The sequence below is a fragment of the Mycetocola sp. genome, assembly GCF_025464835.1.
Classification (GTDB): domain Bacteria; phylum Actinomycetota; class Actinomycetes; order Actinomycetales; family Microbacteriaceae; genus Mycetocola_A.
Window position 1 is genome coordinate 1 of record NZ_JAODMP010000006.1, and the last position, 55997, is coordinate 55997.

The window sequence follows — 55997 nt, forward strand, 5'->3', positions numbered from 1 at the left end:
TGTCGTTGAACAGCTCGTTGTCCTCGACGTTGATGTCGGTGTTTCCGGAGTCCTCCACTGAGTTGTCGGTGTTGCCGACGTTGATGTCGTCGACCGTTGTGTTGCCCGAGTCGTCGACCGAGTTGTCGGAGTTGTCGGAGTTGTCCGAGTTGTCCGAGTTGTCCGAGTTGTCGTTCAACGAGTCGTTCACCGAGTTGTCGGAGTTGTCCGAGTTGTCGGAGTTGTCCTGGAACGAGTCGTCGATGTCGACGTCCACATCGAGAGAGTTGTCGGTGTTGCCGGAGTCGTTCACCGAGTTGTCGGAGTTGTCGGAGTTGTCCGAGTGGTCCGAGTGATCCGAGTGATCCGAGTGATCTGAGTGGTCCGAGTTGTCGTTGAGGGAGTCCTCGATGTCGACGTCAAGGGAGTTGTCCGAGTTGTCGGAGTTGTCCGAGTTGTCGTTGAGGGAGTCCTCGATGTCGACGTCAAGGGAGTTGTCCGAGTTGTCAGAGTTGTCTGAGTTGTCCGAGTTGTCCGAGTTGTCATTGAACGAGTCGTCCACGTCGACATCGGTGTTGCCGACATTGAAGTCATCGCCGACCGTGATGTTTGTCGAGTGGTCTTCTGACTGGTCGACCATGGCGTCATCAGCGGCAGCGATAGCGCCGGCGCCGGAGGCGATGACGGCGTCATTGTCGAACATCTGGGTGACGTCGCCGTCCGCCCAGATGTTCTGGTTGACCGACATGTCGGTGATTGTGTCGTTGTACGAATAGTTGTTCACGACGTGCATGAGCTGCTGAACTGCGTGGCCGTGGTCGTCGTCGTCCTGGTGGTGGCCGTCGTTATGGGCGCCGGCAGCGGTGCCGGTGCTCGCTGGCGCGCTGTTGCTGGCGGGAGTGCCGCCACCGTCGTTGCTGCCGTCGTTCCCACCCCCGCTGGTGTGGTTGTCACCGGCGGTGTACTCGCGGTCGCCGATGACCGGCGCCCAGTCGAGCACGACAGGCATGCACGCGTCGACGTCATCGGTTGTGACGTTGCTCAGTCCGGCGCTCTCGAGAGCAGCCTCGGGGTCTGCGCGGAACTCCGCAGCGGCCGCAGGGTCTCTGAGTAGTCCGAGCAGGAACTCCAGGAGGATGGTGGTGATAGGCATGAGGTTGTTCTCGCAATCGTTTTCGTCGTTGTGGCAATCGGTGCACCCAGGCGGATGCTCGATGTAGTGCCACGCTAAAACGGGGCCTGTATCGCCGCATCGGTGATCGTTCCCCTATCGAGAAGCGCAGGATGGGAGGTTCAGGAGCTCACCGCGTTAGGGAGGCAGGGGGCTCTCACCAGCGTCACGTCGGGAGCGGCTCTTCGTTACTCGGCAGAACCTTCCGGCCCGTCCAGGGCAACGCGCAGCCGGGTGAGCAGTTCTGATCGATTCGAGGCGCCCAGTCGGGATCTGATGCGCGCGATGTGATGCTCGGCTGTTCGCGGCGAGATGAAGATCGCCTCGCCGATCTCGCGGTAGGTCTTGCCTTCGAGCACCAGCCGGGCGATTTCACGTTCACGGGCGCTCATCCCTGACTCGTCACGACCGCTTCCCACCAGGGCGCGGGCCGGTTCGAATTCGCCGGTCCGCTGTGCCGCAGTGGGGGGACCTGTCGCGATGGCCGAGCCGGGGTGGAGGTCCCGGGCGCAAGCGAGGAGCCGGGCCATGTCCTTTCGTTCCTCTGAGCGACCTGCAGCATGGCCGGCCAGCCGGGATCCATCCCAGGTCAGTCCGACCGAAGCCAACCCGCGCGCCGCGGACTCGACAGACGGCACGTCGAAGGCTCCAGCCAGCACCGAGAGCCATGTTCGTCCCGCCGCAGCGAGCACGAGCGCAAGGTGATTGTGCCTGGATGCGCGCACCAGCGCGGCGGCGTGTGGGGCGAGGTCTGAGGGGCGCTCGGTCAGTATGGCGGCCTGCACCCCTGACCAGTGAAGTCGGATCGACCAGAGCGGTGGATCGCCGAGCTGTCTGAGCAACTCCCATGCCTGTGTGAGGTGTGATTGCAGACGGCCGGCTTCGCGCAGGCGGGCGGCAGCAACCACCAGCTCTTCGAGCGGCATCAGGCTATACAGGTCGACGCTCGCGTGAAGAACGCATTCCCGCGCCCGTTGCCAGGCCAGCACCAATCCGGGCGCGTCGTCTGCGCGACGCGCCAGCCCGACCTCGATGGCCCTTCGCAGAAGCTCGTCACGCTGCACCAGATCGGTGCGGATCGTTGTGGCTTCTTCGATCGCGGCCCACGCCCGATCGGGCCGGTCTGCCTGCATGGAAGCCCATGCCCGCAGAAGAAGCAGCCTGGGCCGTGCAGTCTGGCCGCCTTGGCCGTGTTCGAGTGCTGAGTCCAGGATCGAATCGGCGACGCCGAGTTCCCCGCTGTGAAGGGCCACGATGGCTGCGAGGGCTGCCGGGTAATCCGGTGAAGGGACCACGGCACCAGACGCGGACATGAGGTCTGAGGCACGGATGAGCAGAGGCAGAGCATCGTCAGCGAGCTCACCGATCGATTGCCGGATGCCTTGCCCGGCCAGTCTCGCCGCGACGGCCGACAGGGTCGCCGATCCTTCGGGCGCGCCTCCCCTCAACATGGCGTCGGCACCGTCCAGGTCACCTGCCCCGATCAGCGCTACCGCGGCGAGTGGGGCTGAGGGACCGACTCGGTCGGGACCGAGCCAGCGATAGATGTCGGCGCCGCGTGCGAGCATCCCTCGCTGTGCCCACACGCTGACTGCCACGTCTGCCGCTCGCGTGAGATCGGGCGGGTTTCGGTGGGCGAAGAGCTTGTCAAGCGTCCGGTTACTTTTGTCGAGCTCTCCCATGGCAGAGAAAGCCTGCGCGCGTCTGGCCGCGAGACTGATGCTGTCAGCGCCCGCTTCGAGGGCTTCCTCGTAGAGCGCCGATGCGAGCCTCGGCTCGGTGCACAGCGCGTCGTCCCCCGCCCTCGCGAGGCCTTGCGCTACTCGAGCGTCTTGCAGCCCGCTGCGTGCCAGCGCCCGAGCGGTTTCGATGAACCCGCTCCCCCGTTCGTCGACGTTGTCCAGAAGCGACCGCTGAAGGGTGCGGATGTGGTGAACCGGAGTCGTGTGCAGCAGCGTCCGCTCGATCAGAGGGATCAGCCGCCCGTCTGGCCGTATCAGGCCGGCGGCACGCGCCTCGGCGACGAGGTCGTCGATTTTCGCCCCTCCCCGTTCGAGCGTGTCTGGGACGCGTCCGGACAGGTCGAAACCGACCGTAAGGGCGAGCAGCAGCTCTCGCACCTCAGGATTCATCATGTCCAGCTCGCAGCCGAGCCGGTGCATCACGATATCCACATCGAGAGTGTGGGTCCGGTCCGCCATTGTGCCGGCGACCCGGCGCACCAGCCACGGCATGCCCGCAGTCATCTGCAGCACCTGATCGACGAACGCTGGGGGCGCGGGCTCCCCCAGGGCGGCTGCCAATTCCGCCGAGACGGCTTCGCGATGAAACGGGCCGAGCACGACGGAAGGATGATGGCGCTCGAGGACGCCCGCGAGTCGCACGAGGGCGGGTGGTTGCGGCCACGAACGGTAGGCGACCACGAGGTTGAGCTCGCGTTGCCCGACGAGGGAGTGAATGTCATTGAGGGCAGAGTCGTCGAGTTCGTGGGCATCGTCTACCAGCACGACTCCTCGCCCCCTGATGGCGTGAGATCCCAGTTCACGGTGCCCGCGTCGCACCTCGACACCGGCTGCGCGATAGTAGCCGTCCAACTCGTCGAGCAGGGTGCTCTTTCCTACCCCGCCGACGCCGAAGACTCCTACGCGGAGTCGTGCGCCAGGTTCTGATTTCACCTCGTCGAGCAGCGATATCGCGCTCGATGACCCCCACACGGTCTCACACCACCATGGTGCCGTGCGAAGGAGGGGAGGGCGCCCGGGCCGGCGTGACCGGGGCCGGTGTGACCGGGGCCGGTGTGACCGGAAGCTGGTCGGGCGCCGGCTCAGTCGTCGGCTCGGGCTGAGGCTGCGGCTCTGCTCCTGGTTCCGGCTGCGTCCCTGGGTCTCGGGGCGGGTCCGTAGCCGGGGTGGGAGTCGGAGTCGGAGTCGGAGTCGGAGTCGGAGTCGGGGTCGGGGTCGGGGTCGGCATCGGCGTCGCCACCGGCTCGTCGGTCGGAACGGGCGTGGGCTGCGGGGCTGGAACCGGTGTCTGGCCTGGCGCGGTGTCCGCCGACGTGTCGGCGGGTTTCTCCGGCGAGGTGTCCGATCCGGGGGCGGGCGCCGTCGATCCGGCGGGCGGGGATGCCGGGGTCCTCTCCGTCGACTTCGCGGGGGGCCTCAGCGGACCTCTGGTGTTCGGCTGGATCGGCGGCGCCAGGAACGGACTCGGCGCCGAGCTCGGCGGCGCGGGAGCCGGTGCATTCTTCCCCGCATTCTCCTCGACTCCCGCAACACTGTTCGAGGCCGATGCTTCATCCGCCGTCAGGTCAGGCGACGTGGGCGTCGAGCCGGCGACAGCGATCAGCACCCCTACCGCAGCAGCCATGCCGATCACCCGCACCGCCTGTAAGCCCCTGGCGCGGATCGCCGAGAGCGACATGGCAGCCGCCCGGGTGCGTCCGATCCGCGCAGGGTGCGACTCGGTCGGCAACTCGCCGACACCGGCGGCGAGCTGCTTGGAGCCCGCTCTACCCGCCGGTTGCAACGCAGACGCCGCAGCGAAAGCGGCCCCGAGCGAGATGGATGCTTTCGGATCGGCGTCGATGGCAAGCGGGCGTTTCAACTCCTCCGACAGCAGTTGCGCGACGAGCGGCACACGGGATGACCCGCCGATCAGGAGGACCGCGGCGAGGTCACCCGGTTCGATGCCCGCAGTGGTGAGAGCGTGTCGCAAACTTGCGACGGTCTGGCGCACCGGATCTTCAATCATGCTTTCGAACTCGGAGCGTACGATGCGGATCTGGCTTTGCGCGCCAGGAAGCAGCACGGGGATCGAAGCCTCGGAATCGAACGACAGGGCCTCCTTCGCCTCTGTGCACTCCCGGCGAAGACGCGACAGCGCGATCAGTACTCCCTGGTCGGTCGGCTCGAGGCCTGCGAGCACGTCCGAGGCGTGAATGAAGACGTGCTCGAACACGGCATCGTCGAAATCGGCGCCTCCGAGCCGTTCGATGCCTTCTGGCCGGCCAACCGGCTGGAAGGTCTGGGGGCCCGTCTTCCTCAGGATCGCGACGTCGAAGGTACCGGCACCGAGGTCGTAGACAGCGATCGTGGCGCCGGTGTCGACTCGTGCTTGTGAGGCGTAGTGCAGTGCAGCCGCTTCTGGTTCGCTCATCAATGTGACGTCTGCCAGGCCGACACCGGCAAGGGCGTTCCGCACCAGCCCCACCTTGTGTTCCCTCCAGCTTGCCGGGTGAGTGACGGTGACGGCATCCGGTGGAGCGCCCTCGCGTTCCTCCACCCGGTCGAGGACCCAGCGTGCCATGGTCGCGAAGAGGTCTTCCGGCGCGACGTGGACGTCGCCAGCGACGATCGGCACCGTGTCGCCGATGCGTCTCTTGAACTCACGGATGAGGCGATCGGGCTGGTCTCTTCCTCGCCGCTCAGCCGATTCCCCGACCAGGACCTGGCCGTCATCGCCGAGGAAAATCACCGACGGAACAGGTCCTCCGCGAACCCCCAGGCTCAACGGCTGCGACGCCGGCGGATCATCTGAGCCAAGATACGAGATCGCTGCAGCCGTGAAGCTTGTTCCGACGTCAATTCCAATGGCGTATGGCATCGCGGGATCCTCAAAGCAGAGCGGTTTATCTTCGAACCGTCATCCAGGCTCGGGACCCTTCCAGCGTAGGTGAGGTACCCTCACGATACAGCCCCCGAACGGGGGCCGTGACGACGCGCCACCTCCGGCCGGGTGATGCGGCCCCGGTTCGCATCCTCAACGCTTGCGTGAAAATGCCTCCACCCGCTCTTCGGGAGTCAGCGCCTCCATTTCGGCGATGAAAGCGTCCGTGAAGAAGTCAGACGTGTCGAAATCCCCGATGGGCACCACAGAATGCGTGATCCGGTCATCGTAGACATGCAGAAGATTGAACGACTGGCCTCCGTTCATCCCGTTCGTCGACCGGGGTGGGTTGGCGAGATTCATCGTGTAACACGTGGCAGCCGCGACGGACACCGGGATTCCGGCGAACATCGATGTCATGGCGTAGTGCAGGTGCCCGGCGAGGATCGCCCTGACATCCGTGCCCGTGAGCACCGATTCCAGTCGCGACTGGTCGCGCAATTCCAGGAGGTCGAACAGGGGCTGGGGTGCTGGAGCCGGCGGATGGTGCAGGCCGATGATCGTGCCGGACTCGGCAGGGGTCTCAAGCTCGGCGGCGAGCCAGGCCAGCTGGGAATCGTCGAGTTCGCCGTGGTGGAAGCCGGGCACACTCGAGTCCAGTCCGATGAACCGCAGGCCGCCGAGGTTCCAGACCCGGTCGATCGGCGCGTCCGACTCGCCCTGCCTCAGGAGTTCCCGACGCATCGGTCCCCGTTCGTCGTGGTTGCCCATCAACCAGATCAGTTCTGCACCCAGCCGTGCCGCCACTGGTTCGACCCGGTCGCGGAGCCTCGCGTATGCATCCGTTTCACCCCGATCGGTCAAGTCGCCGGTGAAGATCAGGGCGGAGGGGCGGATGCCCGTCGCCTCGACCTGGGCGAGCGCGCGTTCCAGGTTCGATTCTGTGGTCAAGGCGCCGTGAAGGAGCGCACCTCCTGCGAGGAAGTGGGTGTCGCTCAGGTGCACAAGAACCTGACGGGCGGGCGGATACTGGCCAAGCTGGATCGGCATGCGGCCAGCCTAGTCAGCACCGCCGCCGCAGATCAGGCGAGGAGCGCCTCGATCGGCCCGCGCGCGAAGTAGACCAGGAACCCGATGGCGACGATCCAGAGCAGCGGGCTGATCTCGCGTGCCTTGCCGCTGAGCGAGCGAAGTACTACCCAGGCGATGAAGCCGGCGCCGATTCCGTTCGCGATGGAGTAGGTGAGCGGCATGATGACCACGGTCAGGAACAGGGGCAGGGTCGAAGAGAACTCGGCCCACTCGACGTCGCGGATCTGTGCCATCATCATCGCGCCGACGAGAACGAGCGCAGCGGATGCCACTTCGCTCGGCACGATGCTCGTCAGCGGGGTGACGAACATGGCGAGCATGAAAAGAACACCGGTGACGATGTTGGCGAGTCCGGTTCGTGCCCCTTCGCCGATGCCAGCGCCAGACTCGATGAAGACGGTGTTGGACGAGCTCGATGTTGCGCCACCGGCGACCGCGCCGATGCCCTCGACGATCAGCGCCGACTTGAGGCGCGGGAAGTTGCCCTTGGCGTCAGCGAGACCCGCCTCGTTGCTGAGGCCGGTCATCGTTCCCATCGCGTCGAAGAAGTTCGTGAACACGAGGGTGAAAACGAGCATGAGGGCGGCGAGAATGCCGATCCGCTCGAAGCTTCCGAAGTTGAAGGCGCCGATGAGGCTCAGATCAGGAACGCTGAAGATTTGGCTGGGGAGGGCGGGCACCGTGAGTCCCCATCCCCCGGGGTTTTCGCCGCCGTTCGAGGGTCCGACGGGGAACAGTGTTTCAGCGAGGAGGGCGAGGATCGTGCCGACGAGGATACCGATGAGCAGTGCGCCGCGGACCTTGCGGGCGACGAGCACGCCGCTGACCAGGAGGGTGAGGACGAAGATCACGGTGGGCAGCGTCGCGATGGACCCGCCAGTGCCGAGGCCGACGGGCGGCGAGGCCTGACCGGTCGAGGTGACGAAACCGGCGTTGACCAGGCCGATGAACGCGATGAACAGGCCGATGCCTACGGTGATCGCGATCTTCAGCTGGAACGGGACCGCTTCGAAGATCAGGCGGCGCAGGCCGGTTGCTGCGAGCAGCACGATGAAGAGCCCGTTGATGACCACGAGGCCCATCGCCTCTGCCCACGTGACCTGGCCGACGACGCTGAACGCGAGGAACGAGTTGATGCCGAGCCCGGCGGCGAACGCGAAGGGCAGGCGTGCGATCAGACCGAAGAGGATCGTCATCACACCGGCGGTCAGCGCGGTGACCGCCGAGAGCTGCGCGAAGCCGAGGGTGTTGCCGTCGATGTCCACACCGCTCGACAGGATGATCGGGTTGAGGATGACGATGTACGCCATCGCGACGAAGGTGACGAGTCCCCCACGCAGTTCGGCGCTGAACGTCGAGCCTCGTTTGGTGATTTCGAAGAATCCGTCGATGCGGTTCTTGATTGTCGGAGCAGTTGTCGTTGCCACGCAGGGGCCCTTCCAAGAAAAGATGAGATGAGGTACACCAGCGGATGCTCACGCGGTGCGCAGAATGACAGCTTATTGCCAGCTGGGTGCTCGTCTGCGCATGCCTCGTATTGCGCGGTACGGTATCGGAGGACTCCCCCTCCCCCTCATGGAAGAAGAACGCATGGCGCTGCCCTGGAAACTGCACGGTGACGGAAAGAACGTCGGCGCCCTCGAGGTGGTCGGCCCGGCCGAACGACTGACCTGGCCGCGGATGATCGGCCTCGGCGCCCAGCACGTCGTCGCCATGTTCGGTGCGACATTCCTGGTTCCCATCCTCACCGGCTTCCCGCCGTCGACGACGTTGCTGTTCTCCGGGCTTGGCACGCTGCTCTTCCTGCTGATCACGAAGAACCGGCTCCCCAGCTACCTGGGCTCCTCGTTCGCCTTCATCGCACCGATCACCGTGGCAACCACGGCCGAAGGCATGGGAAGCGCGCTGTTCGGCATCGTCATTGTCGGCATCCTTCTGGCGATCGTCGGCTTGCTCGTGCAGGTCACCGGCATCGGCTGGATCAACGCGCTCATGCCTCCTGTGGTCGCCGGCGCCATCGTCGCCCTGATCGGATTCAACCTCGGCCCTGCTGCCTGGAACAACTTTCAGACGGCGCCGCTCACCGCGACGATCACCCTCGGAGCCGTTGTCCTGGCATCCGTCCTGTTCCGCGGGATCCTGGGGAGGATGTCTATTCTCGTCGGCGTCGTCGTCGGTTATGTCGCCGCCGTGCTGCTCGGCGAAGTGAACTTCGACACCGTCGAGGCAGCGGCCTGGATCGGCTTGCCTGAGTTCAACAGCCCTGCGAACCCGTTCACGAACCCGGCGCTGTGGGCCGTGCTGCCCGCCTTCCTCCCGGTCGTCCTTGTGCTCATCGCCGAGAACGTGGGCCACATCCGCGGAGTCGCCCAGATGGTCGACGACCAGTCGATCAACAAACTCACCGGCCGTGGGCTTTTCGCCGACGGCCTCGCCACCGTGATCGCCGGTTTTGGCGGCGGATCGGCGACGACCACGTACGGCGAGAACATCGGCGTGATGGCCGCCACCCGGGTGTACTCGACGGCTGCCTACTGGGTGGCGGGCATCGTCGCCATCCTTCTCGGCCTCTCCCCCAAGGTCGGTGCGGTGATCAACACCATCCCGGCCGGCGTCCTCGGCGGTGTCACCACGGCGCTGTACGGGCTGATCGGAATCATCGGCGTGAAGATCTGGCTCGACAACAAGGTCGATTTCTCCAAGCCGAAGAACCAGTTCACGGCGGCGACGGCACTCATCATCGGTATCGCGAACTACACCGTGCAGTTCGGCGACGTGATCTTCAACGGCATCGCGCTCGGCACGATCGCGGCGATCGTCATCTACCACCTGATGAATGTGCTCGGGAGGGTTCGCGGCACCGATTGATCGCTCCTGCCGCCTGATCATCCGTTCCGGACGAGGGCACGCGGCGTTCCGGATGCTTCCGACCGGAACCGGTGAAACGGTGCGGAGTGGGTGGTCCGGGCCGGAGCCCGTGCATGCGCCACGAGCCGGCCGGGTACGGCGCAGTGCCACCCCGGTAGCGCGCCACTCGCTGGCGCCTGATCATCCGTTCCGGACGAGGGCCACCCGGCGTACCGGATGCTTCCGACCGGAACCGGTGAAATGGTGCGAGTGGGTGGTCAGCCTGAGCCGGTGCACGCGCCAGGGTCGGGTCGGCTCAGCCGCCGCCATGCAGGGCCGGGACGATGAGGTAGATCCCAAAGAGGATCGCAAGCCCGCAGATCGTGAAGCAGGAATAGGCGGCGACCAGAGCGATACGCTTCTGAACCGGTGTGAGCGGGTTCTTGCGCCCGGCCTTCGCGGCCTTCTTCGCCGCCGACTTGATCTCTGCTGCGGTGAGCACCGTGATGGCATCCGTGAACGTGGCAGGGATCACGACGGGCACTCGCCCTGCACGAACAAGCATCTTCAGGCCGAGGGAGTAGAACCCGACGACCACGACGGTGCCGGTGAGCGCCGCAACCAGGACGATGACGAAGCCCATCCAGTCGATCACTTGGCTACCTTCTTCGATTCGGGTTCCGGGGCGATGACGACCGCTTCACCGGACGCTGCCACGTCACTGACAACGTTGTGGTGCCCGACCTTGTCGCGGCGAGACCACAGGAAGATGAAAACGATCGTTCCGACGCCGACGACCGCATCGAGGATGACTCCCCACAGACCGAGGTGTGCGACGAGCGCCGCGATAGCCCCGACGACGCCCGCCGCCGGAAGGGTCAACAGCCAGCCGATGGCGATCCGGCCTGCCGTCTTCCAGCGCACGGTTGAGCCGCGGCGGCCGATACCGGAACCGATGACAGACCCGGACGCGACCTGCGTCGTGGAGAGGGCGAAACCGAGGTGGCTCGAGGCGAGGATGGTCGCGGCCGTGCTCGTCTCTGCAGCGAATCCCTGGGCAGGCTTCACGTCGGTGAGCCCTGTACCGAGGGTCCTGATGATGCGCCAGCCGCCCATGTATGTGCCGAGAGCGATGGCGACGGCACACACCACGATGACCCAGAACTGGACACCCTCGTCCGGTGATTGCAGATTCACCGAGATCAACGCGAGGGTGATGACACCCATCGTCTTCTGCGCGTCGTTGGTTCCGTGCGCCAGGGCGACGAGAGACGACGAGAAAATCTGGCCGTAGCGGAAGCCGGAGCGGCCATCTGGCTTGCCGTCGTAACGCCGGGTGACCCTGTACGCGAGCTTCGTGGCGACGTAGGCGATCAGACCGGCCGTGAGCGGCGCGAGCACGGCGGGCAGGAGGACCTTGGACATCAGCACGCCGAGGTCGATAGCGCCGGTTCCGAAACCGACAAGCGCGGCCCCGATGAGCCCGCCGAAGAGGGCATGTGACGAGCTGGATGGCAGACCGAACAACCAGGTCAGCATGTTCCAGACGATGGCGCCGATCAGTCCGGCGAAGATCAGCTCCGGGGTGATCAACACCCCGCCGTCACCCTCCCTGATGATCCCGCCTGAGATTGTCTTGGCGACTTCGGTCGACAGGAAAGCGCCGATGAGGTTCAGGATCGCTGCGAGACCCACGGCGACCTTGGGTTTGAGTGCGCCCGTCGCGATGGGGGTAGCCATCGCGTTCGCCGTGTCGTGGAATCCGTTGGTGAAGTCGAAGAAAAGAGCTAGTGCGATGACCAGCACGATAATAAGGGTGATGTCCACCGGCATAGTTCTCTGAGTAGGGACTCCCCCGAGCGCACGCGCTCCCGGCGAAAATTCACCGTGAGTTCATGAAAACGAGATTGCCAGTTGCGTCGGCCGTAATGATGATTACACCCCTCGGTGCACGCGTCAACTTGAGAGAGTGCCTGAGGCCACGCCAGCGTCCCCCTCCGCCTCCGCCACCGCCACCACCACCACCGGAGAAGCCGCCTGGTCCTCGACAGGGGCCCGCTCAGCATCGGCCGGCCTCTGCAGCATCGCGATGCGATCCGCCTCGGCAAGCGCCAGGTACTCCCGCAGCCCGAGAAGATGATCCGGACCTCCGCACCCGCCGGAGGGAGTGCCTTCCGCGGGGTGACAGCGAGGAAGGTGCCGATCGCCGCGACCAGCGCGACGACGAAGAAGAGCGCCACCCAAGCATTGACGCCGTACAGGGTCGCTGCGGCGATGACCTCTCCGAGGAGGGCAACAAGCACGGCGATGGCGGCAGCGATCAACCAGCCGGCTGCAGGGACCCTTTCTTCACCCGGTAGCCCGCGTGGACGGATGCCAGCGGCGCGGCTGCCACGAGCACCTGCACGTTCTTCGCCGGCGTGGTGTCCGTCGCGCTCAGGTTCTTCAGCACGGCCGGCCGCCTGTGCTGCCCGAACAGCGCGTCGAGCACCTCGAGGTCCGCCTCGGACGCACCGGCATCGGTCAGGAACCGGAGCCGGTCGAGCCATTTTCGGCACCGTGTATTCGGAACGACGATTCCGCGTCCCAGTGCGTGGCGGGTGTGCCGCCTGCGTGCGCCAAGCGCGGCGGGCAACGACAGGATGCCTGCCCCGGCCAATGCGCCGGGAACGCGGTGAACACCGGCCAGGTGGACGGAATCTCCGAGGTGACGAAAATTCGCTTCGCGATCGCGATGGCGACCGAGAAGGTCTCGCCTGCTTTCGGCCGGGTCACAGGTGCTCCGAACTCGGTGGCGCCGCCGACCGGCGTCTGGTGCAGCTCGCACTGCGTGGTCGATCCCTGCGGTCCGGCGTAATAGAGGCGGATTCGCCGGTGAGGGCACCGGGCAGCTCCTCGGGAACGACGACGCGTATCTGTGCCTCGGCGAACGGTTGCTCCCCGCCCGTTCCAGGGGCGTCTCAGTAGAACTCGTCTGCGACGGTGTCGGCGAAGGCGCGAACCGCATCCCTCTGCGTGTACTCGATCACGTAGGTCTGGATGCCTCGGACGTCGTCGTCCGAGCCGAGGACGAGCTGGAGGAAACCGTTTCCCGTCTCCGAGTCGTCAAAAAGGCCTAGGAGCACTACATTTCTTCGTGCGTCTCCGGGTTTCCGCCGAAGAGCCGGCCATCGGCGTGGCCGAGCGCCGTGATCGCGGCTATTTCCGCGGCCTCGAGTTCAACCGGCGGGATCTCGAAGTTCGAGCGCTGACGCTCGGGATCTGCTGACTTCGGGATCGGCACCACACCGCGCATCTGATGCCAGCGCAGCACGACCTGGCTGGCGCTGATCCCGTGCGCCGCCGCGATGTCACCGACAACGGGTTCCTGATAGGGGGCGGCCCGCTTGCCGAGCGGGCTCCACGCCTCCGTGATGATCCCGCGCTCCGCATGGAACGCAACGAGGGCCTCCTGCGGGAAGTACGGATGCAACTCCACCTGGTTCACGGCGGGCAGGACTCCCGTCTCTGCGTCGAGCCGTTCGATGAACTCAGGTGTGAAGTTGGATACCCCGATGGAACGCACCCTGGAGTCCTTCTGAAGCTGCACCATGGCTTTCCAGCTCTCGGTGTAACGGCCGACGCGGGGGTTGGGCCAGTGGATCAGGTAGAGGTCGATCACGTCGACCCCGAGGGCCGCGCATGATGCGTCGAACGAACGCAGCGTTTCGTCATAACCGTGGTCCCTGCCCGGCAGCTTCGTTGCCAGCGTGATCTCGCTGCGCGGGACATCGCTTCCGGCGATGGCGCGGCCGACGGCTTCCTCGTTCCGGTAGTTCACCGCCGTGTCGATCAGCCGGTAGCCGATGTCGAGGGCGTTGGCGACGGCATCCGTCGCTTCCTGTCCTTTCATCGGGTAGGTGCCGAAGCCGATCGCGGGGATCGACTGGCCGTCGTTGAGGGGGTAGGCGTGCGAAATGCTCATGGGTCGACCCTACGCCGGTAGCGTTGAAGCATGTCTTCACTTCTTCCGCCGCGCGCGGCGACGCACCCGACCGAGCGCACCCACCACGGCGACCTGGTCATCGACAACTACGAGTGGTTGCGTGACAAGGAGAACGCCGCGGTAGTAGCGCATCTCCAGGCGGAGAACGCCTATACCGAGCAGCAGAACGCGCATCTGGCCGACCTCCGGGAGACGATCTTCGGCGAGATCAAGGGCAGAACCCTCGAGACGGACCTCAGCGTGCCTGTCAGGGAGGGGAACTGGTGGTACTACGGCCGCAGCGTTGAGGGCAAGGAGTACGGCATCCATTGCCGCGCCCCGATCACCGGCGAGGACGACTGGACTCCCCCGGTACTCGAACCCGGCGTCGATGTGCCCGGCGAACAGGTCATCCTCGACGGCAACGTCGAGGCTGACGGGCACGACTTCTTCTCGCTCGGTTCGTTCGACGTCTCGCAGGACGGAGAACTCCTCGCCTGGGCTCTCGACACCGAGGGGGATGAACGGTTCACGCTGCGCGTCCGGAACCTGGTGACCGGCGAAGACCTCCCAGACGAAATCCAGAACACCTCACACGGAGCCGCGTTCTCCCCTGACGGTCGATTCGTGTTCTACACGACCGTGGATGAGTCCTGGCGACCGGACACACTCTGGCGGCACGAGGTCGGCACGCCGACGCGTTTCGACGTCGTTGTGCTCTCTGAACCCGACGAACGGTTCTGGGTCGGGGTCGGCGTGACCCGCAGCCGACGGTATATCCAGGTGGTCGTCTCGTCGAGCGTCACGAGCGAATGGCTGCTCATCGACGGGCACGACGCAACGACCCAACCGCGCGTCGTGTGGCCGCGACGGGACGGGGTCGAATATTCCGTCGAGCACGCGGTGATCGACGGCGCAGACACGCTCCTGGTCCTGCACAACGCCGACGCGCCCAATTTCGAGCTTGTGGCCGTATCCCCGGATGCCGTCGGCGACGGCCCAGCGGACGCCACCGTCGTGCGCGCCCACAGCGACGACGTGCGGCTGGAGGATGTGGAGGCTTTCGCCGGGCATCTGGTCTTCAGCTACCGACGCGAAGGGCTGTGCCGCCTCGGCATCGCCACACTCGAGGGCGTCTCGTCGCCGGCGGCGATCGATGTTCGTGAGGTCCGCTTCGAGGAACCCCTCTACACCGTCGGCGCATCGGCGAACCCGGAGTGGGCCCAGCCGACCGTCCGGCTGTCGTACGGTTCCCTCGTCACTCCGGCCACCGTGTACGACCTCGACGTGGCCAGCGGCGAACTCACCCAGCTCAAACAGCAGCCGGTTCTCGGCGGGTACTCGCCCGACGACTACGAGCAGGCCCGGGAATGGGCTACCGCGGATGACGGCACCCGAGTGCCCATTTCACTCGTCTGGAAACGAGGGGCCGAGCGGCCGGCACCCCTCCTGCTGTACGGCTACGGTTCCTACGAGGCGAGCATGGACCCGGCCATGTCGATCGCCCGCCTCAGCGTGCTCGACCGCGGGGTCACGTTCGCGATCGCGCACGTGCGCGGCGGCGGTGAACTGGGACGGGCGTGGTATGAGAACGGCAAGTCGCTCACCAAGAAGAACACGTTCACCGACTTCGTCGCGTGCGCGAGGCACCTTATCGACGCCGGCTACACGACGACGGATGCCCTCGTCGCCGAGGGCGGTAGCGCCGGCGGTCTGCTGATGGGAGCGGTCGCGAACCTCGCTCCCGAACTGTTCGCCGGGATCCTCGCCGAGGTTCCCTTCGTCGACCCCCTTACGAGCATCCTCGACCCGGACCTCCCGCTGACCGTGATCGAGTGGGACGAGTGGGGCAACCCGCTCGAGAACGCCGCCGTCTACGAGTACATGAAGTCGTACTCCCCATACGAGAACGTGCGGGAAAACGTCAGGTACCCGCGCATCCTCGCCGTGACGAGCATCAACGACACCCGCGTGCTCTACGTCGAGCCCGCGAAATGGACGGCCAGGCTGCGCGAGGTCGGCGCCCCTGTCCAACTCAAGGTCGAGATGAACGCGGGGCACGGCGGCGTGAGCGGGCGGTACAACGCCTGGCGAGAGCGCGCATACGAGCTGGCGTGGGTGCTGGACGCGCTGAGACTGGCGACGTAGACCGCGCCGGACGGATGCGTCGCCGGGGGCGAGCCGACGCATCCGTTCGACCGCGGGACCCTGCCCACGCAACCGTTCATCCGGCGCACATGACGGGTTCCGCGCACCAAAATCCGCATCCGCGACGGACGAACCGCGGGACCCTACCCACGCAACCGTTCATCCGTCGAACATGCCGACCGAACGGCCCGGGAACGGCCTCCGCTCACCACGTTTGCGTCAACCGAAGAGGATCGCGGCCTCGTCGTAGCGTTCCTGCGGAACGGTCTTCAGCCCGCCGAGGGCGTCCTCGAACGGCACGTTGACGATGTCGGTTCCGCGCAGGGCGACCATGGTGCCCCACTCCTTCTTCATGACGGAGTCGATCGCTGCCATGCCGAGGCGGGTTGCGAGCACGCGGTCGTATGCGCTTGGCACGCCTCCGCGCTGGAGGTGGCCGAGCACGGTGGCCCGGGATTCGATCCCGGTGCGCTCCTCGATGATCGGCGCGAGCACGTCGGCGATGCCGCCGAGCCGTGGACGGTTGAACGCGTCAAGGCCCTTCTCGGAGTGTGCGCTCTCCATCGTGTCGAGGGTGAAGCCTTCAGAGACGACGAGAACCGGTGCGCGACCACGGTCGCCGACGCTCTTCGCCCAGGCGCAGATCTGGTCGATCGACTGCGGCTGCTCGGGAATGAGGATCGCGTGGGCGCCGGCGGCCATGCCGGCGTGCAGGGCGATCCAGCCGACGTGGCGGCCCATCACCTCGACCACCATGCAGCGTCGATGAGACTCACCGGTGGTGCGCAGCCGGTCGATGGCTTCGGTAGCGATCTCGACAGCGGTGTCGAAGCCGAACGAGTAGTCCGTGGCATCGAGGTCGTTGTCGATGGTCTTCGGCACTCCGACGATCTTGAGGCCGGCATCCGTGAGCCGCTTCGCCGCGGCGAGCGTCCCCTCGCCACCGATGGCGATGAGTGCATTCAGGCCGAGCCGGTCCATCGTGGCCTGGATGTTGTCCGGCCCGCCGTGCGGTCCCTCGAACGGATTCGTGCGGCTCGTGCCGAGGACGGTCCCGCCCTGCTTGCCGAGGCCGCGCACGCTGTGCCGGTCAAGCGGCATCGTCAGTCCTTCGACGAGACCCTTCCAGCCGTCGCGGATACCCACGAACTCCTGGTTGTGGATCCGGGTGCCCTTGAGCACCGCACCACGGATGACGGCATTGAGGCCGGGGCAGTCGCCGCCGCTGGTGAGCACACCAATTCTCATAGGTTGATTCCTCGTACTGGAGCTGGGGGAATGAAAAGGGCAGCGACGTTGCTGCATTGAGGATAGCGTGAGACGACACCCGTTCGCTGTGCGGCGGTTCCCACGCCCTGTCTCATCTCGACGAAAAGGTTCTTCCCCCATGGATTTCATCCCCGCCGACGGCACGATCACGATGTTCTCGACCACCTGGTGCGGCTACTGCAGCCGCCTGAAGTCGCAACTCGACAAAGCGGGCATCGGGTACACCGAGATCAACATCGAGGATGTCCCAGGTACGGCCGAGTACGTCGCCAGCGTCAACGGCGGCAACCAGACGGTGCCGACAGTCGTCTACCCCGACGGCACGACGGCGACGAACCCGTCGCTGATCGCCGTGAAGGCCGCGCTCGGCGCCTGAACCGGATCGCTCCGGGGTGTGAGGGTGGAGTTCGGTGCCGCGTGAGCGTAGCCTCGGACCATGACACACGACACGAATGCCAACGATCCCCTCAGCGACTTCTCCGTGCCGCAGGACGCCGACGTCGTCGCCGACGACCCGGCCGCTGACCCTGCGGAGGGCCAGTCAGACAGCGACACCGTGACCGAAGTGCCGAGCGGGCAGGCAGGCCGTGTCGCCGATGATCCTTCGGTGAAGGCGGACACCCCGGCCGAAGCAGAGGAACTCGCCGGCGAGCAAGGCGCTTAGCGGCCTGGCACCGCGGTCAGCGTGGCCGCGGCTCGTTTTCCGCCCTCGGCACGGTGATCATCACGCCTGCCGCCACGAAGAAGATCGGGGCGATCAGTTGCGCCGACATCCAGCCCGTTCCGCTCTGCCCGAGAGGGAACACCGGGTTCCACAGCACGATGATCGGCAGCAGAACGATCAACCACCACCATTTCTGGCCCTGGATGGCGAACCACGCCACGATCACCGCCAGGATCGCGACGACGAAGCGCACGGCGATGAACCAGCTGCTGTCGATCAGCGCGACACCAACGAAAAGCACGATCGCCGCGAGGATGCCTGGAGCGAGGGCCGGTCGCGTGAAGTCCGGTAACGCCGGCTTGGCGGCCGCCACCCCTACGCCTCCAGCGCGTCGCGCAGCAGGGCGACGAGCGCGTTGAGCTGAACCGAATCGCTCGACGTGACGTCCTGGTCGCTGCCGTCGAGTGCGCGCGCGGCGAGCCCATGCTTGCTGTCGATGAGTTCAGCGATCTTTGCGTCGATGGTGTGGGCTGCGATGATCCGCCACGCCGTGACCGGCTCTTCCTGGCCGATCCGGTGCACACGGTCGATCGCCTGAGTCTGCTCGGCGGCGGTCCAGCTGAGCTCCGCCAAAACGACGTTCGACGCCGCCTGCAGGTTCAGGCCGACGCCTGCCGCGGTGAGCGAGCAGACGGCAACAGCGACCGATGGGTCGGTGTTGAAGGCGTCAATCGCCTGCTGGCGGGCAGGAGTCGACTGGTCGCCCCGAATAGACACCGTGCGCAGGCCGCGGGCGGCGAACACCTGCTCTGCGGTGTCCATGACATCGATGTGCTTCGCGAAGAAGACGACTTTGCCGACGGAGTGTGCCAGTTGTGCGGTGTAATCGGATGCCAGCACCGCCTTCGCCTGGCCGATCTTGCGAACCATGGTGAAAACGTTCTCGGCTCCGCCTGAGGCTTTCGCTTCGTCGAGTTCACCCTGGGCGACGAGGCGCATGATGTCGGTGTCCGGGCCGCCGGCGAATGATGCACGTTCCCCGCGGGCGTCGAGGATCCGGCGGTACTTGGCGAGGAGCCGAGCGCCGAGTTCACGCTCAGCGTCGCGGATCGACCGGCCGAGGTCGTCGTCGAGTTCGACAGGCATGTCAGCGATCATCTTGGACGGCAGATCCTTCGCGACGTCGACCTTGCGGCGACGGACGATACCCATGTCGATGACGGCGCTGCGCGCCTCAGGGTAGAACTCCCGATCGGCCGGGGTAAGACCGGTCTCTTCGAGTTTCTCCATCAGCGCTGACGCCGGCTTGTCTCCCTGCGTCCAGCCGAGCAACTGCCAGATGGCGTTGAAATCTTCGACGTCGTTGATCAGCGGGGTGCCGGTGAGCGCCATCAGGAGCGGATTGCCGCCCGGCGTCTGCTTACGGATGCGCTGGGACAGCGACAGGACATGCTGCGATCGCTGCGAATGCAGGTTCTTGATGAAGTGCGCCTCATCGACGACCATGCCCTTGAAACCGAGGGTTCCGAGCCACGCGAGGTGCCGGTCGAGGACTTCGTAGTTGACGATGACGACGTCGGCGAACGCATCGAGATCGCGGCCGTCGCCATGGACGACTGTTGCGCGGCGGTTCGGTGTCCACCGTTCGACCTCGCGCGCCCAGTTCATCTTGACGACGTTCGGCACGACGGCCAGGAGCGGATACGCGTTCGCCACCGATGCTGCGAGCACCGACTGCGCGGTCTTGCCAAGGCCTGGTTCGTCGGCGAGCAGGAACGTGCGGTGACCCTCACGGACGGCTTCGACGAAACGAGCCTGGTGCCGCATGATCTCCAGGTTCTTCGGCGACAGCCGGTCGATCTTCGGGGCTTCTGGCAGGTCCATGCTCGCTGCGCGGCCGCCTGAGCCCTGTTCGAAAGCTTTGTAGAGCGGGCCCATGAGTTCCCAGTTGCCGAGGCGCCCCCGTACGGGCGGAGGCGGCGCGGGCTGGTCGAGGTCTGGGGCGAGGAAGGGGTTGGCCAGCAGGCGTGACTTGACCGACTGCGGGATGACCTGCTTTTCGGCGAGCTCGGCCGGGACGACTGCCTCCACAGCGGGTTTGTTCGTCGTGATGATGAGTTCGTCCGGGCTGAGTTCTGCGCCGGACTCGATCAGCCAGTCCCTGCGGAGTTTCTGCGCGACGGGTGTTGTCGCAGCATCCGCTTCGAGAAGCGTGATGAGAGACGTGTCGCGTGCGGCGGTCTTGGCGAGGATGGTGGCCACACCGTCGAGGCGTTTGAGGAGTTCGACCCGTGAGGCGTCGCTGAGTTCCTTGTCGGCTTTGACTTTCGCGCGTTCCTCACGCACGAGGAACGCGATCACCTGGAATTTGGTCCGGTTGGTCGGACCGACCTTGCCCTTCTGGGCCTTCGCCTCGACCTCGCGGACCTTGCGGGCGAGGATCGGGATGATGGGCGCTTCATCGTCGTGTCTCGACGCGGATCGCGGCTGCGAACCGCGCCCTGACGATGAGCCGCGGTTGGCCTGTCGGCCGGATGAACGTCGTGTACCGGTGTGCGGCATGCTCCTCCTGAGCAGTCGAATGACCAGGCGGATGCCACTGGCCGAGACATGCGGGCGCTGGTTCGATGGCCGATCAACGCGAACTCTTCATGCGGATCGACGCACCGGAAAAAGCGGGCGCAGTGCAATTGTATGGCATGCACGCCCGGGAAACCGCTGGAATTCGCCGTCGGCGTGGTGCGCCGTGTCAGCTGCCCGGACGGTACCGGCGCAACCGCAGGCTGTTCAGCACGACGAAGACGCTCGAGAAAGCCATAGCGGCTCCGGCGACCATCGGGTTGAGCAACCCGAAAGCGGCAAGCGGGAGGGCGGCGACGTTGTACGCGAACGCCCAGAACAGGTTGCCGTGGATGGTGCCGAGTGTCCGCCTGGACAGTGCTACGGCGTCAGCGACGGCGCCGAGTTCCGCCCGGACGAGGGTGATGTCCGCAGCCGACATGGCGGCATCCGTTCCCGTTCCCATGGCGAGGCCGAGATCTGCCGTTGCGAGGGCCGCGGCGTCGTTGACGCCGTCACCGACCATCGCGACGCGGTGCCCTGCCGCCTGGAGCCTGCGCACCTCTTCCACTTTCTGTTCGGGCAGCACACCGGCGATCACCCGGTCGATGCCGACCTCGGCCGCGACGCGGTGCGCTGCGCGTTCGTTGTCGCCGGTGAGCAGGACCGGGGTGAGGCCCTGCCGCCTGAACCGGTCGACGGCGGCTCGCGCGCCCGGCTGAACCCGGTCGGACACGGCGAAGACGCCGCGGACCTCGCCGTCCCAGCCGACGACGACGGCGGTAGCCCCGGACGTCTCTGCGGTCGCGACCGCATCGGCGAGTGCGGCGGGCATGGTGCACCCGTGTTCGGCGGCGAACTCGGGGCGCCCGACGACAACCGGCACACCGTCGACCCGTCCGGTCACGCCGAGCCCTGACGCCGAAACGAACCCGGCGACCGGCAGAAGCAGGTCCGGCCCTGCCCCGGCGACGATGGCACGAGCGATCGGATGCTCCGAAAACGCTTCGAGGGACCCTGCGCGGCGAAGTGCCGCATCGTCCGTCGCGGTGACGTCGGTGAGCGTCATGACGCCGGTGGTCACCGTGCCGGTCTTGTCGAGCACCAGAACGTCGATACCGCGAGCACGCTCAAGGGCCTCTGGCCCGGTGATGAGGATGCCGGACTGCGCACCGCGGCTCGTGCCCACGAGCAGGGCAACCGGCGTGGCGAGCCCGAGCGCGCACGGGCAGGCGATGATCAGCACGGCCACAGCCGCGGTGAAGCCTGCGGACACCGGGTTTCCGGTGAGCACCCACGCGGCGAGCACGAGAACGGCGAGTGCGATCACCGCCGGTACGAAGACCGCCGAGATGCGGTCGGCGAGCCGTTGCACACGTCCCTTGCCGAGTTGAGCGTCTTCGACAAGCCTCGCCATCTGCGCGAGTTTGGTGTCGCTGCCGACCCGGGTGGCCCGCACCACGAGCCGGCCGCCTCCGGCGATCGTCGCTCCGGTGACGCTGTCGCCTGCGCGGACGTCGACCGGGAGGGACTCGCCGGTCAGCATGCTTTCGTCGACGGCCGCCGTCCCGGACTCGATGATGCCGTCTGTCGCGATCGTCTCCCCCGGCCGGACGACGAACAGGTCGCCGACGACGAGGTCGTCGATGGGGATCGTGGTCTCGCGGGGCGCTGCTTCGGATGTCTCGGCGCGGAGCACGGTGACATCCCTCGCCCCGAGTTCGAGGAGAGCCCGCAGCGCCTGGCCTGCCGTGCGCTTCGACCTCTGCTCGAGATACCGGCCGAGCAGGAGGAACACGGTGACGCCGGCAGCGACCTCGAGATAGATGGCGGATGTCGCGTCGACATCTGGCGTGAACAACCGGAATTCATGAGTCATCCCCGGCATCCCGGCTGACCCGAAGAACAACGCCCAGAGCGACCACACGAACGCGGCACCGGTGCCCATGGTGATGAGGGTGTCCATCGTCAGCGCACCGTGGCGAAGGTTCACCCAGGTCGCCCGGTGGAACGGATACCCGCCCCAGACGACGACCGGTGCGGCAAGGGCGAGGGACAGCCACTGCCAGTTCGCGAACTGCCATGCAGGGACCATCGCGAGGACGATGACCGGCAGGCTGAGCAGCGCGCTGATCAGAAGACGGGTGCGCAACGGGTCCGGCTCGGGGGCCGGAACCTCCGCCGGGGCGGAGGTCTGCCTGCGCTTCTCCGGTGCGAGCGTCGCCGAATAGCCCGCTGCTTCGACAGCGGCGACGAGTTCGTCGATCGAGACGGCGTCCGGGAAACGGACGCGCGCCTTCTCCGTCGCCAGGTTGACCTCAGCGACGACGCCGTCCAGACGGGTCAGGCGCTTTTCGACGCGCGCCACACAACTCGCACAGGTCATGCCGGAGATGTCGAGCGTCGCGGTGTTCTCGGTCATTGGTGTCCTCTCAGCGCGGAAGCGCGCTCAGAATCCACCATACCCCCCGGGGGTACTCGGTTGGGCCAGCACTCAGGTTCCCGGGGCCGTTTCCGCGAGCCATTTGTCCAGACGAGAGGGCTTGTCCGTGATGATCCCGTCGACGCCCAGTTCGCGGGCCTCGGCCCAGGTGTCGGTCGAGTTGAGTGTGTAAACCATGACGCCGAGCCCGGCTGCGTGCATGTCGTCCACAACCTCAGGGCGCTCTCGGATGGCGGACGCCCGTGTGACGACGCCGATCACACGGAAAGACCGGGCGAAACCGACGGTGTCCTCGGGGAGCGAGCGGACGATGGCGACGCGCGGAGTGCCAGGCGCCAGGTCGGCGGCACTCGAGAGCGAGCCGAGGTTGAAGCTCATGAAGATGACACGTCCGCTGAGATCGAATCGGTCGAGCAGGCGGGTGACGGCGGCGAGGTCGTCGGTGGACCAGTATCCCTTCAGCTCGAGCAGGGTCTTTTTGGCTGTCGGCGCGAGCGCGACGAGGAACTCCTCCAATGTCGGGATCCGCTCCCCCGCGAACTCGGCCGAGTACCAGGATCCGGCGTCGAGCTGCTTGAGTTCGGCAAGGGTCTTGTCAGCGATCGGACCGCTGCCGTCGGTGGTCCGCCCGAGCGTCCGATCATGGAAGAGGACGGGAACGCCGTCGCGTGAGCGGGTGACATCCGTCTCAACGAACTCCTGGGGCGATGTGATGGCCCTCGTGAGCGCCGCCATCGTATTCTCGGGCGCCGTCGACCGGTCACCGCGGTGACCGGCAACGAACGACGACTCCCCCGGCTTGCGCAGTTCGCCGAACATGTCCGTCGCGTGCACCGGGGTGCTGGCCGGGTTGAGGATGAGCAGCACCACGATGGCAATGGCTGCGCAAAAGCTCGCGCCGAGCGGGAAAGCGCCGCCCGCGCGGGGGCCTGGTGTCGTCATCGACCACCTGTTCCTTCTCGGGAAGAAGTCCTGGTGGCCTTACTCTAGGGGCTGCCGTTACCGTTTCGTTACTTTTGCGGACGCACCGGTGCCCCAATACGGGGGCTGCGCGGCGAGGAGGACAGCGCGGTCGCCACGTTCGTGACGACAGCATCCGTTCGTCGCACCGAGCCGGCGCGTTCATCGTCGAGGCCGGAGGCGACTGCTGCGCCCGCTTCGAGCCACGCGTTCCTGGTACGGCTCTTGAGCGAATCGAAACGGAGAGCGCCGTCATGCAGCGCAGCGTCGAACGGGACGATGATGACCGATCGCGCGATTGCGGCGAAACCATCGGCGATGCGCCGCGCCTGTGATGGCGTGCTTGCCCGCTCAGAACGCAGGACGACGACGACCGCATTGCTGGCCAATCTCGCCGACCGATCATCACGGTCCCTCAATGCCTCGAGGAGGAGGGCCGCAGATTCGGCCGATTCCGGTTGCGTCGTGGTGGGAATCACCAGCTGGTCGGTGACATCGATCATGCGCAGCCATCGCGGAGCCGACTCGTCATTGCCCGAATCGAAGAGAACCATCCTGTAGTACTTGGTGGCGACTCGATGAAGGGCATCGAACACGTCGCTGGTGATGCGCTGTTCATTGGCCAGCAGTTCGGGGTTCGAGCGCAGCACATCGTATTTGTCGGCCGATTGGTGGTGAACGAATCGCGCCAGGTCCGACACCTGTGCGGCTGGTGACAACAGCCACTCAGCGGCCGGCACAAGGTCCTTGAGGGACGCATCGTGCCAGTCCTGCTCAGTTCTCCAGCCGAGGGTTCCTCGGGTGTCATTGTTGTCCCACGCCAGGACGCCGATGCCGCCGTAACGCCCGAACACCGCCGCCAACATGGCCGTTGTCACCGTCTTTCCGACGCCGCCTTTGCCATTGACGACCGAGGTGGTGCGCGGGCCCACCCAATGGCGGCTGACCATCTGCGCCAGGAGCCGTCGGTTATGTTCGGCGCGGGAGGGCGGAACAGAGAGATCTGTCGCCCTGGCGAGTGCGCCGCGCCATCCGTCGGCAGCCGGCGGTTCGGAACGTTCCTTGACGAGGAATGACGTCCGCGCCTCTCGTGAGACCAGCGGTGCAGGTTCCCGCGGCGGGAGTTCCGCCGGTTCGTTGACCTTCGTCTCAGGTGGAGCGGCCTTCGCCGGCTCTGGAAGCGGCCTGAATGCGTTCACGGCTGTGTTCCTCTCTCGTCGGCGTCCAGGTTCGGTCCGATCGCTTTTGCCACGCCAGGCGACGATCCGGAGGTTGACGAACTGCATGAGAGAGAGAACCAGCTGGGTCAGGATGACCGCGAGGCCAGCCAAGGGGAGAACCAGCAGAAAGATCGACAGTGCTGCGAGGACGAATTCGGGTGGTTGCCCCGCCGCCCAGGCGGACGTGATCGTTTGCGCATGCACCCGGATGGCGGCGACCGTTTGTTCGATGATGATCGGAAGGCTCCAGACAGTCCATGCCAGCACAAAGATCAGCAGCGGGATGACGATCACCACCCAACTTGTGACGATGCGTCGCGCGGCCGGTCGCAGTTCCGCCACCCGTGGATCAGGCGCCCTGCCGGGTATAAGGCTTCGCACCACAGGTCCCACCCGCGAGAACAGGTCGGGAACGCCGGCGAGATCGGCGAGGATGAAGTACCCGTCGAGACGGATCGTGGGAGGCAGCTGCTGGAGCATCTGGATCTGCATCACGATCACCAGCAGAAGAAGGATGGCGTTGCCGGTGAGCAGGTAGCCGACCCCGGCAGCCAGAACACACCACACGTTGAAATACAGGCCTCCGAGATCGGTCCGGATGCGACTCACCCGGCTGAGACGGTAGGAGTCGGTGACATCGGTGAAGAACGCAGGGAAGACGATGTAGATGCCGAATCCGATGGCTCCTGGCTTTCCCCCGCCGTACGAGCAGGCGGCCGCATGCCCCAGCTCATGGATCAAAGCGCCTGTCGTGAGCAGGGCAAACAGAGCGAGCAGGAACCCGGGTGATACCAGCACCTGCTGAAGAGCGGACATAGCGTCGCCGGTGAGGAAGAGGGCGACATCGATCAGCACAAGGCCCGTCACCGCCGCAACGACGACCGGGGGAAAGAAGAGCGGTGCCAGCCATCCGGCTATCCGCCGGGCCACAGGAGCCGGAAGGATCGTGGAGCGCAATCGGAGGGCGAGAAGCGGATTCGCTTTCGGCAGTCGGATCGCAGCAGTTGATTCAGCGGCCGCGTCTTCGACCAGCCCGAGCGGCACGAGCTTGGAGTCGATCAGGTGGTTGAGCCCATCAACACTCAATTCGTTGCCGTACGCCTCGCTGATCGTCCGCGCCCATGCTTGGAGGGATTGGTTGGGCTCTGCAGAGGCGAGGACGATGTTGAGCAATTCCGAGATCTGAATCACCTGGCCGTCGCGGCGTTGCACCAGGCAGGTGACGTGCACGAGTCCCGAATCGGAGACGGGGCCGAGCATTTCCACACCGGAGGCACGGCGCCACCGTGGCTGGCGGGTCGGCAACGTTGTGGCTGTCATAGGGGTTGACCTCCGCGTCAGGGATGGGACGGTGACGGTGGGCATGCCCTGCTCAAAGCGGGGCTATGCCCACCGCCTCGACTCAGAACTGCACCGAAGCGAGGTCTTGCCACGCTCCCGCGTTCGCCACGGATCCGATCGTCGCGGCATTGATCGCCATGGCGATGTTGATACCGATAACCGGCGAGACATTGATGTCGAAATCCAGGTAGAGGGTTTCGCGCCGAGGCAGAAGTTCCGCCGTCTCGGCATCCAGCATCTCGGGGGTGAGGTCGATCTTGTTCATGAACCCTTTCCTTCCTCTCCGTCTGACGCCTGAAGCTCAGGCGCCAGACGGAAATGGTGCTAACCCTGGTACACGTTGACGCTCTGCAGAGCGGTGCTGTTGGCCGAGGACAGGAGCGTCGCGGCGTTCACCGCGAGCGACGAGTTCGAGGCGTAGACCGCAGCCCAGTTGGTGTCGAAGAACAGCGTCTCCTTGCTCGGCAGCAATTCCACGGACTGCGCGTCGAGTTCAGCGATTGTCAGCATTGTGTTCACCCCCTCCCCTGCTTCGTTCGATCGGCGAGTCGGTCGATGGAGGCAAGTCAACCGCGCGAGCGTTATCGTGCCGTTATCGGTCCGTTACGCGGCTGCAGGTCAGGATGGCCGCGCAGCTGGTGCCGTTGTGTGACATCAGTTCTCCACCGACTTCCGGAGGTCGACGGACCTCCTGGCCGCCGATGGGACCGATCGCCCGGAGCCTTCGTATTGAGGGCTGCCTGGTGGGTGTCTCAGGTCATGGGTCTCGCTCGGGATGCCGAGCAGTTCGGCGAAGCGCGGCGAAGGAGTAATACCGAGTTCACGGTGGATGAGCCCGCGGAAATACTGGTAGCACTTGAGGGCGGACGCGCGGTCGTCCGCCGCGAGATAGCTGCGCACCAGCAGCAGCTGTGATCGCTCCCGGAGTGGTTCGATTCCCGAGGCGATGGTCGCCAACGCAATCGCTTCGGCGCTGTGGCCTGCGATCAGTGCCCGGCGGCACAGATTGTCGAGGGCGGAAAGGCGCTGCTGGTTCAGTCGCTCCTGCTCGAAAAGCACCCAGTCCTCGTACCAGCCCGGCAACAGGTCGGCTGTGCGCAGGAGTTCCCCTGCCTCCTGAGGGAGTTCTTCCGCCGGCCGCTCGATCGCGCTGATCAGCTCGCGGACACGGTACACGTCCACCCGGGCGCTCTCCTCGAGAGCCAGCAGGTCGCCGAATGTGCCGATCAGATGAGGAAGCTCATGCGAAACCCGGTACAGGCTCGCCCGGAGGTTGCCTGAGGCTTGCAGTTCGGAGCTCTCCGGCCATAACAAGCTCGCGAGTGAGCGCCGTGTCTGAGGGCCGCGCACGACGAGCGCGGCGATGATTCGCTGCTGTCGGGTGCTGACCACGACCGGATGACCATCTCGGCTGAGATGCCAGAACCCGAACAGGCGGACCGTCCAGTCGGTGTGGTCATCTGATCCCATCACGGCACCCCCTTTGGGAGGAACGGGAGGAAAGCAGCGGGTCTGGGCTACTGCGCCTCAGCACTTTCAACAGGATTCAGGATGGCTGGGCAATCGATGAGATGTCAACGGAGTCGCGCGCACGGACCCGGGCTTGACGCACGGCGCAGGTTGTGGAAAAAGAGCGGAGTCTACAATTCCTGGTCGTCTCGCGGTGGCGACTGCGGGGAGCCTTCCTCCGCCTGAATAGTCGCCAGCCAGTCACGTACAGCGACGATGACATCCTCCGGCGTACTCGTGATCAACGTGGAGCCGGCGTCCCCCGGCTCGCTCGGTACGATGAGCCTGGCTCGGAATCGGCGTTCGTGCCCGGTTTCCATCCAGGCGCGAATCACCAGCGTCTGAAAAGCTCCCGTGCTTTCGGCGCCATCCGTACTCACCGAGTCGCTGTCTGACATCCCTGTCGATTCCCTTGCATTCCGCCGCTGGGCGGTCCGGTCGGACCTGTCAGTTTACGTCGGATTCTGTCACTGTCACCTTCTCACGAGCTGCCAGTTTCGGACCCGCTGCGCGCTTGCCCCAGTTCGGAGGGCACGGGGTCCGCCCATCAGCGCTCGAGCCAGGTCAGCCAGCTCCCGTGCGGGTCAGCGAGGGCAACGGGCGATCCGTCGACGGTGATCGCGAACGCCTCGGGCGGAGCATCCGGGATGCGCTGCGTTCCTGTGACGATTCCGAGTCGTTCGTTCGCGATCCAGGTCGCCGGTGAGGATGCCATGAGATCGGCGAACTCCGTGCGCGCGTCTTCGGGCAGGTACGCGAGAACTGCTGAATGAAACACCACCACACTCTCGGCGGAGCGGGACGCCTCCTCGAGGAGCCGCGCCGTCTCGGTGAGCAGGTCGCCTCGGTCGATGCGGGCAGGGTCGGATCGGGCGATGTCCGCTGCCGCAGGGAGACGCTTTCGTCGTCCGGCGTCCTCTTCCCCGTTGACAACGGGCCAGATGAGCGTCTCCAGCCAGCGAAGGTCGTCTTCGTCGGACACGTCGCGCGGATCGAGGTCGATCCCGGCGCGCCAGACCACCTCAGGCACTGCGTTCGGCACTGGCGTCGCGGCGTTCGCACGTGTCGAAAGCAGTGGAGCGCCCGGGTCGCCGACGGTGCGCCCATGCCCGAAGTCGTAGCGCCACCGGTCCGGGTGCAGACAGAGCCCGGCCGACGCTCCCACTTCGATCGGCGCGACCGGTTGCCGGAGAGCCCACTCCGCAGAGAGCGGCGAGCGCGGGTCGGCCTCGACGCGGGCGAACTGCTCGGAGCGGGAACGGATGTCGGTGGCTACCGTCTCGTCTTCCACGCGCGACAGCATCCCACACGGCTGCCGGTCACGAAAGGCCACGCCGGAGCTTCGCGCCTGGGAGGCGGAGCAACAGTTTCCCGCGGAGGATGTGTGATCGCCTGTGGGACTGAGGGCATTTTGCGGGGTGTCGAGTTCTGAGCTGAGGAGCACATTGCCCTCAGCCCCACCCCTCAAAACTTAGATCAGGCTCTTCGTGTGCCAGACCGTCTTCGTCTCCGTCAACGCCGTGATCCGGTCGAGACTCGGCGCAGCCGGGTCGGTCCCGCCCTCTGGCCGCAACACGCGCTTGAGCGTTTCCGCTGCGGCGATCTCCAGGTCGACCCAGTTCAGTGCACCGGCGCCGGTGAGGTCGAGGGCGTTGACATCCGCGTGTGACGCGAGCCATGGGGCGACTTCAGCGGCCGACCCGGTGAGGATGTTCACGACACCGCCGGGCACATCGCTCGTCGCGAGCACCTCGGAGAGGGTGATCGCCGACAGCGGCAGCCGTTCGGACGCGAGCACCACGACGGTGTTCCCGGCGACCAGTGCCGGGGCCACCACGCTCACGAACCCGACGAGCGAGGAATTCTGCGGGGCGACGATGGCGACGACACCGGTCGGCTCAGGCACCGACAGGTTGAAGTACGGCCCCGAGACGGGGTTCGCGTTACCGGTGACCTGCACGTACTTGTCGGCCCAGCCGGCGTACCAGACCCAGCGGTCGATGGCCTCGTCGACCTGTTGGGTGGCGGCCGACGTCGACACGCCCTCCGACTGCACGATCTCGTCGATGAACTGGGCGCGACGGCCCTCGAGGAGTTCGGCGATCCGGTACAGCACCTGGCCTCTGTTGTACGCGGTGGCATTCGCCCAGCCGGGAACCGCCGAACGCGCAGCGACGACCGCGTCGCGAGCATCCTTGCGGGATGCCTTCGCTGCGTTCGCGAGGAACGCCCCGTTCGTCGTCACGACTTCGTATGTGCGCCCGGACTCCGACCGGGGGAACTTTCCACCGATGTAGAGCTTGTAGGTCTTGGGTACGGCGAGGCGGCTCATTTGGCGGCTTCCTTTGTCGTCGTGATGGCTGAGTCGGTCGCATCGGCTGCCGGTGAGGCGGTGACTGAACGGAGAGAACCGGCCGGTTTGAGGTACCCGGCGAGTCCGTGCCTGCCGCCCTCACGGCCGTAACCGGACTCCTTGTATCCGCCGAACGGGCTGGCCGGGTCGAACCGGTTGAAGGTGTTGGCCCAGATCACACCGGCGCGGAGCTTGTCGGCGACGGCGAGGATGCGGCTGCCCTTGTCGCTCCAGATGCCTGCGGACAGCCCGTATGGCGTGTTGTTGGCCTTGGCGATTGCCTCGGCCGGGGTGCGGAAGGTGAGCACGGAAAGCACGGGGCCGAAAACCTCGTCGCGGGCGATCCGGTGGCTCGTCGACACGTTCGTGAAGATCGTCGGCGGGAACCAGAAACCCTCGGAGGGAAGAACGCAGTCAGCACTCCACCGGTCTGCGCCTTCGCTCTCGCCGATGTCGCTGAGCGTCTTGATCCGCTCAAGCTGGGCTGCCGAGTTGACAGCGCCGATGTCGGTGTTCTTGTCGAGCGGGTCACCGAGGCGGAGGGTCGAGAGGCGCTCCTTGAGACGGTCGACGACCTCGTCGTGGATGCTCTCCTGCACGAGCAACCGCGACCCGGCGCAGCAGACATGACCCTGGTTGAAGAAGATGCCGTTGACGATTCCCTCGATGGCCTGATCGATCGGTGCGTCGTCGAAGACGATGTTCGCCGCCTTGCCGCCGAGCTCGAGGGTGACCCTCTTGTCGGTGCCGGCGATCGCCTTGGCGATCCCCCGCCCGACGTTGGTCGAGCCGGTGAACGCGATCTTGTCCACGCCCGGGTGGTTCACGAGAGCGGAACCCGTCGCGCCGGCCCCGGTGACGATGTTGACGACGCCGGCCGGCAGATCCGCCTGCTGCAGGATCTCGGCGAACAGCAGCGCGGTGAGCGGGGTGGTTTCGGCGGGCTTCAACACAACGGTGTTGCCCGCGGCCAGCGCGGGGGCGATCTTCCAGGCGAGCATGAGCAGCGGGAAATTCCAGGGGATGATCTGGCCGGCGACGCCGAGCGCCGCAGGGTTGGCGCCTGCGCCGGCATAGTCCAGCTTGTCTGCCCACCCTGCGTAGTAGAAGAACCAGGCGGCGACGAGGGGCACGTCGACGTCACGGCTCTCCTTGATCGGCTTGCCGTTGTCGAGGCTCTCTGCCACGGCGAGTTCGCGGGCCCGTTCCTGCACGAGGCGTGCGATGCGGAACAGGTATTTGCCGCGGTCAGAACCGGACATCCGCGACCAGGTCTTGTCGTAAGCCCTGCGAGCGGCGGCGACGGCACGGTCCACGTCCTCGTCGTTGGCCGAGGCGATCGTGGCGATCGTCTTCTCGGTGGCCGGCGAGATGGTTGAGAAGGGAGTGCCGTGTCCGTCGACGAATTCTCCGTCGATGAACAGTCCGTAGTCGCTTCGCAGGGTGAGGATCGCCGTCGACTCGGGGGCCGGTGCATAGTCCAGAAAGCTCATGATTTTCCTTAATCGATCGTGACGTAGTCGGCGCCGGAGTAGTGCCCGGTCGTCATCTTCTGCCGCTGGAGCAGGACGTCGTTCAGCAGGCTCGACGCGCCGAAGCGGAACAGGTCCGGCTGCAGCCAGTCCTCGCCTACCGTCTCGGCGACGGTGACGAGGTACTTGATGGCATCCTTCGAGGTGCGGATGCCACCGGCCGGCTTCACGCCGATCTTCTCGCCGGTGAGGCGGTGCCAGTCGCGCACCACTTCGAGCATGAGCAGGGTCACCGGAAGGGTCGCGGCAGGCGCGACCTTTCCTGTCGAGGTCTTGATGAAGTCACCGCCGGCGACGATGGCGAGCCAGGAGGCCCTGCGGATGTTGTCGTACGTGTTGAGTTCGCCGGTTTCGAGGATCACCTTGAGGTGAGCGTAGCTGCCATCCGAGCGGCGGCACGCCTCCTTCACGGCGACGATCTCGTCGAACACCTGACCGTACCTCCCGGAGAGGAACGCCCCTCGGTCGATGACCATGTCGATCTCGTCGGCGCCCGCGTCCACGGCATCCGCCGTGTCGCTGAGCTTGACCGCGAGTGACGCACGACCGGATGGGAACGCTGTGGCAACGGCTGCGACCTGGATGCCCGAGTCAGTGCCCCTGGCATGGTGCACACCGAGGGCTTCGACGGCGTACGGCACCATGTCGCCGTACACGCAGACGGCGGCGACGCGTGGGGTGGACTGGTCGGAAGCGTCAGGGGTGATGGCCTTGGCGACGAGCGATCGTACCTTTCCTGGGGTATCCGCGCCTTCCAGGGTGGTGAGGTCGATGAGCGAAATGATCGTGTCAAGCGCACGCTTCTTGGAGGTGGTCTTGATCGACCTGGTGCCGAGGCCGGCGGCGCGCTGCTCGAGCCCGACCGCGTCGACGCCTGGGATTCCTTCGAGGTAGCGGCGCAGGCTCGCGTCGGTGACCGGCCCGTCGAAGAATTCGAGGGCGGTCGGCCGAGGCACAAGTACCTTCTGGGTTTCTGTCATGGGTTCCTCCTGGATGCGGCCTGATTAGGCCGGAAAATCGGGGTTGAGCAAGTCGAGAGCTGTACCTTCGTCGGTGACGAGCACGGTGCAGAGGCCGCTGGTCACGACCGCCCTGGCGACCGCGTGCTTGCCCTCCCCCGCGATCACGGCGATGCTCGTCGCGGCACTGCGGAGTGCGTCGAGGCTCATGCCAACGGTGCGTTCGTCGAGGGACGGGTCGACGATCATCCCGGCGGCGTCGATGTACCTGCCAACCACGTCGCCGACGGCGCCGCGGCGGACCAGTTCGTCGACATCCGCCCCGGTCAGATAACCGCTCTCGACCAGTGCCGAATCGGAGCCGGCAACACCGGCGCTGTAGAGGTAGGCAGAAGCGCTCGCCGCCAGGTTGAGCACCCCGGCGACTGTTCTGTCTGCCTCGATGCTGAGCTTGGTTTCCCGGCGCTCGAGAATTGCGGGGCTGGGCAGCAGGGTGGCCTGGCCTGCCGCTTTCCGCGCGATCTCGAAAGCGGTGGCTGCAGCGGTTCCTGCGCGCTGGTTGACGCTGACACCGCCGTTGATCTGCACGACGTTGACGCCGGTCGCCCAGCCTTCAGTGAGGCGCTCGGCCACATCGTGGAGTGTACGGCCCCAGCTGATGCCGAGTGTACGCGGGACGGGGCGGAGGCTGGCCAGATAGTCGGCGGCACCCTGCGCTGCGCGGGCGCGGAGATCGTCTGCACCGTGCGTTCCCGCTGTTGGCACGACGATGGCGTCCGACAGCGCGAAACGTTCCGTGAGACTGCGTTCGAGAATGAGGCGCCGAGCCCGTGGATGAACGATCTCGATCCGGATGAAGCCTTTCTCCTTTGCAGAGGCGAGGAGACGACCCACCTTCCAGCGGGTGAGCTTGAGGATGGCTCCGACCTCATCCTGAGTCTTGTTCTCGTCGTAGTAGAGCTCCGCAGCGCGGATGGACAGCAACTCGTCGTTGTCGATGACTTCCACTGCGCTCCCTCCTCGTCGTCCCGCTCAAGCGTATGTGGCCGCTCTGCTCTTTTCAACAGTCGTAGCCCTTTCTGCTCATATGAGCAGCGGGGCGGGGTCGGGCACCACGAATGTGGCGTTCAGGCGCCGTCTTCCAGCATCCGCCCGCGCGCTACGACGGCACCGGCGCCGATGCCGCCGAGGGCGAGGACGATCATCAGGATCAGCGAAGCGGTCCAGCCGCCGGTGATGGCGTACAGGATTCCGAATGCGAGCGGTCCGGCAGCGCCGAAGAAGTAACCCATGCTCTGAACGAAGCCACTCAGAGCGATCGCCGAAGCATGGGTACGCGTGCGGAGGTTGATCAGGACCAGGGCAAGCGGGAAAAGGATCGGACCCAGCCCGACAAGGCCCACCCACAGACCGGGCAGGGCAGCAGGGGCGAGAAGCAGGCCCAGGTAGCCGGCGATGAACAGGGCGACGGCCAGGTAGACCAGGAGGGCGACGTTTCTCATCCGGCCGGCGATCAGAGGGATGAGCAGCCCGGCCGGGAAGCCCATGAATGCGAACACCGCGAGGAGGGAGCCTGCGGTCGCGTCACTCACGCCAGTGAGCTCCTCCAGCAGCACGGGAAGCCAGGCGAACATGGCGTACGCGTTGAGCGACGAGAGCCCGAAGACGACCGCAAGCGCCCAGGCCAGTGGCGACCTCCACAGGCTGCGGGCAACGTCCGCGCGCACGTCCTCGACACCTGCTCCCGGATTCTGGGAGGACCCGCGGAGAAGGATGCCGGCCCACGGCATCAACGCGAGCACGCCGACGACGGCCCACATCGCGAGAGAGAGACGCCAGCCGGCGGCATCCGCGACCGGAACGGCGACGAGCGGCGGTACGAACGTACTGACCGACATGGTTGTGACGTACAGGGCAGTGAGAAGCCCGACCCGATCCGGGAAGTATTTCTTCACGAGCGGGGGCAGCAGGACATTGCCGACACCGATCCCTGCGAACGTCAGGACGCTTCCGAGAACGAGGATTCCGACAGAGCCGGCGAACCCGCGCAGGAGATGGCCGAGCACGATGGCGACAAGGCATCCGATGAGCACTATCTCGAGCCGCGACCGTCGGACAAGCATCGGGGTGAAGATGCCGAAGACGGCGAAGCAGATCGGGGGCAGTGCGCCGAGCAGGCCGATGACCACCGCACTGAGCGGGATCTCGGCCGAGACTCGACCGACAATGGGTGACAGTGCGGCCACCGCTGTGCGGAGGTTCGCGGCGACGAGGACGATACCGACAAAAGCGAGGACTCGGCCGGCCAGCAGGGCGCGATTCGCTGGGGCTGTCACTGCTCCAGCTTAGGCGGCTCGACCACGGCCAGGGGCGGGCTTAGGGTTGGGCTATGTCCGACTCCGGTTCCCGTTCCCGTTCCTCCGTCCGCGGCGCGCGGATCTCCGATGCTCTCGAGATCGTCTGCGACGGGCTGGACTCGCTGACAGCGTCGCAATGGGCCGCACCGAGCCTGTGCGACGGCTGGAGCGTGAAGGACACCGTCTCACACCTGGTCTGGCGGGTGGGAACGGGGTCCGTGAGTCTCGCGAGCGACGTCGTCAGGGCATCCGTCACCGGCCGGCACCTGAACCCGATGCGCACGCTTGACGACATAGCCAGAGGCATCGCCGACAGCGGCGGATCAGATGAGCTGCGGCGACAGTTGCGCGCCATCGCCGGCGAAAAAGCGGCCGGCCGCGGCCGGACCACTATCGGTGAGCTGGCTGAGGTCGTCGTCCACGGGTACGACGCTTTGCATCCGCTCGAGGTTCGGCTGCCGTTCAGTGCAGAGACCACCCACCGCGTCGCCACGGTCAGCGCACTCACGGCCTCCCGTCGGACGCGCGCGCTGTTGCGGCATCGGACACTCGTCGCGGCAGACGCGGGATGGCGGATCGGGTCAGGGTCCGAGATCGTGGCCGATGCCGCCAGCATCGTCCTCTTCCTCAACGGTCGGAAGGCGATGCAGCCCCCTTCTCGCGAGACGATCTTCGCACCGGCCCCGACCCCGGGTCTCGCCTGACGGGTGCTCAGGAGAGAAGCTGGCGTACCCGTTCGACGTCGTCGCCCATCTGCACGATCAGCGGTTCGATGCCGGTGAAGGCGACCATCCCGCGGATGCGTTCAACGAACTCGACCTCGACGATCTGGTCGTAGAGATCGATCTCCTCATCGAGGACGTACGCCTCGACCTGTTTCTGCGCGACTCCGTCGAATGTGGGGTTGTTGCCGACCGAGATCGCAGCGGGGAAGCGGGTGTCCCCGACCTTGAGCCATCCGGCGTACACACCATCGGCGGGGATCAGGCCATGGGATTCAGGAGACAGGTTTGCCGTCGGATAACCGAGTTCCCGACCGCGTTTCGCTCCGTGCACGACCATCCCGCGGACGGATGGCGCGTGACCGAGCAGCACGGCGGCGTCGGAGACACTGCCCTGGGAGAGAAGTTCCCGGATCCAGGTGGAGGACACCCTCCTGCCGTCTTTCGGGGTGACGTCGGCGATGACCTCCACACTGAAACCGTACTTTTCGCCGAGCTCGACCAGGAGGCGGACGTCGCCTGCTCCTCTGTGGCCGAACCGGAAGTCGTGGCCGACGAGGACCAGGCGCGCGGAGAGAGCGTCGACCAGGATGCTCGTGACGAAGTCCTCGGGCGATTGGAGCGACAGCTCCCGGTCGAAGGTCAGCAGGAGCGTCGCGTCTACGCCTGTTCCGGCCAGCAGATCGAGCTTCTGGTCGGCGCCGACCAGCGCGTCCGGGCACTTCTCGGGTGAGAGAAGAGCGAGAGGATGCCGGTCGAAGGTCACGACGACCGAGCGGAGGTTTTCCTGGGCGGCAGCGGCACGGAGCCGGGTGATCACGGCGCGGTGGCCGGCGTGGACGCCGTCGAACTTGCCGATCGTGACCGCCGAAGGGCGGAAGCCCTCCGGGATGTCGGAAAGTGTTGAGAACGTGATCATGCGATGGCGCCGCGGGTCGGTCGGTGCCTGGCCAGCCACCACAGGCCGAGGATCGGCAACACGAGCGGAATGAACAGGTAGCCGCGGCCGAAGTACGACCACACGGTGTCATCCGGGAACAGTTGCGGGTCGAGGATGCTGAGCAGACCGACGACGAGGACGCCGGCCATTTCGAAACTGATCGCGATCCAGGCGAGACGGTACCACCCGCTCCCACTCCGGATGAGAGCGACGGTCGCGACGATGTACACCACGGCGGCGAGGGCCGAGAGCGAGTATGCGACGGGAGCCTCGGAGAACCGGCCGACGATCTGAACGAACGACCGACCGGTGGCTGCGAGTGCCAGTACGCCATAGACGGCGACGAGGATCCGGCCGATGCCGGAGATGCGAGCCGGGCGCTCCCGCGAAGCCTCGGTCGCTCTGGCCGCCCCTGTGTTCTTGATCATGTCTTTCCCAGTGTATTAGCCAACGGACTTCTTCCCGCCCCGCTCGCTCACCCGACGGGTGTGGTCCAGATCTCCTGCATCCGGTACACCATGACGGCGATTGCGAGGGCGGCAGTGCCGATGACCATGGTGCTCCACTTGCTGCGGTCGACGAGCGCCCAGAAGGCCGCAGCGAGGGGCACGATCAACGCCGAGACCAGATATGTGTAGAACTCGAGCATGTTCCCCACCGGTTCGTTCCCGGTCGCCGGCGCCACGATCGCGACGACGAGCTGGACGACCAGGAGCAGTTCGACGAGAGCAAGGGCGCCGAGGCTGAGATCGCTCGGCTTGCGGCCGGCGAGACCGAGGGCGACGCAGAGCAGCCCGGCGACGACGGCGACAGCGACCTGGGCCGTCGTGAACCAGACGATCATGCCCCTGCCCTCCGCCCAGGTACGTCCGCCTCATCCGGCGGGAAATTCACGGCGCTCTTCGCGACGCCGTCGGTGATGCGCAGCAGGCCGATGAGCCGGGAGTCCGGCGCCACCGCCGCGTACAGGCCGCCCTGCCCTGGTTCCCCGAGATCCCCGAACCCTGCGGCGTCGATTCGTTTCCCGTGGCCGAGGTCGACGGCCTGAGTTTCGGTCAGCGAGATCGCGGGGAAAAGGGCGGATGCCGCGGCAGCGGGCGAGAGCAGGCTTGCCGCAACGTCGAGCTCGTCGAGCCGCGATGCGTCCGCGATGTGGAACGGCCCGATACGGCTGCGCCGCAGGGCGGTGAGGTGCCCGCCGACGCCGAGGGCGGATCCGAGATCGCGTGCCAGGGCGCGGATGTATGTGCCTGAGGAGCACACGACGCGCACATCCAGGTCGATCGTGCCAGCGGCGTCGCGCCGGTCGAGGATGTCGAAGGCCGAGACGGTGACCGGTCGTGACGCGAGTTCGACGTTCCCTCCAGCGCGGACGAGCGCGTATGCCCGCTTTCCGTCGACCTTGATCGCGCTGACGCTCGAGGGCACCTGACTGATCGCCCCGGTGAGCGTGCGGATGCCTGCGGCGATCGCGTCTTCGCGAACGGCGGCGACGACATCCGGCTCTGCGGTCGCGACGACGTCCCCTTCGGCATCGTCGGTCGTGGTTGACGAGCCCAGGCGGATCGTCGCGAGGTATTCCTTGTCGAGACCGACGACATAGGTGAGCAATCGGGTGGAGGCGTTGACGCCGAGGATCAGCAGGCCGGTTGCCATCGGGTCGAGGGTGCCGGCATGGCCGACCCTGCGGGTTCCGGCGAGACGCCGGGTGCGGGAGACAACGTCATGGCTCGTGATCCCCTGAGGTTTGTCCACGAGCAGGATTCCGGAATTCACTGCACTCCCTGTTAGCTTTCGACGAACCATCTTCCCACAGGCGGATAGCGCGCCAACGCGACCGCGGAGATCGTAGGCTGGCGGGATGCGAATCGCTGTGATCGGGGCAGGGGCGCTCGGCTGCACCTTCGCGGCCCTTCTGGACAAGGCGGGGCACGAGGTGTTGCTCGTTGCCAGGGCTGCGCAGCTCGAAGCGGTTTCGGCATCGGGCGTGCAATTGTCCGGCGGCTTCGGGGGCTGGCGTACGACCCGCCTTGTCGCCGTCCCGACGCTCGAGGAACCGGTGGACCTTGCCCTGCTGACGGTGAAGGCACAGGATGCTTCTGCCGCACTGTCCGAGCATGGCGCGTCGCTGGCCGGAACCCCGGTGCTGGTCGTGCAGAACGGGCTCGACGGGGTGAGGACGGCGGACGAGGCTCTGCCCGACTCCCCCTGTTTCGGTGCGCTCTCCATTATCGCTGCCTCGTATCTGGAACCAGGATCGGTGACGGTGACGACGCCGGCGACCACCTACCTCGGCCGAGGCACCGGGGAGCCGGACGACGAGGTCCTCCGGTTCGCCGCGGTCCTTGGCGAGGCGTTCCCGGTTCGCGCGATCGGCAATTTCGTCGGGGCTCAGTGGACCAAACTGGTTGTGAACCAGTTGAACGCCCTTCCCGCGGTCACCGGGCTCAGCGTGCAGGCGGTCATTGCGAACCGGCGGTTGAGGCTGGTGATGGTGAGAAGCATGAGAGAGGCCGTCCGCGCCGGCATCGCCAGAGGCATCCGGTTCGGAGCCCTTCAGGGACTCAGTGACCGCAACCTGCGGTTGTTCGCACGGCTACCCGTTGTCGTCGGCCAAGTGCTTCCGCTCCTGTTCGCCGCCCGGATGGGGTCCGTGCCGAACCCCGGGTCGACGCTGCAGTCCATCAAACGCGGCCAGCGCACCGAAATCGATCACCTCAACGGCGCTGTCGTGCGTGAAGCGCGGGTTGCCGGGTTCTCCGCTCCCGTCAACGCCGCCCTGACGGCACTCGTGCACGAGGTCGAGGAGTCCGGCGAGTTCCTGGCACCTGCAGAGGTTCTCGCGCGTCTTCGCCGTTGACACGTTCTTCACGTCGGCAGACGGCGCCAGCATCCGGGCTACGCCGGATTCCGACGACCCCACATTCAGCAGATCTCGTGCGACACGCCGTGCCAGAAGCCCCCGGTACGGCGTGTCGGCTCATTTCTGCTGAATGTGAGGGCCGTTCCTGAAATCCGAGGTGGGCGAAGGTGTGGGAGAGAGCGGATGCCGGTCAGCAGCTGTCGAGGAACGACCGCGTCGGGTGCGCCTCGTCGGCGTTGTCGATGACGACCGAGGCCTGGCCGCGAGGGGCGGCGTCGAGCGTGTACAGCGTCTGGCCTCCGACGTAACGGGCGTTGGACGGGGCGTCCGCGCGCGGGTCAGCGCCGATCCACTCGTGCAGGCGCCGATAGGCCTCGTCGAGAGGGACGTCGAGCCAGATCGAATAGTGCCAGAGTCCGCGCAACTCGGGGCGGTGCAGGAACACCCCGTCCACGACGAGGAAGGCATCCTTGGGACCCGTCGCCCAGCGCGCCCCCTCCCCCACGTTCCGTTCCTCGTCGAAGCCGACGAGCTGGAAGCCTGTGCTGCCCGCCATTCGGAACGGTTCGATGAGCGCCCGGCGGAACAGCGAGTAGTCGAACGAATCCGAGTAGTACCCCTGGGCCGCTTCGCGGCCCCGTGCGTACCGTTCCTCCCGCGGCCGGTGGAAGTCGTCGATGGAGGCCCGAAAGACCGTGCGGTCCTCCTCCCTCAGCACCTCGGCGAGGTCGTCGGCGAATCGAGCGGTGCCTGAACCGCTGATGCCGTCGACGGCCACGAGAACGCGGCCGACGCGGTAGTTGTGCAGGATTTCGGCCCGCAGCTCCCGCAACAGGTCCACCCGCGGAGTCGTGACCAGTCTCATGATCCGAGCCTACCCCCGCAGAATCGGCCGGAGAAGGAGGACGCCCGGTCGCTTACGCTGGATGTGATGCGCACAACCTCCGCCCTCCCCGCCCGGATCATCGACTGGTTCGCCGTCTCAGGGCGGGCTCTGCCCTGGCGGGAGCCTGGTTTCCCCGCCTGGGGCACCCTCGTCTCCGAATTCATGCTCCAGCAGACCCCGGTCGCCCGCGTGATCCCCCGTCTCGCGGAGTGGCTGGAGCGCTGGCCGACCCCGGCAGACCTTGCCGCTGCGCCCCCCGGTGAAGCGGTGCGGGCGTGGGCGAACCTCGGGTATCCGAGGCGTGCACTGTGGTTGCACCGGGCGGCCGTCGAGATCACCGAGCGCCACGGCGGAGTCGTCCCGTACGACGTCGAGGCTCTGCTGTCGCTGCCCGGCGTCGGCGACTACACGGCGAGAGCGGTTGCCGTGTTCGCGTACGGTTCCCGGCATCCGGTCGTCGACACGAACACCCGGCGCGTGCTCGCCCGAGCGGTGGACGGTGACGGCGAGCCTGGACCTCCCTCTTCTCGACGCGACCTCGCAGCACTCGAAGCGGTGCTCCCGGATGATCTGGCCGAGGCACACGCCTTCAACGCCGGGATCATGGAGCTCGGGGCTATCGTCTGCACGGCGAGGAACCCCCGGTGCGACGCCTGCCCGATAGCGGATGCCTGCGCATGGCGCCTGGCCGGCTATCCGCCGTTCGACGGCAAACGCAAGGCGGCCCAGAAAAGGTATGCGGGCAGCGACCGCCAGGTGCGCGGTTTGATCATGGCCGAATTGCGTGCGGCGCACATCCCCGTGTCCAGAGGCGAGATCGACTCGCTCTGGCCGGATGCCGATCAGAGCGAGCGGGCGCTGGCCGGCCTTCTCGCTGACGGACTGGCCGTGGAACGAGAACAGGGCTACGTGCTGCCCTGAGGCGGCTCGCAGCCCTGTCGACGTACGGCTCTAGTCTTCGTCGTCCGCGATCACGCGCGGCTTGACATAGGGGTCTTCGTCTCCGGCGTATGTGGCCGTCGACTTGAGTGCTTCGATCGACTCGTCCCGTTCACGAGCCTGGGCAAGCAGCTCGTCGAGGTGCTTGGCGTTCTCAGGGAGCGCGTCGTGGATGAACTCGAGGCTCGGGGTCAGCCGGGCGGTGATGTTCTTGCCCACCTCGCTGCGGAACATCCCCTTGGCGGCTTCGAGCGCCGCGGCGGTGTCTGCACGTTCCTCGTCTGAGCCGTACACCGTGTAGAAGATGCTGGCGTGCTGCAGGTCCCCGGTGACTCGGACGTCGGTGATGGTGACGAACCCGAGGCGGGGGTCACGCATACCGCGCTCGATGCGCTTGGCGATCACTTCCTGGATGCGGTCGGCCAGTTTGCGTGCTCGTGGGTTCTCGCCCATGATTTTCTCCTTAAGCCATTACTGCGGTTGCGGTACCGGCGGCAGCAGCCTCCGATGCGCCAGCCGGAATCCTGGAGGGTCCCGGCGGTGCACGGAGGCTGCCGCCGCCGACGTCGACTTAGACGCGCGGCTTCTCTTTCATCTCAGTGGTCTCGATCTCATCACCGATCTGGATGTCGTTGAACTTGCCGAGGCCGATACCAGCCTCGAAGTCCGTCCGAACCTCGGTGACGTCGTCCTTGAAACGACGCAGCGATTCGATGGCCAGGTTGTCGCCGACCACGACGCCGTCGCGGATGACCCGCGCCCGAGCGTTCCGGGTGATCGTTCCTGAGCGGACGATGACACCGGCGATGTTGCCGAACTTCGAGGAACGGAACACCTCGCGGATCTCGGCGACACCGGACTGGACTTCTTCGTACTCGGGCTTGAGCATGCCGGTGAGGCTTGCTTCCACATCGTCGATGGCGTTGTAGATGACCGAGTAGAACCGGATGTCGACGCCTTCGCGAGCGGCACGTTCCCGGGCCTTCGGGTCGGGGCGAACGTTGAAGCCGATGATGATCGCGTTGTCGATGGTCGCCAGGTTGACGTCCGACTCCGTGATCGCACCGACACCGCGGTGGATGATCCGCAGTTGGACGCTCTCGTCGATCTCGATCTTGAGCAGCGATTCCTCGAGCGCCTCAACGGCACCGGAGACGTCACCCTTGATGATGAGGTTGAGCGATTCGACCTTGCCCTCTTCGAGTGCACGGGTGAAGTCCTCAAGGCTGATGCGCTTGCGGGACTTGGCCAGCTGGGCGTTGCGCTCCGCGGCTTCACGCTTCTCAGCGATCTGGCGTGCGGTGCGGTCATCGTCCGTGACGAGGAAGGTGTCACCGGCGCGAGGCACCGAGGAGAGGCCCTGAACCTGGACCGGACGCGAAGGCGTCGCGAATTCGACCGCGTCGCCGTTCTCGTCGGCCATCGCACGGACGCGGCCGTAGGCCGTTCCTGCGACGATCGGGTCCCCGACCTTCAACGTTCCCGACTGGATGAGCACGGTGGCAACAGCACCGCGACCCTTGTCGAGCTTCGCTTCGATCGCGACACCGCGTGCGTCCTTGTTCGGGTTCGCGCGCATGTCGAGGCCGGCGTCTGCTGTCAACAGCACAGCGTCAAGGAGTTCCTTGATGTTGATGTTGTTGCGAGCCGACACGTCGACGAACATGACGTCTCCGCCGTACTCTTCGGCGACAAGGCCGTATTCGGTGAGCTGCTGGCGCACCTTCTGCGGGTTCGCTGATTCCTTGTCGATCTTGTTCACTGCGACCACGATCGGCACGTTCGCCGCCTGGGCGTGGTTGAGTGCTTCGATCGTCTGGGGCATGATGCCGTCGTCCGCCGCGACCACGAGGATCGCGATGTCGGTGACCTGCGCACCACGGGCGCGCATGGCGGTGAATGCCTCGTGCCCAGGTGTGTCGATGAAGGTGATGGGGCGCTGGATGCCTTCGTGCTCGGCAACGACCTGGTACGCGCCGATGTGCTGGGTGATGCCACCGGCCTCACCTGCGACAACGTTTGCGTTACGGATGGCGTCGAGCAGCCGGGTCTTACCGTGGTCGACGTGACCCATGACCGTGACGACAGGAGGACGGACCTCGAGGTCTTCGTCCGTTTCGTCTTCGAGCTCCTGGTCGAGGTCGATGGAGAAGCCCTCGAGAAGCTCGCGGTCCTCCTCCTCCGGGGAGACGATGAGGATCCGGTAACCGAGTTCTTCACCGAGGATGCCGAAGGTCGCCTCGTCGAGGGACTCAGTCGCTGTCGCCATTTCACCGAGGTGGAACAGCACGGTGACGAGGTTGCCTGGGCTGGCGTCGATCTTGTCGGCGAAGTCCGAGATGGATGCTCCGCGACGCAACCGCACGATGGTGGTTCCGTCACCGCGGGGAACGCTCACGCCGCCAAGCGACGGGGCTTCCCTGAGTTCGAATTCCTGCCTCTTGGCCCGCTTCGACTTGCGTGACTTGCTCTTGCCGCCACCACGACCGAACGCACCGGCTGTTCCGCCGCCTGGGCCGCGGCCACGACCGCCGCCGCCCGCGGGGCGGTTGGGGCCGAAGTTGGAGCCTGGGGTTCCCGGGGCGCCGCCTGGACGCTGGAAACCACCTGCTGCCGGGGCACCCGGGCGCTGGAATCCGCCGGCGCCGGCTGGGCGGCCGGGGCCGCCTGGACGCTGGAATCCGCCCGCGCCGCCTGGGCGCGGAGCACCGGGGCGAGGCGCGCCTGGGCGCGGTGAACCCGGCCGAGGCGCCTGCGGGCGAGGGATGTTGCTTGGGCTGGGGGCTGCTGCCGGGCGCTGGCCCATCCCCTGCGCGCTGGCGAACGGGTTGTTGCCGGGGCGCGGGGTTCCGCTCGCCCGGTGCCCCATTCCCTGTGCGCTGGCGAACGGGTTGTTGCCGGGGCGCGGAGCACCGGGGCGGGGTCCGCCAGCGCTGGCCGGCTTCTCGCCCGATCCGGCGTCTGCAGCCGGGGCGGCAGGAGCAGCCGGGGCGGCAGGCGTTGACGGGGCAGGAGCTTCAGCGGCGGGTGCGGCCGGAGCTTCAGGCGCGGGAGCCGGTGTGGCCTTCGCGGCGGGTGCCGGGGTCGGTGCGGGTGCCGGAGCCGGTGCGGGTGCCGGAGCCGGTGCGGGAGCCGGTGTCGGCCCAGGTCGCGATCCGGGCTTCGCCGGCGACTTCGACGCCGTTGCCGCCGGGGCGTCAGCGGACGGCTTGGCACCGTCTGCCTGGAGGGCAGCGCGGAGCTTCCGCGCCACCGGAGGTTCAATCGTCGAAGAGGGCGATTTGACGAACTCGCCCAGTTCCTTCAGTTTTGCAAGGGCTACCTTGCTGTCGACACCGAGCTCGGAAGCGATCTCGTGTACGCGTGGTTTTCCAGCCACTATTCTCCTGTCTGGGTCCACCCAGACAGGGCGGACCGTTAATTACGGACGGGTCTCATTTCGAGCCGCTCATTAGTTGTCCATTAGCCGTTCAGCCTGTTCTCTCGTACTGAATTTTCTAGTGCTGCCGTGTCGAGCTTCCCGTCGGTGCGTAAGGCACGCCCGAAGGCCCGCCGCTTCACTGCGAGTTGGTAACACTGGATTTGCGGATGCAGCCACGCACCTCGACCGGGGAGAACCGCGGCGGTATCCACCACGAGTTCGAAATCCCGGACCACAATCCTCATCAAGGAGGACCTGTCGGCGCGAGCGCGGCATCCGACGCACGTTCTAACAGGTCCCATCCTAGCATCCCCTCAATTGTGTTCGGGTTGGTGTCAGTCGTCCTCGAGGATGCTGTCTGGCTGGATGTCGATCTTTGCCCCGGTGAGCTTCGCGGCCAGGCGGGCGTTCTGGCCTTCCTTGCCGATCGCGAGCGAGAGCTGGTAGTCGGGGACGAGCGCGCGCACGGCTTTGGTGGATTCGTCGAGGATGAACGAGCTCGTGACCTTCGCGGGCGACAGAGCGTTCGCGACGAAGGTGGCCAGGTTCGGTGAGTAGTCGACGATGTCGATCTTTTCGGAGCCGAGTTCTTCGGTCACGGCGCGGACGCGGCGTCCGAGCTCACCGATGCAGGCGCCCTTGGCGTTGACGCTCGGGTCGGTGGCACGGACGGCGATCTTGGTACGGTGGCCGGCTTCACGGGCCAGGGACACGATTTCGACGACGCCCGACGCGATCTCGGGGACCTCGAGTGCGAACAGCTTGCGGACGAGCGACGGGTGGGTGCGCGACAGCGTGATCTGCGGCCCCTTCATTCCCTTGGACACGCTCGTGACGTAGACGCGGATGCGAGCACCGTGACGGTACTCCTCGCCCGGGACCTGCTCCTCCGGGGGCATGATGCCTTCGATGGTTCCGAGGTCGATGTGCACCATCCGCGGGTTCGGACCCTGCTGCACGACCCCGGCAACGATGTCGCCTTCGCGACCCTTGAACTCACCGAGGATCGCATCGTCGGCGATGTCGCGGAGGCGCTGGTTGATGACCTGCTTCGCGGCGAAGGCGGCGATCCGGCCGAAGTCCTCCGGGGTGGACTCGGCTTCGCCGATGACGACGCCCTCTGCGTCGAGTTCGGGCACCAGGACCGCGACATGCCCTGTCTTGCGGTTCAGTTCGACACGCACTTCGGGCTCGGCTTCGCCTGGCTCGGTCTGGCTCTTCACATACGCGGTGCGAATGGCCTGTTCGATGATCTGAACGAGCTCATCGAATGGGATCTCTTTCTCCCGCTCCATCATCTTCAGTACGTTGAGATCGATGTCCACCGGGGTACCCCTCTATTCAGCTGCCACCGCCACTCATACACTGGCGGATCGATCTTCTAACTTACCCGACGTTGCCGGTTTCCGTCACCACTGTGCGCAGCAGGGGGCGCGGTCAAGCGGTTCGGAGCCCTGCTGCGCCGAAAAGGGCTGGGCTTCGCGAGGAAGTCCAGCCGTTTTCGACAACGCAGGGCGGATGCCTGCCAGGATCAGCCCTTGAGGCGGGCGGCAGCCTCAGCGATCGGCACCGGGGTGCGCTCGCCCGTCCTGCGGTCCCACAGTTCGACGAGGCCGTCGGCAACGCCGCGGCCGGCGATGACGATTTTGGGAATTCCGAGGAGTTCAGCGTCGCCGAACTTGACCCCGGGGGAGACCTTCGGCCGGTCGTCGAAGAGCACATCGAACCCGGATGCCTCCAGGTCGGCGACCACGGACTCTGCCGCTTCGAACACGGCTGCGTCACGGCCGGTGGCGACCACGTGCACGTCGAACGGGGCGACCGTCTCTGGCCAGATCAGGCCGTTCTCGTCGTTGTTGAGTTCGGCGATGATGGCGAGGATGCGGGTGATCCCGATTCCGTATGAGCCCATCGTGACGGTGACGAGCTTGCCGTTCTCGTCCAGCACCTTGAGTCCCAGTGCTTCTGCGTACTTGCGTCCGAGCTGGAACACGTGCCCGATCTCCATGCCACGGGCGAGTTCGACCGGGCCTGACCCGTCAGGGGCCGGGTCGCCTGCGCGGACGTCAGCCACCTCGGCGATGCCGTCGCCGACGAAGTCGCGGCCGGCGACGAGTCCGAAGACGTGACTGCCGTCGGTGTTGGCACCGGTGATCCAGCTGGTGCCATCGACGATGCGGGGGTCAAGCAGGTAGCGGATGCCTGTGGCCGATTTCTCGCCCAGGACGGCACCGTCCTCGCTCCACGGCCCGATGTATCCCTTGATCAGTCCCGGGTGCCTGGCGAAGTCGGCGTCTGTCGCCGCTTCGATCTCGGCGGGCGCGAACGCGACTTCGGCGCGTTTGAGGTCGACGTCGCGGTCGCCGGGAACGCCGACGATGACGAGCTCGCGGGTTCCGTCGAGCGCACGCAGCGCCAGGACCACGTTCTTCAAGGTGTCCGCAGCCGTCCAGGCGACGCCGTCTGCACGCGGGTGTTCCGCGTTGGCGAGCTCGACGAGTGTCTGGATGGTGGGGGTGTCAGGGGTGTCGTGAACCACCGGCTCCGCCTGGCCGTCGATCGGGAGAGCGGGCGGCCTCATGGTCGTCCACGCTTCGACGTTTGCGGCGTATCCGCCGGCCGAGCGCACGAAGGTGTCTTCACCGACAGCTGTCGGGTGCAGGAACTCTTCGCTCTTGGAGCCGCCCATCGCCCCGGCGTCTGCCGCGACGATGACGTACTCGAGACCGAGCCTGGTGAAGATCCGCTCGTATGCGTCGCGTTGCTTCTGGTAGCTGACCTCGAGGCCGGCATCCGTGTGGTCGAAGGAGTATGCGTCCTTCATGGTGAACTCACGGCCGCGCAGCAGGCCGGCCCTCGGGCGTGCCTCGTCGCGGTACTTGTCCTGGATCTGGTAGATCGACAGTGGCAGTTCTTTGTACGAGGAGTACAGGTCCTTCACCAGGAGGGCGAACGCCTCCTCGTGGGTAGGAGCGAGGAGCATGTCGCTGCCTTTGCGGTCCTTGAGCCGGAACAGCCCGTCACCGTACTCGTCCCACCGGCCGGTTATCTCATACGGTTCGCGAGGCAGCAGCGCCGGGAAGTGCACCTCGTGCGCACCGGCGTTCGTCATCTCCTCGTGGACGATGCGCTCGATCTTGCCCTTGACGCGGAGGCCGAGCGGCAGCCAGGCGAAGATGCCGGGCGCCTGCCGACGGATGTACCCGGCTCGGACGAGGAGGCGATGACTGACCACCTCGGCGTCGGCGGGGTCTTCACGGAGAGTTTTCAGGAAAAAGTTGGTGAGGCGCGTAACCATTCGTCAATGCTATCGCCGAGCGGAGGCGCGCCCCGTCGCTCCGGTTCCCGCAGGGTCACCACGGCTTCTCGACGTAGTCCCTGCTGCCGTCCTGCCCGCGCTGGGTGGAATCCTGGTTCTGCTTCTCCTTCTCGGCTTCGTCGCTTCGCTCTTTGAGTTCGTCGACCTTGCCCTTTGCCCCGTCGTTCGCCTCCCCCGGTTGGCCGGCATCCGCCTCCGGCTGCGCAGGAGCCTCCTGCTGCTCGCTCTGCCGGAGCTTCTCGGCGACCCGCTCGTCGGCCTGTTGGAGCCTCTCCGCTGTCTCGTCCGGCTCCCGGGGCGAAGGCTGCTGTTCGTTCCGTCCCTCAGACGGTTGCTGTTCGAAGCATCCTTCGTCCGCCCCGGCGTCGAGCACCGCCTTGGCGGTCTCGTAGAGTTTGATCGCTCCGGTGAAGTACCCCGCCTGGAAGTAGGAGTCGCCCTGCAGCTCCCAGGCGAGGGCGAGGTTCACCCGGACGTCGCAGCGGCGCTCCTGGGGTGCCCTCTCCAGTGCTTTCGCGAGGTCATCTGTCGCATCCGAGTACGCCTGCCCGGCTGCGTGGGCGGTCCCGCGGTTGAAGTAGGGGATCCAGGTTTCGGCGACGTTGAGGAACATCAGCGAATCGGATGCCTCAACGCTCGATTCGAAGCGCCCCTGATCGTATGCGTCGATTCCCCGCTGCGCGAGTAGCGGCATGCTCAACAGCTTCCAGGCGACGAAAAGCGCAAGGAGCACGACGGGGAGGGAGAACAGGATCAGTCTCCGCCTGGTCCGTTTCGCGGAAGCGTTCGACTTAAGCAGCACTGTCTCCCCCTCCCAGCCGGCGAAGGTCACGGAGAGCGACGGCGAGCGCGCCTGCTTCCGTGAGCGCCAGCATCCCGAACCCGATCGCGAAGATCCAATAGAACTCAGGGGTGTCGACGACGGGTTCCCTTCTCGCGTCGACGTTCCCGACGGTGATGCCAGCCAGGGCCGGGTCGATGGGTTCCGCCACGTCACGGTGCTGGTAATCAACACCGAGCTGCGTCGCTATCGACTGCAACGCCACCTCGTCGATTTTGGACACGGCGTCCTGCACACCCGCGTCGCTGAACCAGGTGATGTATGGCCGGGTGGCGTCGTTGTCGTCGTATCCGTTGAACTGACGCATGCGGCCACCGGTCTGGGTTCCGTAGCCGAGCACGGCGCCCTCATCGATGAAGGTCCTGACCGGCTCGAAGGACTCGGGCGCCCGGGATGAGGTCTGTTCGCCGTCGCCGAGGTAGAACAGGACGCGAGTGCGGTCAGGGTATTGTTCGGCGTCCCCCGCCAATCGCTCGGCGAGGTAGCCGGCGGGGGCCGAGATGCTGCTGCCCGCCGAGTAGATGGTCACTTCCTGGTTCAGTGCCTCCGTGCCAGACACCAGGGCAGACGTGTCCGTGGTGAGAGGCAGCCGCTGCACCGTCTCGGCGTCGAAAGTGATCAGTGAGAACCGGGCGCCTGCGAGCTTCGAAGCGATTTCCGCGATGTCGGCGCGCACCCCGACGAGCCGTGGCTCGCCGGCTGGACCGTAGTCCTCGGCCGCCATGCTGCTCGTTGTATCGACAACGAAGTAAACGTCGACATCGCCTGACGCAGTCGGGGGCTGGAGGTTCGAGGGCAGCGCCGGGCGCATGGCCAGCCCGAAGAGCAGGAGCACCATGCCCAGACGGATCAGCCAGTGCCAGGAGCCGTGGCGTCTCGGCGCCCTGGCGTATTGCACCATCGCGAACAGGGCGAGCGCGCCGAGGACGACCACGAGCATCCCGACCGGGAGGAGCGGAGAGAACGTCATCGCTTGAGCCTCCAGCCGAAATACATGATCAGCGCTGTGCCGAGCACGCTCAGGAGGAACGGCCAGGTCGGCTCGTCCGTGCGCACGAGAAGCGGCTCCCCCGTCAACCGCTCGGTCTGCTGCGCCTCTATCCCATCGACGATCGACGGGATCGCGGATGGGTCGGCGAGGGCGAAGTAGCCTCCGTCGGTGGCGAGGACGACTCGTTCCATCTCGCGGGCGAACTCGGCGATGTAGTCCTTGCTCGTGACGTCTCCCGGGTTGATCCCGTACACCCGCACCTTCCGCTCGGCCGCGAAAGCCCCGGCCTCCGGCAGCGTGAGGATCTGTTCGCCTGCGACATAGTTGTCGGTGGCAAGCACGATCGAGCGGGACCGTTCCCTGTCGACATCGTCGAAGCGCATGACACAGGAGCCCAGTCCATCGCCGATGAGGGATGAACCTTCGCCGAGCAGGGTTCCGTTGATGAACGCGTAGTCGGAGAGCGGCGACGACAGGTCGTTCTCGAGACGCGTGAGCTGCTCGCGGACGAAGCGGTAGTCGGTGGTGAGGGGAAAATGGGTGACCGCTGACGCGTTGAACAGCACGAGCCCGATCCGTTCACCGTCGAATTCGTCGACGAGGTCACGGAACGTGCGCACGATCGCCGCGTCGTAGTCAATCATCGATCCGGAGACATCCAGGCAGAGCACGATGTCACGGTTGCGCATTTCCGGTTGGTAACTGCTGATGCTGACCAGCCGGGAGCTCATCAGCACCGCGGCGACGAGCACGAGCGATACGACGACGACGGCACCGTACAGGGCGGCGCGGTACCTGACCAGCGCTGCACGGTAAGCGGGCAGCTGGGTGAGCCGGTCGGAATGGGCAACCGGGACGGCAGTCGCGAGCGCCCTGGCCCTGCGTCTCGCGCGCAGCCACAGCGCCAGGGCAACGACCCCTGCCGTAGTGGCGAGCCAGAGGACCGGCATCCACCAGTACATCAGCTCCACGTGCCAACCACCTCCCGCGCCACGTCAGCGGAGTACCGCACGTCGCCCTGTTCAACGGCGGCGAACTCGGCCGGGTAGTAATGTTCGACGGCGTCGGCGACCGATCGGAGGTTGGCCTGGTTGAGGTCCTCAAGCGTCATGACCTGTGCCTTGCGGCCGCTGGATTCGAAGACGAAGAACCGCACAAGAGTGCCGAGTTTCTGGTGAGCTGCCCGCGTGCTCAGTTCCTCTGCGCGCCAGGCTTCCTCCACCTCCTCGATCAGGGAGTAATACTTGCTCCTCAACCGCGCCGCCTCGACGAGCGGGTCGGCCGCCGGAGGCGGTTGCGGCATCCGGTGTTTGCGGTTGAGCCACCACCAGACGAACACGTACCAGGCCACGATCAGCACGAGGAGGATCACGCCGAGGATCGCCCAGATCGGCGCATACATGGTTGGCGGGTAGAAACCTTCACCGCCTGGCATGGTTGTGCACCTCCAGGAGACGGAAGAGCCCAGGCACGACCTCATCGTCGCTCGACATGCGGCGGCTGGAGATCCCGATCCGATCGAGCAACTCGGCGGATGCCGCTGTGCGGCTCGCGACCGCGGTGGCGAATTCTGCGCGAAGAGCGCTGTTGCTGCGCAGGAACGGCGGAAGCTCCCGCCCGTCTGCGACGTCGATCATGTCCCGGTCGGCGTACTCGTCGCGGGTGGGATCGGCGTCGCCGATGGTGATCCAGAGGATCTCGTGCTGGGCGTGCAGCCGTCGCACGAGCTGCAGTTCACCGGCCCGGTCGGCGGCGATGGCTCCGTCGTCGGCGAGCACGATCAGCAGCATCCGGCGGCGGAACGTGCGCCGGACGTAGTCGAGCTGGGCGAGAAGGGAGCTGGGGGCCGCGCTGAGGCTTGTGCGCTTGTGTATCACGCGGAGCAGGCGTTCGAGGTGCGACTCGGTGCCGCGAAGTGGCACGTATTCAGTGCTGTCTGCATCGCCGGCGACGAGTCCGACGTGATCGCCGTGACGAACGGCGAGGTAGCCGAGCACCCCGGCGGCCAGGATCGCGACATCACGCTTGAGCATTCCGCTTTCCGAGAGGGCGGCAAAGTCCCTGCCAGTGTCGACGACGAGGAGCACGGCGTGTTTCTTCGTGGCGATGTATCTCTTCGTGAGCGGAGAGCCCACGCGCGCTGTGGCTTTCCAGTCGATGTCTTTGACGTCATCGCCGGGTATGTACGCGCGCAGGTCGTCGAAGTCGAGACTTTTGCCGTGGAAGAGTGACACATACTCGCCGTCGAGCAGTCCGCGTACCTTGCGGTGGGCGCGGATCGCCAGTCGCGTTCTCACTCGGTGGAGCAGCTCGTCCACGGTGCGCCCTAGGGGACGGAGATCGCCGCGAAGATCGCGTCGATGATCGTCTCGGGTTCGACGTCGTCGGCGGCCGCCTCGAAGCCCAGGATCAGGCGGTGTCTGAGCACCTGGTGCCGGAAGAATTTGACGTCCTCCGGGATGACATGCTCCCGTCCGTTCAGCAGAGCGAGGGCACGCGCGACGGCGCTGAAAGCGATCGAGGCTCGCGGGCTTGCGCCGTACTGGATGTAACCGGCGAGGTCAGGGGCAAGGTACTGGTCGGCGTTCCGGGAGACGAAAACAGCCTGGACGATGTAGTTGAGGATCGATGGGTCCAGGTAGACCCGTCGGACAAGCGACTGAAGGAACAGCACGTCGTCGATCGACGCGGAGGCAAGCACAGGCGCCGATTCGTCGTAGATGCCGGCATTGACCCGGCGAACGATCTCCGCCTCCTCGGTCAGGCTCGGATAGTCCAGATTCTCCTTGATCAGGAACCTGTCCAGTTGCGCCTCGGGCAGGTGATAGGTGCCTTCCTGCTCGATCGGGTTCTGCGTCGCCAGAACCAGGAACGGCTGCGGAAGGCGATAGTTGACTCCGCCGATCGAGGTCTGGCGCTCCTGCATCGCTTCGAGCATGGCCGACTGGGTTTTCGCGCTTGACCGGTTGATCTCGTCGAGCAGCACGAAGTTCGCGTGGACGGGGCCGAGCTGCGTGTCGAAACGTCCTGTCGCCGGATCGTAAATCTGGGTTCCGATGATGTCGGATGGCAGCAGATCCGGCGTGCACTGGATTCGCTTGAATCGCGCCTGGACGGCTTCGGCGATCGACTCGGCTGCCGTCGTCTTGGCGAGGCCTGGCACACTCTCGAGCAGAACGTGCCCGCCGGTCATCAGCGCGACGAGAAGGCTGGTGCGAAGACTGGACTGCCCGACGACCTTCGCACCGTAGGCCCGAACGATCGTTGTGAGGATGTCATGGGCACGCGCGAGCTCGGCCGGCTGTACCGGCGTGCTGGGTTCTGCGGTCAGGGTCACGGCAGGCTTCTCCCGGGAAGTCGCGCGGGGAGCACCGTTGCCGCCCACGATCCGGTCAGTCTAATCGACGGGATACGCCAGCCCGCTGGGAATTTGCCGCTCTGATACGTTCGCGCGTTCCTGCCTCGCCCGGCGTGCCGCGGGGCCGGTCACGCGAGAAACGGCACCACGTCGAACCCGCGGCGGGCGGAGGAGACAACAGGGACGCCAGGTCCGCCACAGGTCCTGGGCCGGCGGACTCCCAATCGATGAGCACGGTTCCCCGTCCGTCGAGAACACGTTCACGCCGACTGCGTCGTGATGGCACAGCGTGTGCGGCAGCGATTCGAGGATCTTGCGGATCCGATGCTGCGAAACGACGAGCCGCTCGATCCGGCCGAGCCGTGACGAGCACGGCAACCGCAATCAGGTTCCCGAGATCGTGTCCCTGTGCCTGCATCGCCCAGTTCTCGGTTCCCTGCTGGTACGGCCACGGCGCCAGAAGGCCGAGCAGACGGGCGATGACCACGAGGGCAGGAATGACCACGGATGCCATGAGACGCGACGTTCTCCGCGGTCGCCGGCGCAGGCCGGACGTGGCACGACGGCCAGCGGGAGCGCCGGGTCACTCCGAGATCTCGGCGACCGTCTCACCCACGTCGGTGGGGTTGAGCGACAGAGCGACATCCGCCTGGGAAAGCATCCCTACCAGGGTGTGCCCGTCAATGACAGGGAGACGGCGGACCTGGTGTTTCTCCATCGTGCGGAGTGCCTCGGCGGCATCGTCATCAGCGCCGATCGTGACGGGTTTGCCTTGGGCGAATGACCCTGCCGTCGCCGACGACGGGTCACCGGACGCGGCGATGCATTTCACGACGATGTCTCGGTCGGTCAGCATGCCGTGCAACCGGCCGTCCTCACCACAAATAGGCAACGCCCCCACATCCAGGTCGCGCATCTTCTGTGCGGCCGTCACGAGGTTGTCGTTCTCCCCGATGCACTCGGCGCCCGGCGTCATGATCTCGCGTGCGGTAACCATGATCTGTGATTCCTTTCCGTTCGTCTGGCCCGCAACGTTACGCCTCAGGGGCGACTCCGGTGAGTCCTTGACATCTCCAGATCACGGACTCTTCCACCCCGGCTCGGCGCGCGCACGTCGCGGGCTGGAAGCCTCTGCCACACAAAGGCGTCCGCTCCCTCTCGACAGGTCCCTCGGGGGCCGCATACCGTAGGAAGCGCTACGGATTGTGCTCGCGCGGTGACCGGCTGTCCCAGATTCGGTTCTTCTCGACGAGCCGGATCCGAGCCGGATAGAGAGGATGACGATGACTCCAAACGCGGGTAAGGCCGATTTCGGAGGGCCGAAGGAACGTGAAGGGATGAAGGGCAACTCACCCGATGACCTGCCCCTCCGTGACGGGCACAACGAGGAGCCGGATGTGCCGAGCGCCCAGGAGGCGATGGAGGAGGCCGGTCTGCTCGACGGCCAGGACAGCGACACGGACCGGGCGCCGTAGCGCGGCGACAGACTCGTCAGCCCGCTGACGGACTCGTCAACAAGCTAACTGACGCTGACGACGGGAGCGCCGAGCGATGTGTCGCTCGGCGGCATTTCGGCGGCGAGTCGGTTGGCCTCCTCGATGAGCGTTGCGACGATCTCGGACTCGGGAACGGTCTTGATGACCTCTCCTTTGACGAAGATCTGACCCTTGCCGTTGCCGGACGCGACACCGAGGTCCGCTTCGCGGGCTTCGCCCGGACCGTTCACGACGCATCCCATCACGGCGACGCGGAGGGGAACGGTCATGCCTTCGAGGCCGGCAGTGACGTCGTCAGCGAGCTTGTACACGTCGACCTGGGCCCGTCCGCAGCTCGGGCATGACACGATCTCGAGCTTGCGTTCACGCAGGTTCAGCGACTGCAGGATCTGCAGGCCCACCTTGATCTCCTCGGCGGGCGGGGCGCTGAGCGAGACGCGGATGGTGTCGCCGATGCCCTCGGACAGCAGAATGCCGAACGCCGTCGCGCTCTTGATGGTGCCCTGGAATGCCGGGCCGGCCTCGGTTACCCCGAGGTGGAGGGGCCAGTCGCCACGCTCGGCGAGCAGCCGGTAGGCCTTCACCATGACGATCGGGTCGTTGTGCTTGACCGAGATCTTGAAGTCGTGGAAGTCGTGCTCTTCGAACAGACTTGCCTCCCAGACGGCGCTCTCAACGAGCGCCTCAGGGGTTGCCTTGCCGTACTTCTGCAGCAGGCGGGGATCGAGTGAGCCTGCATTCACGCCGATCCGGATCGAGACGTCAGCGGCTTTCGCGCGGCGGGCGATCTCGGCGATCTGGTCGTCGAACTTGCGGATGTTCCCTGGGTTGACCCGCACGGCGGCGCAACCGGCGTCGATGGCCGCGTATACATAGTTCGGCTGGAAGTGGATGTCTGCGATGACCGGGATCTGGCTCTTCTTCGCGATGATCGGAAGCGCTTCGGCGTCGTCACGGCTGGGCACGGCGACACGGACGATGTCACAGCCGGATGCCGTCAACTCGGCGATCTGCTGGAGCGTCGCGTTGATGTTCGGCGTCGGTGTCGTCGTCATCGACTGGACGCTGACAGGAGCGTCGCCTCCGACGAGAACCTTGCCGACCTTGATCTGGCGGGTTTTCCGACGGGGAGCGAGGGTTTCGGGGACCTTGGGCATTCCCAAATTAACTGCTGGCACGGTGCCATCCTACGCCGGGCGCCCTGAGCGCTTGCCGACCGCTCATCCCGTGATCAGAGCGACCAGCGCCC

53 protein-coding genes are annotated in these 55997 nt (G+C 66.0%); 9 read left to right on the forward strand and 44 right to left on the reverse strand.

The window, feature by feature from the left end; translation table 11 throughout:
* Both JWP90_RS00465 and JWP90_RS00470 read right to left on the reverse strand, forming a co-directional pair.
* The coding region (locus JWP90_RS00465) for an IniB N-terminal domain-containing protein (protein ID WP_297358464.1) at nucleotides 1-1132 on the reverse strand (1132 nt) is incomplete at its 3' end.
* Between the two features lie 206 nt (nucleotides 1133-1338).
* The gene (locus tag JWP90_RS00470) at nucleotides 1339-3657 is read right to left on the reverse strand and encodes a LuxR C-terminal-related transcriptional regulator (RefSeq protein ID WP_297358465.1); all 2319 of its coding nucleotides are present in this window, start codon (nucleotides 3655-3657) and stop codon (nucleotides 1339-1341) included.
* A gap of 21 nt (nucleotides 3658-3678) precedes the next feature.
* On the opposite strand from JWP90_RS00470, the gene JWP90_RS00475 reads away from it, so the two are divergent.
* Nucleotides 3679-3819 carry a hypothetical protein gene (locus tag JWP90_RS00475; protein ID WP_297358467.1) on the forward strand — a complete coding sequence of 47 codons (141 nt, stop codon included), beginning with the start codon at nucleotides 3679-3681 and terminating at the stop codon, nucleotides 3817-3819.
* 49 nt (nucleotides 3820-3868) lie between these two features.
* Here the strand turns inward: JWP90_RS00475 and JWP90_RS00480 are convergent, their stop codons facing one another.
* The 3 genes from JWP90_RS00480 to JWP90_RS00490 all read right to left on the reverse strand — a co-directional run bounded on the left by JWP90_RS00480 (nucleotide 3869) and on the right by JWP90_RS00490 (nucleotide 8274).
* Nucleotides 3869-5752: an Hsp70 family protein gene (locus JWP90_RS00480; protein WP_297358469.1), complete on the reverse strand. Its 1884-nt coding sequence runs from the start codon at nucleotides 5750-5752 to the stop codon at nucleotides 3869-3871.
* 156 nt (nucleotides 5753-5908) lie between these two features.
* On the reverse strand, nucleotides 5909-6805 hold the full coding sequence (locus tag JWP90_RS00485; RefSeq protein WP_297358471.1) for a phosphodiesterase: 897 nt from the start codon (nucleotides 6803-6805) through the stop codon (nucleotides 5909-5911).
* Between the two features lie 32 nt (nucleotides 6806-6837).
* Complete coding sequence (locus JWP90_RS00490) at nucleotides 6838-8274, reverse strand: NCS2 family permease (RefSeq protein WP_297358473.1); 1437 nt, start codon at nucleotides 8272-8274, stop codon at nucleotides 6838-6840.
* Nucleotides 8275-8437: 163 nt separating this feature from the next.
* Between JWP90_RS00490 and JWP90_RS00495 the strand changes: the two genes are divergently transcribed.
* On the forward strand, nucleotides 8438-9715 hold the full coding sequence (locus JWP90_RS00495; protein WP_297358555.1) for a solute carrier family 23 protein: 1278 nt from the start codon (nucleotides 8438-8440) through the stop codon (nucleotides 9713-9715).
* Between the two features lie 295 nt (nucleotides 9716-10010).
* Here the strand turns inward: JWP90_RS00495 and JWP90_RS00500 are convergent, their stop codons facing one another.
* The 5 genes from JWP90_RS00500 to JWP90_RS00520 form a co-directional block, all read right to left on the reverse strand.
* Nucleotides 10011-10349 carry a peptidase gene (locus tag JWP90_RS00500; protein WP_297358475.1) on the reverse strand — a complete coding sequence of 113 codons (339 nt, stop codon included), beginning with the start codon at nucleotides 10347-10349 and terminating at the stop codon, nucleotides 10011-10013.
* The gene (locus JWP90_RS00505; protein WP_297358557.1) at nucleotides 10346-11521 is read right to left on the reverse strand and encodes an inorganic phosphate transporter; all 1176 of its coding nucleotides are present in this window, start codon (nucleotides 11519-11521) and stop codon (nucleotides 10346-10348) included. Before JWP90_RS00505 ends, JWP90_RS00500 begins: the two co-directional genes overlap by 4 nt.
* A 493-nt stretch (nucleotides 11522-12014) precedes the next feature.
* The gene (locus tag JWP90_RS00510) at nucleotides 12015-12329 is read right to left on the reverse strand and encodes a hypothetical protein (RefSeq protein ID WP_297358476.1); all 315 of its coding nucleotides are present in this window, start codon (nucleotides 12327-12329) and stop codon (nucleotides 12015-12017) included.
* A gap of 325 nt (nucleotides 12330-12654) precedes the next feature.
* Entirely contained in the window at nucleotides 12655-12819 is a 165-nt protein-coding gene (locus JWP90_RS00515; RefSeq protein ID WP_297358478.1) for a hypothetical protein, read from the reverse strand.
* A complete protein-coding gene (locus JWP90_RS00520) occupies nucleotides 12819-13658 on the reverse strand; it encodes an aldo/keto reductase (protein WP_297358480.1) in 840 nt (279 codons plus the stop codon). Before JWP90_RS00520 ends, JWP90_RS00515 begins: the two co-directional genes overlap by 1 nt.
* Before the next feature lie 30 nt (nucleotides 13659-13688).
* Here JWP90_RS00520 and JWP90_RS00525 point away from each other — a divergent pair, with 30 nt between their 5' ends.
* Complete coding sequence (locus JWP90_RS00525) at nucleotides 13689-15806, forward strand: S9 family peptidase (RefSeq protein WP_297358482.1); 2118 nt, start codon at nucleotides 13689-13691, stop codon at nucleotides 15804-15806.
* A 219-nt stretch (nucleotides 15807-16025) separates the two neighbouring features.
* On the opposite strand, the gene JWP90_RS00530 is transcribed toward JWP90_RS00525, so the two are convergent.
* On the reverse strand, nucleotides 16026-17054 hold the full coding sequence (locus tag JWP90_RS00530; protein ID WP_297358484.1) for a 6-phosphofructokinase: 1029 nt from the start codon (nucleotides 17052-17054) through the stop codon (nucleotides 16026-16028).
* A gap of 139 nt (nucleotides 17055-17193) precedes the next feature.
* Between JWP90_RS00530 and JWP90_RS00535 the strand changes: the two genes are divergently transcribed.
* On the forward strand, nucleotides 17194-17451 hold the full coding sequence (locus tag JWP90_RS00535) for a mycoredoxin (RefSeq protein ID WP_297358485.1): 258 nt from the start codon (nucleotides 17194-17196) through the stop codon (nucleotides 17449-17451).
* A gap of 60 nt (nucleotides 17452-17511) precedes the next feature.
* Complete coding sequence (locus JWP90_RS00540) at nucleotides 17512-17739, forward strand: hypothetical protein (protein ID WP_297358487.1); 228 nt, start codon at nucleotides 17512-17514, stop codon at nucleotides 17737-17739.
* Between the two features lie 16 nt (nucleotides 17740-17755).
* Here JWP90_RS00540 and JWP90_RS00545 read toward each other — a convergent pair whose 3' ends face one another.
* The 15 genes from JWP90_RS00545 to JWP90_RS00615 all read right to left on the reverse strand — a co-directional run bounded on the left by JWP90_RS00545 (nucleotide 17756) and on the right by JWP90_RS00615 (nucleotide 34951).
* Complete coding sequence (locus JWP90_RS00545) at nucleotides 17756-18112, reverse strand: DUF6804 family protein (protein ID WP_297358488.1); 357 nt, start codon at nucleotides 18110-18112, stop codon at nucleotides 17756-17758.
* A gap of 2 nt (nucleotides 18113-18114) precedes the next feature.
* Nucleotides 18115-20301, reverse strand: coding sequence for a DEAD/DEAH box helicase (locus JWP90_RS00550; protein ID WP_297358489.1), 2187 nt, complete (start codon nucleotides 20299-20301; stop codon nucleotides 18115-18117).
* A gap of 187 nt (nucleotides 20302-20488) precedes the next feature.
* The gene (locus JWP90_RS00555; RefSeq protein WP_297358490.1) at nucleotides 20489-22720 is read right to left on the reverse strand and encodes a cation-translocating P-type ATPase; all 2232 of its coding nucleotides are present in this window, start codon (nucleotides 22718-22720) and stop codon (nucleotides 20489-20491) included.
* A 72-nt stretch (nucleotides 22721-22792) separates the two neighbouring features.
* Nucleotides 22793-23683, reverse strand: a complete 891-nt coding sequence (locus JWP90_RS00560) for a glycerophosphodiester phosphodiesterase family protein (protein WP_297358493.1) — start codon at nucleotides 23681-23683, stop codon at nucleotides 22793-22795.
* 68 nt (nucleotides 23684-23751) lie between these two features.
* Nucleotides 23752-26241 carry a ParA family protein gene (locus JWP90_RS00565; protein WP_297358495.1) on the reverse strand — a complete coding sequence of 830 codons (2490 nt, stop codon included), beginning with the start codon at nucleotides 26239-26241 and terminating at the stop codon, nucleotides 23752-23754.
* A gap of 82 nt (nucleotides 26242-26323) precedes the next feature.
* Entirely contained in the window at nucleotides 26324-26527 is a 204-nt protein-coding gene (locus JWP90_RS00570) for a hypothetical protein (protein WP_297358497.1), read from the reverse strand.
* A 59-nt stretch (nucleotides 26528-26586) separates the two neighbouring features.
* Entirely contained in the window at nucleotides 26587-26772 is a 186-nt protein-coding gene (locus JWP90_RS00575; RefSeq protein ID WP_297358499.1) for a hypothetical protein, read from the reverse strand.
* Between the two features lie 144 nt (nucleotides 26773-26916).
* The gene (locus JWP90_RS00580; protein WP_297358559.1) at nucleotides 26917-27732 is read right to left on the reverse strand and encodes a BTAD domain-containing putative transcriptional regulator; all 816 of its coding nucleotides are present in this window, start codon (nucleotides 27730-27732) and stop codon (nucleotides 26917-26919) included.
* 170 nt (nucleotides 27733-27902) lie between these two features.
* Nucleotides 27903-28169, reverse strand: coding sequence for a hypothetical protein (locus JWP90_RS00585; RefSeq protein ID WP_297358501.1), 267 nt, complete (start codon nucleotides 28167-28169; stop codon nucleotides 27903-27905).
* Between the two features lie 149 nt (nucleotides 28170-28318).
* Nucleotides 28319-29062 (reverse strand): DUF2332 family protein, encoded by a 744-nt coding sequence (locus tag JWP90_RS00590; RefSeq protein WP_297358503.1) that lies wholly within the window; start codon nucleotides 29060-29062, stop codon nucleotides 28319-28321.
* A gap of 180 nt (nucleotides 29063-29242) precedes the next feature.
* A complete protein-coding gene (locus tag JWP90_RS00595) occupies nucleotides 29243-30103 on the reverse strand; it encodes an aldehyde dehydrogenase family protein (RefSeq protein WP_297358505.1) in 861 nt (286 codons plus the stop codon).
* Entirely contained in the window at nucleotides 30100-31617 is a 1518-nt protein-coding gene (locus JWP90_RS00600; RefSeq protein ID WP_297358507.1) for an aldehyde dehydrogenase family protein, read from the reverse strand. The genes JWP90_RS00595 and JWP90_RS00600 overlap by 4 nt, the downstream gene beginning before the upstream one ends.
* 8 nt (nucleotides 31618-31625) lie before the next feature.
* Complete coding sequence (gene deoC, locus JWP90_RS00605) at nucleotides 31626-32636, reverse strand: deoxyribose-phosphate aldolase (RefSeq protein ID WP_297358509.1); 1011 nt, start codon at nucleotides 32634-32636, stop codon at nucleotides 31626-31628.
* 24 nt (nucleotides 32637-32660) lie between these two features.
* Entirely contained in the window at nucleotides 32661-33623 is a 963-nt protein-coding gene (locus JWP90_RS00610; protein WP_297358511.1) for a sugar-binding transcriptional regulator, read from the reverse strand.
* A 119-nt stretch (nucleotides 33624-33742) separates the two neighbouring features.
* A complete protein-coding gene (locus JWP90_RS00615) occupies nucleotides 33743-34951 on the reverse strand; it encodes an MFS transporter (protein ID WP_297358513.1) in 1209 nt (402 codons plus the stop codon).
* Nucleotides 34952-35004: 53 nt separating this feature from the next.
* Here JWP90_RS00615 and JWP90_RS00620 point away from each other — a divergent pair, with 53 nt between their 5' ends.
* Nucleotides 35005-35676, forward strand: coding sequence for a maleylpyruvate isomerase family mycothiol-dependent enzyme (locus tag JWP90_RS00620; protein ID WP_297358515.1), 672 nt, complete (start codon nucleotides 35005-35007; stop codon nucleotides 35674-35676).
* Nucleotides 35677-35683: 7 nt separating this feature from the next.
* Here JWP90_RS00620 and JWP90_RS00625 read toward each other — a convergent pair whose 3' ends face one another.
* From JWP90_RS00625 to truB, 4 genes are read right to left on the reverse strand one after another with little or no spacing between them, the layout of a single operon-like run.
* Nucleotides 35684-36613 (reverse strand): bifunctional riboflavin kinase/FAD synthetase, encoded by a 930-nt coding sequence (locus JWP90_RS00625; RefSeq protein WP_297358517.1) that lies wholly within the window; start codon nucleotides 36611-36613, stop codon nucleotides 35684-35686.
* Complete coding sequence (locus tag JWP90_RS00630) at nucleotides 36610-37062, reverse strand: hypothetical protein (RefSeq protein WP_297358519.1); 453 nt, start codon at nucleotides 37060-37062, stop codon at nucleotides 36610-36612. The genes JWP90_RS00625 and JWP90_RS00630 overlap by 4 nt, the downstream gene beginning before the upstream one ends.
* 47 nt (nucleotides 37063-37109) lie before the next feature.
* Nucleotides 37110-37478 (reverse strand): hypothetical protein, encoded by a 369-nt coding sequence (locus JWP90_RS00635; protein ID WP_297358521.1) that lies wholly within the window; start codon nucleotides 37476-37478, stop codon nucleotides 37110-37112.
* Complete coding sequence (gene truB, locus JWP90_RS00640) at nucleotides 37475-38410, reverse strand: tRNA pseudouridine(55) synthase TruB (protein WP_297358523.1); 936 nt, start codon at nucleotides 38408-38410, stop codon at nucleotides 37475-37477. Before truB ends, JWP90_RS00635 begins: the two co-directional genes overlap by 4 nt.
* Nucleotides 38411-38495: 85 nt before the next feature.
* On the opposite strand from truB, the gene JWP90_RS00645 reads away from it, so the two are divergent.
* Entirely contained in the window at nucleotides 38496-39494 is a 999-nt protein-coding gene (locus tag JWP90_RS00645; RefSeq protein WP_297358525.1) for a ketopantoate reductase family protein, read from the forward strand.
* A 193-nt stretch (nucleotides 39495-39687) separates the two neighbouring features.
* Here the strand turns inward: JWP90_RS00645 and JWP90_RS00650 are convergent, their stop codons facing one another.
* The gene (locus tag JWP90_RS00650) at nucleotides 39688-40362 is read right to left on the reverse strand and encodes a uridine kinase (protein ID WP_297358527.1); all 675 of its coding nucleotides are present in this window, start codon (nucleotides 40360-40362) and stop codon (nucleotides 39688-39690) included.
* 66 nt (nucleotides 40363-40428) lie between these two features.
* On the opposite strand from JWP90_RS00650, the gene JWP90_RS00655 reads away from it, so the two are divergent.
* On the forward strand, nucleotides 40429-41304 hold the full coding sequence (locus JWP90_RS00655) for an A/G-specific adenine glycosylase (RefSeq protein ID WP_297358529.1): 876 nt from the start codon (nucleotides 40429-40431) through the stop codon (nucleotides 41302-41304).
* Between the two features lie 30 nt (nucleotides 41305-41334).
* Here the strand turns inward: JWP90_RS00655 and rbfA are convergent, their stop codons facing one another.
* The 12 genes from rbfA to JWP90_RS00715 form a co-directional block, all read right to left on the reverse strand.
* Nucleotides 41335-41775, reverse strand: coding sequence for a 30S ribosome-binding factor RbfA (gene rbfA / locus JWP90_RS00660; RefSeq protein ID WP_297358531.1), 441 nt, complete (start codon nucleotides 41773-41775; stop codon nucleotides 41335-41337).
* Between the two features lie 118 nt (nucleotides 41776-41893).
* Nucleotides 41894-44701 carry a translation initiation factor IF-2 gene (gene infB / locus JWP90_RS00665; protein ID WP_297358533.1) on the reverse strand — a complete coding sequence of 936 codons (2808 nt, stop codon included), beginning with the start codon at nucleotides 44699-44701 and terminating at the stop codon, nucleotides 41894-41896.
* A gap of 83 nt (nucleotides 44702-44784) precedes the next feature.
* On the reverse strand, nucleotides 44785-45045 hold the full coding sequence (locus JWP90_RS00670) for a YlxR family protein (RefSeq protein WP_297358535.1): 261 nt from the start codon (nucleotides 45043-45045) through the stop codon (nucleotides 44785-44787).
* A gap of 33 nt (nucleotides 45046-45078) precedes the next feature.
* On the reverse strand, nucleotides 45079-46068 hold the full coding sequence (gene nusA / locus JWP90_RS00675; RefSeq protein WP_297358537.1) for a transcription termination factor NusA: 990 nt from the start codon (nucleotides 46066-46068) through the stop codon (nucleotides 45079-45081).
* 206 nt (nucleotides 46069-46274) lie between these two features.
* Nucleotides 46275-48041 (reverse strand): proline--tRNA ligase, encoded by a 1767-nt coding sequence (locus JWP90_RS00680; RefSeq protein ID WP_297358539.1) that lies wholly within the window; start codon nucleotides 48039-48041, stop codon nucleotides 46275-46277.
* Nucleotides 48042-48096: 55 nt separating this feature from the next.
* The gene (locus JWP90_RS00685; RefSeq protein WP_297358541.1) at nucleotides 48097-48864 is read right to left on the reverse strand and encodes a hypothetical protein; all 768 of its coding nucleotides are present in this window, start codon (nucleotides 48862-48864) and stop codon (nucleotides 48097-48099) included.
* Nucleotides 48854-49873, reverse strand: a complete 1020-nt coding sequence (locus JWP90_RS00690) for a VWA domain-containing protein (protein ID WP_297358543.1) — start codon at nucleotides 49871-49873, stop codon at nucleotides 48854-48856. The genes JWP90_RS00685 and JWP90_RS00690 overlap by 11 nt, the downstream gene beginning before the upstream one ends.
* Nucleotides 49870-50856, reverse strand: a complete 987-nt coding sequence (locus JWP90_RS00695; RefSeq protein ID WP_297358561.1) for a VWA domain-containing protein — start codon at nucleotides 50854-50856, stop codon at nucleotides 49870-49872. Before JWP90_RS00695 ends, JWP90_RS00690 begins: the two co-directional genes overlap by 4 nt.
* Nucleotides 50856-51329 carry a hypothetical protein gene (locus JWP90_RS00700; protein WP_297358545.1) on the reverse strand — a complete coding sequence of 158 codons (474 nt, stop codon included), beginning with the start codon at nucleotides 51327-51329 and terminating at the stop codon, nucleotides 50856-50858. The genes JWP90_RS00695 and JWP90_RS00700 overlap by 1 nt, the downstream gene beginning before the upstream one ends.
* The gene (locus JWP90_RS00705) at nucleotides 51316-52212 is read right to left on the reverse strand and encodes a DUF58 domain-containing protein (protein WP_297358547.1); all 897 of its coding nucleotides are present in this window, start codon (nucleotides 52210-52212) and stop codon (nucleotides 51316-51318) included. The genes JWP90_RS00700 and JWP90_RS00705 overlap by 14 nt, the downstream gene beginning before the upstream one ends.
* 8 nt (nucleotides 52213-52220) lie before the next feature.
* Nucleotides 52221-53225 (reverse strand): MoxR family ATPase, encoded by a 1005-nt coding sequence (locus JWP90_RS00710; RefSeq protein ID WP_297358563.1) that lies wholly within the window; start codon nucleotides 53223-53225, stop codon nucleotides 52221-52223.
* A gap of 610 nt (nucleotides 53226-53835) precedes the next feature.
* Nucleotides 53836-54249, reverse strand: a complete 414-nt coding sequence (locus tag JWP90_RS00715) for a CBS domain-containing protein (protein ID WP_297358548.1) — start codon at nucleotides 54247-54249, stop codon at nucleotides 53836-53838.
* 286 nt (nucleotides 54250-54535) lie between these two features.
* Here JWP90_RS00715 and JWP90_RS00720 point away from each other — a divergent pair, with 286 nt between their 5' ends.
* Nucleotides 54536-54727 (forward strand): hypothetical protein, encoded by a 192-nt coding sequence (locus JWP90_RS00720; RefSeq protein ID WP_297358550.1) that lies wholly within the window; start codon nucleotides 54536-54538, stop codon nucleotides 54725-54727.
* A gap of 44 nt (nucleotides 54728-54771) precedes the next feature.
* On the opposite strand, the gene ispG is transcribed toward JWP90_RS00720, so the two are convergent.
* Nucleotides 54772-55926, reverse strand: a complete 1155-nt coding sequence (gene ispG / locus JWP90_RS00725) for a flavodoxin-dependent (E)-4-hydroxy-3-methylbut-2-enyl-diphosphate synthase (protein ID WP_297358553.1) — start codon at nucleotides 55924-55926, stop codon at nucleotides 54772-54774.
* Nucleotides 55927-55997 lie beyond the last annotated feature (71 nt).

Coding starts and splice junctions, on each gene's coding strand:
- JWP90_RS00480 (WP_297358469.1), bottom strand. CDS start 5,752: ATGCCATACGCCATTGGAATTGACGTCGGAACAAGCTTCACGGCTGCA.
- JWP90_RS00485 (WP_297358471.1), bottom strand. CDS start 6,805: ATGCCGATCCAGCTTGGCCAGTATCCGCCCGCCCGTCAGGTTCTTGTG.
- JWP90_RS00495 (WP_297358555.1), top strand. CDS start 8,438: ATGGCGCTGCCCTGGAAACTGCACGGTGACGGAAAGAACGTCGGCGCC.
- JWP90_RS00520 (WP_297358480.1), bottom strand. CDS start 13,658: ATGAGCATTTCGCACGCCTACCCCCTCAACGACGGCCAGTCGATCCCC.
- JWP90_RS00525 (WP_297358482.1), top strand. CDS start 13,689: ATGTCTTCACTTCTTCCGCCGCGCGCGGCGACGCACCCGACCGAGCGC.
- JWP90_RS00530 (WP_297358484.1), bottom strand. CDS start 17,054: ATGAGAATTGGTGTGCTCACCAGCGGCGGCGACTGCCCCGGCCTCAAT.
- JWP90_RS00535 (WP_297358485.1), top strand. CDS start 17,194: ATGGATTTCATCCCCGCCGACGGCACGATCACGATGTTCTCGACCACC.
- JWP90_RS00540 (WP_297358487.1), top strand. CDS start 17,512: ATGACACACGACACGAATGCCAACGATCCCCTCAGCGACTTCTCCGTG.
- JWP90_RS00550 (WP_297358489.1), bottom strand. CDS start 20,301: ATGCCGCACACCGGTACACGACGTTCATCCGGCCGACAGGCCAACCGC.
- JWP90_RS00555 (WP_297358490.1), bottom strand. CDS start 22,720: ATGACCGAGAACACCGCGACGCTCGACATCTCCGGCATGACCTGTGCG.
- JWP90_RS00560 (WP_297358493.1), bottom strand. CDS start 23,683: ATGACGACACCAGGCCCCCGCGCGGGCGGCGCTTTCCCGCTCGGCGCG.
- JWP90_RS00565 (WP_297358495.1), bottom strand. CDS start 26,241: ATGACAGCCACAACGTTGCCGACCCGCCAGCCACGGTGGCGCCGTGCC.
- JWP90_RS00570 (WP_297358497.1), bottom strand. CDS start 26,527: ATGAACAAGATCGACCTCACCCCCGAGATGCTGGATGCCGAGACGGCG.
- JWP90_RS00575 (WP_297358499.1), bottom strand. CDS start 26,772: ATGCTGACAATCGCTGAACTCGACGCGCAGTCCGTGGAATTGCTGCCG.
- JWP90_RS00580 (WP_297358559.1), bottom strand. CDS start 27,732: ATGGGATCAGATGACCACACCGACTGGACGGTCCGCCTGTTCGGGTTC.
- JWP90_RS00585 (WP_297358501.1), bottom strand. CDS start 28,169: ATGTCAGACAGCGACTCGGTGAGTACGGATGGCGCCGAAAGCACGGGA.
- JWP90_RS00595 (WP_297358505.1), bottom strand. CDS start 30,103: ATGAGCCGCCTCGCCGTACCCAAGACCTACAAGCTCTACATCGGTGGA.
- JWP90_RS00600 (WP_297358507.1), bottom strand. CDS start 31,617: ATGAGCTTTCTGGACTATGCACCGGCCCCCGAGTCGACGGCGATCCTC.
- deoC (WP_297358509.1), bottom strand. CDS start 32,636: ATGACAGAAACCCAGAAGGTACTTGTGCCTCGGCCGACCGCCCTCGAA.
- JWP90_RS00620 (WP_297358515.1), top strand. CDS start 35,005: ATGTCCGACTCCGGTTCCCGTTCCCGTTCCTCCGTCCGCGGCGCGCGG.
- JWP90_RS00625 (WP_297358517.1), bottom strand. CDS start 36,613: ATGATCACGTTCTCAACACTTTCCGACATCCCGGAGGGCTTCCGCCCT.
- JWP90_RS00630 (WP_297358519.1), bottom strand. CDS start 37,062: ATGATCAAGAACACAGGGGCGGCCAGAGCGACCGAGGCTTCGCGGGAG.
- JWP90_RS00635 (WP_297358521.1), bottom strand. CDS start 37,478: ATGATCGTCTGGTTCACGACGGCCCAGGTCGCTGTCGCCGTCGTCGCC.
- JWP90_RS00645 (WP_297358525.1), top strand. CDS start 38,496: ATGCGAATCGCTGTGATCGGGGCAGGGGCGCTCGGCTGCACCTTCGCG.
- JWP90_RS00650 (WP_297358527.1), bottom strand. CDS start 40,362: ATGAGACTGGTCACGACTCCGCGGGTGGACCTGTTGCGGGAGCTGCGG.
- JWP90_RS00655 (WP_297358529.1), top strand. CDS start 40,429: ATGCGCACAACCTCCGCCCTCCCCGCCCGGATCATCGACTGGTTCGCC.
- rbfA (WP_297358531.1), bottom strand. CDS start 41,775: ATGGGCGAGAACCCACGAGCACGCAAACTGGCCGACCGCATCCAGGAA.
- JWP90_RS00670 (WP_297358535.1), bottom strand. CDS start 45,045: ATGGGACCTGTTAGAACGTGCGTCGGATGCCGCGCTCGCGCCGACAGG.
- JWP90_RS00680 (WP_297358539.1), bottom strand. CDS start 48,041: ATGGTTACGCGCCTCACCAACTTTTTCCTGAAAACTCTCCGTGAAGAC.
- JWP90_RS00690 (WP_297358543.1), bottom strand. CDS start 49,873: ATGACGTTCTCTCCGCTCCTCCCGGTCGGGATGCTCGTGGTCGTCCTC.
- JWP90_RS00695 (WP_297358561.1), bottom strand. CDS start 50,856: ATGTACTGGTGGATGCCGGTCCTCTGGCTCGCCACTACGGCAGGGGTC.
- JWP90_RS00700 (WP_297358545.1), bottom strand. CDS start 51,329: ATGCCAGGCGGTGAAGGTTTCTACCCGCCAACCATGTATGCGCCGATC.
- JWP90_RS00715 (WP_297358548.1), bottom strand. CDS start 54,249: ATGGTTACCGCACGCGAGATCATGACGCCGGGCGCCGAGTGCATCGGG.
- JWP90_RS00720 (WP_297358550.1), top strand. CDS start 54,536: ATGACTCCAAACGCGGGTAAGGCCGATTTCGGAGGGCCGAAGGAACGT.